A 57671-nucleotide genomic window follows, 5' to 3' on the forward strand; every position below is an offset into this window, starting at 1 on the left:
TCTCACAAGTAAACCCGTTAGTCATTAGACCGGTTCTTTGCTTTTATACAAATTGAAATGGATCTGTATTTACTTCTGAAGGAAAAATCTCTACTTCATAACCCGACTCTACGCACATCTTTTGTAATGTTGCTGTCAGGCCCTTTTTCATTACCTTTTCGACATTATGACCAGGATCAATCATATTCAAGCCCTGCATCTGCGCATCATGGGCTGTGTGATAATAAATATCTCCTGTAACATAAACATCTGCCCCTTGAAACTTGGCATTCATGAAGTATTTATTGCCATCTCCGCCTAAAACTGCTGCTTTTTTAATTTTAGTACTTAAATCACCCACGACACGGACATTTGAAACTTCAAATGCTGTTTTCACTCTTTCCGCAAATTCTCCTAATGTCATTTCTGGAACTTTCCCGATACGGCCAAGACCGAGCACATCTCCTGTGTTCTCAAGCGGGTAGATATCATAGGCCACTTCTTCATATGGATGCGCTTTGATCATCGCAGTAATCGTCTTCTTTAGAAGCGGTTCCGGAACAATGGTCTCAAGTCTCACTTCTTCTACTTCTTCTAACATGCCTGCCTCTCCAAGAAAAGGATTGGTATTTTCACCAGGCAAGAATCTCCCGGTCCCTTTGGCGGAGAATGAACACTGGCTGTAGTTTCCAATAAATCCTGCTCCTGCCTCTCCAAGGACTTTTCTAATAACTTCCGCGTGGCTAACTGGTACAAACACAACTAATTTCTTTAGCTTTGTATTAAAAGTAGGCACCAGTACCTCTGCATCTTGCAGCTCTAGAGCATTTGCAAGAAGGTCATTTACCCCGCCTTTTGCAACATCAAGGTTTGTATGGGCTGCGTAAACAGCAATATCGTGCTTTACTAATTTTTCGAGCATTTTCCCTTGAACCGTATCAGTTAGTAAATTCTTAAGAGGACGATAAATAATCGGATGATGGGCGATAATGAGTTGAACATTTTTTTCAATTGCCTCATCAATTACATTCTCCAGAACATCAAGGGCAATCATTATTCGTTCAACTTTTTTATTTAAGCGGCCAATTTGTAAGCCAATTTTATCCCCTTCCATCGCTAAACCTTTGGGTGAAAACTGTTCAAATAAGTGAATAATTTCGTGACCATTAGGAATCTTCAATCTTAAGAGCCTCCTCTACCAGCTTAATTTTAGCGATGATCTCTTGCCTTTTATTATTCGTTTCAGACGAATGGGCTGCACCTTCAAGTGCCTCAAAAATACGCAACCAATTTTTCATTTCTGCTGTCCACTTTTTCTTAAAAGTCTGATCTTGCTTTTGTACAAGAAATGGCCCCAATAACAGTCCCATATCAAGATTTTTTTTATAGGGCCTATGAGGGTCGCCCCTTTCACTAATCAAAATCTCATAGATTTTTCCATCTTCCTCGAGTATTTCTTCGCCAATAAGTTCCCAGTTATTTTCAATCAGCCATTTCCTGATTGAAATCGCACTAATATTGGGTTGCAAGACAAGACGCTTGACCGAGGCCAGCTTATCTTTACCATTATCTAATATACTTGCGATTAAGGCTCCGCCCATTCCCGCAATTGTAATACAATCGACTTCTCCCTGCTCAATAACTTCCAGTCCATCACCCAATCTTACGGAAATAACCCCTGCTAACCCTTCTGCTAATACATTCTTCTCAGCCGACTGAAAGGGACCCTTGGCTACTTCACCAGCAATAGCAAATGGTAATCCTTCGTTTTTAGCTAAGTAACAAGGTAAATAGGCATGGTCTGAGCCAATATCTGCAAGTCTTGCATCTTTCGGAACATATTTAGAAACCGCAGCTAATCTTGCTGACAATTTATCTGTATTCAATCCAACCACCACTTTTATATGTAATTTACTAAGTATAAAAAAAGTCCTTTACTAATGCAAAGGACTTTTTCTAATTATTTTAGTGTAGCTAACCAATCTGCCATCGCAGCAGCTTGTTCTTCTTTAACAAGACCTGCTGGCATGCCTGTACCTTTACCTTTTGTAACGATGGTCATAAGTTCTTCCTTAGAATACTTACTGCCCACACCTTTTAATTTAGGTCCTACTACCCCTTGATACTGATCGCCATGACAGCCAATACACGATTGCTTGTAAATGTCTTCTGGCTTAGATGCGGCAACCTCTGTTTTCTCATTGCCAGCTCCTTTTTCCTTAGCAACTTCTTTCATATCGCCAAGGCCTTTGAAAGACAAAATTAGAATTAGCACAATTCCAAAAGCCATGATGAGAATGTAAGGAATAACCGGATTTCGCTTCATGATATAACCTCCCTTATGTACGAACGTCTGTTAATTAATAAATATAGTCTACAAACAACTACTATTTTACTTGAAAATGAACAGAAGGAAAAGCCCTAAACTTATTTTATCACTATAATCTTAATAAAAAAAGTTGTATTAGCGCCTGAAGCGGAATTCATCAATCTGGTTTAACATGAAGAAAACAAATTAAATTAAAATGCCTATTTGCAAAATTAGAGACAATTCAGTAAAATGGATTCAAATAGAGAAAGTGCTTACATTTACTAAATTGGTCCAAATGCTATACTCTTTTAAGAAGCAAAAATAGCCTACTTCAGTTATGAAATAGACTATTCAAGCAAATATTTTATTCTAAGAAATCCTTTAATCGTTTGCTGCGACTAGGATGACGTAACTTACGCAATGCCTTTGCTTCAATTTGACGAATACGCTCACGAGTAACACCGAAGACTTTTCCTACCTCTTCGAGTGTACGAGTACGGCCATCATCCAGTCCAAAACGGAGGCGAAGGACATTTTCTTCCCTATCTGTCAAAGTATCCAAGACATCTTCAAGCTGCTCTTTTAATAATTCATAAGCAGCATGCTCTGATGGTGAGGTTGCATCCTGATCTTCAATAAAATCCCCGAGGTGGGAATCATCCTCTTCACCAATAGGTGTTTCCAGTGATACAGGCTCTTGGGCAATTTTCAATATTTCTCTAACTTTATCAGGCGTTAAATCCATATCTTCACCAATTTCTTCCGGTGTTGGCTCGCGGCCAAGATCCTGAAGTAGTTGACGTTGAACACGAATTAGTTTGTTTATGGTTTCAACCATATGCACAGGAATACGGATGGTCCTTGCTTGGTCTGCAATCGCACGTGTAATTGCTTGGCGGATCCACCATGTTGCATAGGTACTAAATTTAAAGCCTTTTCGATAATCGAACTTCTCAACAGCTTTGATCAGACCCATATTACCCTCTTGAATAAGGTCAAGAAACAGCATTCCACGACCTACGTAGCGTTTTGCAATACTTACTACAAGTCGGAGGTTTGCTTCAGCAAGACGTCGTTTTGCTTCTTCGTCGCCCGCTTCAATTCGGTTAGCCAGTTTAATTTCTTCTTCAGCAGAAAGCAAATCAACACGACCGATTTCTTTTAAGTACATACGAACCGGATCATTAATCTTAACCCCGGGTGGGACGCTTAGATCATTTAGATCAAATTCATCATCATCACCTTTAGCTATTTGCTTAGGATTTGGATCTTCTTCACTTTCACCAACTAATTCAATACCTTGATCACCGAGGAACTCGTAAAATTCGTCCATTTGGTGTGAGTCTAATTCAAAATTAGCCAATTTCTCAGCAATATCATCATAGGCAAGGACGCCGGTTTTTTTACCCAGTGCCGTTAACTGGTCTTTCACTTGTTCAAAAGTGAATTCATTCTCCACTTCTTTTGAACGGGCTTGTTTTTCAGCAGCCATATGTGCCCCTCCTTCCAAAATCAAAGACAGTAAAATGAAATCTATAGAGATTTACGCAATTGAATGATTTCCATTGCAATTGCAGCAGCTTTGCCATGATCACTTTGTCGCTCCGCTTCTTTTAGTTCCACTTCTTTTTCTTTTATCTTTAACAATTTTTGATAATTCAACACCTGTTTGATATAATCAGTTAATTCTTGACTGCTTAGCTCGTCGTTTATAGACATCATTTCAATATTAGCAACCATTCTTCTAAGATTATCATCTTGAATATAAGATAAAAACGTACTTGAATCAGGTTCGAGATGATCCTCATAAAATCCTAACAGATAAGTTATTATTGCCTGATGTTCATCGATATTAAACGTGTTTCCCTGTAATAAATCTTGAACTTTATAAGCAACATCTCGATCTTTTAGCATATGAGCGATTAATCGCCTTTCCGCTGTGTAATGTTTCGGTTTAAGCTCACTTTCTTTTTTAGGAATTACAATAGGTTTATTAACAGGCTGGTTTTTTCCGGAAGAATTTCTTTTATCAGCAAAGAACATCTGCTTTTGCTGCTGTTTTAATGCATCTAATGAAAGTGAAAACTCTGCTGCTAGCTGCCGCAAATAATGATCTCTTTCAACCGCTTTATTCAAATTGCTAATTTCTTTAATTATCACTTCGATATAGGCAAGCCTATCTCCTTCTAGCTGAAGATTTTTACCTCTGCGAAAGTAGAGAAATTTGAACGCCATCCACGTTAGACTTGCACCGATAACTTCATTACGAAATTTTTCGGGGCCGTGCTTTTTTATATATTCATCGGGATCCATTCCATCTGGCATCATCGCAACTTTTAACTGAAAACCTGCATTATTGAGATGATTCCCAGCTCGAAAAGCAGCCTCAATTCCAGCCTTATCTGAATCGTAGCAGATGGTTACGGATTGGACACTCTGCCTTAAAAGGGCTATATGTTCATCTGTCAAGGATGTCCCCATCGTGGCAATGCCATTTTCCACACCCGAACGCTCTGCGGATATGACATCAGCAAATCCTTCCAATAAAACAGCATATTGCAATTTTTTTAAACTTGGCTTGGCATTATGATAATTATATAAAATTTTACTTTTATTAAAGATTGGCGTTTCAGGACTATTTAGATATTTGGGCTCTTCGGCCCCTAGTGATCTGCCTGAAAAAGCAATCGTATTACCATTTCGGTCAAAAATTGGAAACATAATCCGATCCCTAAATCGATCGAAGTAAGACCCATCCCTTTCACGTTTGATAATTAATCCGGCTTTCTCCATCCATTCAGGCGGGAAATCTCTTTTAGACAGAAATTTATAAACAAAATCCCATGAATTTAGGGAATACCCAATTTGAAATTTATCAATCGATTCTCTTGTAAATCCTCGGCTTAGCAGATACTCCAAAGCATGCTCGCCTTCTTTTGTATTTACAAGCAAGTGATGGTAAAATTTCTGTAATAGCTCATGAGCCCCCAGAAAAGCTTGGTGCTCTTTAGAAACCTTTTTCTCACCATGCCCCCCAGGTAAATTAATTTCAAGGTCAATATTTACCTTTGAAGCTAGTTTAAGGGCTGCTTCCTGAAAGGAAATACCTTCAAGTTCCATTAAAAAAGAAAAAACATTACCGCCAGCGCCACAGCCAAAACAATGGAAAATTTGTTTATCAATTGATACTGAAAATGATGGGGTACTTTCTCCATGGAATGGACATAATCCGAAGTAATTTCGCCCCTGTTTTTTCAGTTGAACATAATCGCTGATTACTTCGACAATATCAACAGCCTGACGAATTTGATCAATCTTTTCTTCGGCAATGCGCTCTGCCATGAAAACAACTCCATTTGTACTATCAGGTATTCGGCAGGCAATCTTTAAATTCCTGCAAATTTCGACAAAATTTTTGTTAATTCTGGCGTAATCTTAATCGATCTTCGATTTTGATACGGTTTTGGTCCTTTCCCGTTAGATCTACCTTCCCATCGTCACCATATTTTCAGTTTACATATGTAGAATTTTCTTCTTTCATATGGTAATCCAAGGAAGCGACAAAGAGAGAAAAAGTAGTACCTAACTTGGATACTATTTCGACAATCTCTGCCCCGGGCATGAATCCGCATCGACATAAATAGTCGGATTGCCTTTCACATAAGTATTAATTCTACATCTCTCCGCATATTCCTTCTTTAAGTAATAACTTTTATTAAAGGGTTTATGTCGAATTCTTTTTAGGGGGTCCCCTTGACATCTAACAATAAATAGTTTATTCGTTCACAAGCAAGTCTAAACCTAAAAAGAAATATTTTTATCACAATTTTTTATTATAGTACATTTATTATCATTTTACCATAACTTTTTATCATTATTATTCCACTTTCTATCAGTAGAAAACACATAATCTAATGATTATGTGTTAAGGTCTCCCTTTATGAATATAATTTAGGATAACATTTGCCGTTTCTTCCACGGCTTTATTGGTAACATCAATAACAGGACAATTTATTTTCTCCACAATTTTTTCAAAAAAGATTAATTCTGCTTTAATCCGTTCAATATTGGCGTAACTGGCCTTATCATTTAATCCTAAGGAAATTAATCGTTCCTTTCTAATATTATTTAACTTTTCAGGGCTTATTTTCAAACCGAAGCATTTCTCGATTGGAACCCTATAAAGTTCTTCTGGCGGATCAACTTCTGGAACCAGCGGGACATTCGCAACCTTTAAACGTTTATGAGCTAGATACTGGGATAGTGGCGTCTTGGAAGTTCTTGATACACCAATTAAGACAATATCTGCTTTTAATATACCTCTTGGGTCACGACCATCATCATATTTTACGGCGAATTCAATCGCTTCTACTTTTTTAAAATAATCCTCATCTAACTTACGAACAAGGCCCGGCTCACAAAGAGGTGTCTTTCCACTGAAAACTTGAATCTGATCCATGATTGGACCAAGTAAATCAACGGCCAGAATCCCTTCCTTTTCCGTTCTTTCCTTGATGTATGTACGCATTTCAGGTTTGACAAGCGTAAAGGCAATCATAGCTTTATCCAGTAAAACAAGGGAAAGGACTTCATCAATATGCTCCTGATCCTCCACATAGGGAAATCTTTTTAGAGTCATCCCGGAGCCATTAAACTGGCTTATTGCTGCTTTGGTAACTAGTTCAGCTGTTTCCCCCACTGAATCAGATACAACATAAATAATTGGTAAGCTCATTCTCCCTCAACAACCCCTCTTCAAGTTAACTTTCCGTTTGTTACTCATCACCAAGTGCCACAAAGGCCTTTGTAATGTTAGTCTTCGTTAATCGCCCAATAACCTCATATCCATTTTCTGTTTTTCGAACAATTGGCAGAGCATCAATTTGTTTTTCAATTAATTTTTTGGCGATATCAATCAATAAATCATCCCGTTCACACATAGTAATATTTGGCATTCTGGTCATAATAATATTGACAGGAATGGAGGTAAGCTCTTGCTTCCCTATACTTGCCCTAAGCAAATCTTTCCTTGAAAGTACTCCAACAAGAATGGTATTTTGATCCACTACAAATAATGTTCCCACATCCTCAAGGAACATGGTACAAATGGCATCGTAAACGGAGATATTTTCATTCACTACTACAGGAATGGATTGATAATCCTTTACATATATTTTTTGTAGATTTTCGGTCAACAGCTGAGTTCCGGATTTTCCAGTATAAAAATAACCGACGCGCGGTCTTGCATCTAAAAAGCCTGCCATTGTCAATATTGCAAGATCTGGCCTTAATGTGGCTCTGGTCAAACCTAATTGATCTGCAATATGTTCCCCGGTTATTGGCCCATTTTCTTTTACAATTTGTAAAATATGTTCTTGCCGTTTGGTCAGTTCGATAGTTCACACCACCTTTGTATTACTTTTAGAGGAGATTACCCACGACTTTTAAAAGTCATACTTATTAGGAATATTATATACTAATGAATGTATTAAGAAAACTCGCCAAATGGCGAGTTTCACATTAAAACGTCATCTTTTCTTGTAAAAAGCTAACCAGTTCTTGGATTGGGATACGTTTTTGCTCCATTGTATCACGGTCCCGAACTGTAACCATATGGTCTTCTTTAGAATCGAAATCAAAGGTGATACAATACGGTGTCCCGATTTCATCATGACGGCGATAGCGTTTGCCAATAGAACCTGATTCGTCATAATCTACTGAAAAGTGCTTAGCTAAAGCAGCGAATACTTCACGTGCTTCTTCAGACAGCTTTTTCGATAATGGGAGGATTGCCGCCTTAAACGGGGCTATGGCAGGATGAAAATGCATAACCGTTCTAGATGTACCATCTTCAAGCTGTTCCTCGTCATAGGCATCAATTAAGAAGGCTAACGTCACCCGATCAGCTCCTAAAGAAGGTTCGATACAGAATGGTACATACTTCTCATTTGTTTCAGGGTCAAGATAATGGAAATCCTCACCTGAATACTCCATATGCTGCTTCAAATCATAATCAGTTCTTGAGGCAACACCCCAAAGTTCACCCCAGCCAAACGGGAACTTAAATTCAAAATCAGTAGTTGCATTACTATAATGTGATAGTTCATCTTCAGAGTGGTCCCGAAGTCGTAAATTTTCTTTGGTAAGACCTAAAGACATTAACCAGTTTTCAGCAAATTGTTTCCAATAATCAAACCATTTAAGCTCTTCACCCGGTTTACAGAAAAATTCAAGTTCCATTTGTTCAAACTCTCTAGTCCGGAACGTAAAGTTACCTGGAGTTATTTCATTACGAAAACTTTTTCCAATTTGAGCAATACCAAACGGCATTTTCTTTCTCATCGTCCGCTGAACATTTTTAAAATTCACGAAAATACCTTGGGCTGTTTCAGGGCGAAGGAATATTTCATTTGTACTTGATTCAGTTACCCCTTGGAAGGTTTTAAACATTAAATTAAACTGACGAATTCCTGTAAAATCATGACTGCCACAGTCAGGGCAGGCAATATTGTGTTCTTTAACCATTTCTTCCATTTTTTCAAATGGTAAGCCGTCAACAACCAATTCAATCCCTTTTTCATCAAGCGCATTTTCAATTAATTTATCGGCACGATGACGTGCTTTACAATTTTTACAGTCGATCATTGGATCATTAAAGTTCCCAATATGTCCTGAAGCTTCCCATGTACGAGGATTCATCAGAATACTTGCATCTAAGCCAACATTGTACGGCGACTCTTGAACAAATTTTTTCCACCATGCCTGTTTAATATTATTTTTAAATTCAACTCCTAGTGGACCGTAATCCCAAGTATTAGCGAGTCCTCCGTAAATCTCTGATCCTGGAAAAATAAATCCTCTGTGCTTTGCATGTGAGACGATTTGTTCCATTGTTACTTTCATTGTAATTGCTCCTTTTAATAAATTTGCTTTCCAACAAAAAAACTCTCGTTCCTATGCTTATTAGCATAGGGACGAGAGTTACCCGCGGTTCCACCCTAATTGCTGTAAAAATACAGCCTCTTTAATCGTGTTATTTAACACATTAGCTTGCTCAGGAACGCCTTCCTTAGTGCCCTATACCCTAGCTTCCACCACCCTAGGTTCGCTTTTATAGAGATTACTAAGTACTCTTTTCCGTCAATGCAAATATTTTATTAAAGAAAATAATAGCGAAAACTCCAAACATTGTCAACTGGTCAATTATAAAAGATTACGAAATTTATCCATCGAATTAAGAAACTTCTTTGTTTTGAGATGAAGACCCGAGTACTCTTCATAGTAAGAAGTAATAACATTCTTAAGCTCAGCCTTCGTCTCAGCTTTAACAGAAATATTTCCTAACCTAGAAAGATCAAAATAATAAAATAGCCGGATTAATTTAACCGCACTAGGTGATAATTTATAATGGTACGGATCCTTATCTAGGCATCGATGACAGATAAACCCGCCTTCACGAATGGAAAAAGAAAAATGTCCGTCTGTATTACCACAAATGGAACATTGATTCAAGATTGGATTTAAGCCCAATACATTTAACATTTTCATCTCATAAATATTCATGAGTATATCCGGATCATAGCCTTCATTCAAGTAATTTAATGTTTGATAGAGCAATTCAAAATGATAAGGATTTGGTTTTTTTTCTTCCGTGCATTTATCGGTTAACTCGACAATATAACTAGCATAGGCCGTTAAAAAAATGTCTTCACCAATTGACCTTAATGAGGTAGCAGTTTCTCCCTGCTGCATACTTCCTAATCCAGATCCTCTATTAATTAGAAAATAACCATGGGTAAAAAGCTGTGTAATCGAGGAAAGGCGGCTGTTTGGCTTTTTTGCACCACGAGCCATTGCACCAACCTTTCCCCATTCCCTAGTATATAAAGTCACAATCTTATTTGTTTCACCATAATCAGTTGTTCTAATAACAATGCCTTCACACTTTTGAAGCATTATTGTCACCTTCTAAAGTAGCACGAAGACAAACTTATGAAACGGGAAAATCGATTTGTGCTAGCTCATCATTCAGATTTCCGGGTATTTCTTGGTTTTCCTTCTCTAGTTCTTTAATGAGAAGATATGTGTCAATATTGCCTGTTTGAAGGAATACTTTCCACGTAAAATCCATCATCGAAAACCCCACCTTTCATATTTAGCTTAGCTTTCATTCGGTCCCAAACCTTACAATTATCATAGCCTGCCAGCGCAAAAATCATTAGACAAAATATTGTTAATGTTGTCCATGCATAATTTTAAATAAAGGGTAATATTTTTTAGTTAGGGTAATTAGAAAAGAGCTAGCCAATATTAATCAATATTCATCTTCATTGAAGCCATAATCTCGAAGTTGGGACATTTTATTGCGCCAATCTTTTTGAACTTTTACCCATAACTCTAAATACACTTTTGACCCGAGTAGATTTTCAATATCCACTCGTGCACGCTTTCCTATTTCTTTTAACATGCTCCCTTGTTTTCCAATAATAATTCCTTTTTGTGAATCACGTTCAACAATTACTGTTGCCATGACATCAATCATATCTTTCCCTTCTCGCCGCTCCATTTTGTCAAGAACCACAGCTAAAGAGTGGGGAATTTCCTCACGTGTTAAGTGGAGGGCTTTTTCCCTGATTAACTCTGTGATAATAAAGCGTTCGGGGTGATCAGTGACCTGGTCTGCTGGATAGTACTGCGGTCCCTCTGGTAAGAAAGACTTTATCTGACCCAGCAGTTGCTCCACATTGTTACCTTCTAGTGCAGAGATTGGCACAATTTCTTTAAACGGATATTTTTCTCTATATGATTCAATTATCGGCAATAATTGATCAGGGTGTACTTGATCAATTTTATTTATTACAAGGAAGATAGGCGTATTCACTGTTTGGAATTTTTCAAGAATGAATTCTTCACCACGGCCAAATCCTTCTTCAGCATTTACCATAAAAAGAATCAAATCAACCTCTTTAAGCGTATTTACAGCTACCTTCATCATAAAATCGCCTAATTTGTGTTTTGGTTTATGGATACCAGGGGTATCTATAAAAATCATTTGGGCGTCATCTACTGATAATACGCCTTGAATTTTGTTACGGGTGGTTTGTGCCTTATCACTCATTATGGCAATTTTTTGGCCAATCACGCGATTAAGAAATGTAGATTTACCTACATTTGGACGGCCAATAATCGAAATAAAACCTGATTTGTAACCTTTGCTTACGTTCTCATTATTCAGCATGTAAATCCTCCTGGGTGAAGGATATTGCCTTGGTTGCTTCTACAATTAATTGATCAATATTCACTTATGTTCTTCCCTTCCAGCAAGAATCTGCTGTTTCTTTATTTTACCTCAAAATTGTTTGAAAATCATTAGGTTGAGGTAAAATAATTAAAAAATTAGAATTTTCTCATAAATCAGCATGTCTATATATTTTGCTGATAAGTTATTTTACCGAATCCAGTTACCTATTTCAAATGACAGTGAATAAACTTTTTTTCAGCTTGACTTTTTAAAACCTTTGAATATATGGGAAAAAGATAAATATCCCAATTGCAATCGAAAGAACAGCATAGATCAACACCGCACCAGCCGCCACATCCTTTGCCTGTTTTGCTAAAGGATGATACTCAGCTGTAACAAGATCAACAACTCGCTCAATTGCGGTATTCACTAATTCCAATGCAAACATACCCCCGATTGCAATTAGGATAAATAACCATTCCATTTTTGTAATCGAAAAATAATAGGAAACAAGTAAAACAATTATGGAGCAAAATAAATGGCTCTTCATATTTTTCTCTGACTTCAGGGCAACTAAAATTCCCGCGAATGCATTTGAAAATGTACCCAACCATGACTGCTGCGGTCGTTTATCGTTTGAGTCCATACTCATCTAATATTTCCTTTTGCAGTGTGAACATTTCTTTCTCTTCTTCTTCAGTCATATGATCATATCCAAGAAGATGAAGGAAGCCATGTACTGCTAGAAAACCAAGTTCACGTAAAAAGGAATGTCCATATTCTTCTGCCTGCTCAATTGCTTTAGGAATGGAGATAATAATATCACCCAAGACGCGGGGCATATCGGCCCCCATTAGCTCTATCTCTCCTTCTCCAAGTTCCTCCATAGCAAACGAAATAACATCCGTAGGCTTGTCTTTATCGCGGTATTCTCGGTTAATTTCTTGTATTCTTTCATTCGATACAAATGTAATGGAAACTTCGCTATGCGCTTCAACCTTTTGTTTCCTTGCTGCAAAGGTGATTACTCTTTCAATTTCAAGCATTTGTTCTTCAGTCAGGTTTTCAGTTTCGTCGATACAATCAATTAATAATGTCATGCATGCTTCTCCTTCTTTATCATTTCCGGGTATTCAATTCTGGAGTGAAAAATCCCCGTTAAGGTCTCACATAAAGCTTCAGATACAGTTTCAATTTCTCTCATAGTGATATCACAATCATTTAATTGTCCATCTTGAAGACGATCCGCCACAATTTTTTTTACTAATGACTCGATTATTTCAGGCGTAGGCTGGGATAATGAACGAACTGCTGCCTCGACACTATCTGCAATACCAACGACAGCAGACTCTTTTGTTTTTGCCTTTGGACCAGGATAACGGTAATCCGCTTCCTTTATTTCAGTATCCCCCTGGATAGCCTTATGATAAAAGAATTTAAGCAGGGTTGTCCCGTGATGCTGTTCAGCAATCTCAATAATTTCTTTAGGCATATGGTACTTCTTTAAAATATTAGAGCCATCTGTGACATGGGCAATAATGATGCTTGCACTTTTTTCTGGCGGCAGTCGATCATGGGGATTTTCAAGGTGCATCTGGTTCTCAATATAAAAATTCGGACGACGTGTCTTGCCAATATCATGGTAATAACTCCCAACCCTTGCTAAAAGCCCATTTGCCCCGATTGCTTCGCATGCAGATTCCGCTAAATTAGCAACCATTACACTATGGTGATAAGTACCTGGTGCTTCCATTAATATTTTTCGCAATAGTGGATGGTTTGGGTTTGAAAGCTCAATCAGTCTCATCGTCGACAGTATCCCAAAACTCCCCTCCAAAAAAGGCAGTAAACCAATGGTTAAAACAGCTGACCCTATACCTGAAACAAGGGCAGTGATTAAATAATATCCGTATTCTACTCCGGAAAATTGTCCATTAGGCAAATACATTAGCGCTAAAATCGTTAATAGGTTTACGATTGCTGCAAAAGAGCCTGCCTGCAAAATCTTCGAACGCTGATTTTGGTTACTTAGAAATAAAATTCCTGCTAAGGCACTGAATAGGATATAAATTCCCTCTGAAAAGTTAAGTGTCCCTGTAACTCCCTCGTTAAATAAAATACTGCCGCATACTGCCATAATAATTGACATAAGAATGGCAAGCTTTTCATCAATCAAAATCTTAATTAACATTGCCCCTAGTGCTGCAGGGTATAGATAACCGATTCCCGCAAAAGTAAAAATTTGCAGCATGCTGATTATTTTCATAATACTGATTGATAGAATGAAAATAATACCATACAACAGCAAGTCTGTCTGTTTCTTTTCCGGATTGGAGTTTATTTGATAAAAATAAAAATAAATCGAAGATAAAATAATTGATATTAACACCATTAACCCAATGAAGGGTTTAAAGGATCTCTCATTATCCAGGAGGCCAACTAACTTTAACTGTCTAAATATATCTTGGTTAATTAATTCTCCTTCTTCCACTATAATTTGACCCTGAAGAATTTTTGCTGGCTCCACGCTTTCTACTGCTTGCTGCCGAAGTTCCTCTGTCGCATTAGGATCATAAAATTCATTTTGAATCACAGCATATCTGCCGAGTTCAATGGCACCATTTCTTAAATTATCATTTAATGTGGTATATTTTAATTCTTCCTCCACTCTTTTTTTGGCATTCTCTACTTCGTCAGCAGAAATCCGCTTGGCCATAACATTATTAATCGCCGTAACCGTTAAATCCTTCGCAATCGATAATTCATCATTACTAGCCTGGACTAAAGCCATAAAAACCCGGTCAGAAAGTCCTTTTGATACATTCGGTGTTAATTTAGCTTTTAAACTAGTCATTTTTTCGGAATCACTAGGCTCCGTTTTTTCTGGCTTTTCTTCTGTAGTCAGCTCTTCAAACTTCTTCATTTGTTCATTTATTTCATCATTCACTTCAGTAGCTGCTTTAAATATGGAGCTGATCAAATCCACTCGATTTTGCGTGTATTCTTTCTTTAAGGCGTATACATCTTGTACTTGGTCAAGAGCATCCTTGCGTTTATTTTCTGTACTTTTCTTATCCTCCACTGTCCCGGGGGAACGAATTGTTTTTTCTGCTACAGAAAACAAACTAATATCTAATTTTTCTGGTTTCACATTACTATACATTGCTGCAAATAATACAGTACCTAGCATAATAAAAAATAGAACTAGAAAAAAAGTGATATCTAGCAGCTTACGAATCCGTATGAAGTATTGCTGTAGTTTACCCAACTATATCCCTCCAAAGCACGGCCCTTTAAATGATTCATGAAAAATCATTTTTCTCAAAAATTGTCATATTTTCACTGTTTCTGCTTTATGTAAAATGATAACAGTTTTTCTATTAAGTTTCACCTATCTTTAAAAGAAGTTGTTTGAAGTCTGTCTTTTCAATGAAAAAGAGGCAAACCACAAATAGGTTTACCTCACATTACATTATTGCTGCTCAAGCTTGTTCTCGTAAGCCTCGATAATTCTGCCCACAAGTGGATGGCGAACCACGTCAGCTGTTTCTAAAAAGACAAAGGAGATACCTTTTACATTTTTCAAAATGCTTTCGGCTGCAATTAAGCCTGATTTAGCCCCTTTTGGCAAATCAATCTGAGTTTGATCACCCGTAATAACCATTTTTGACCCAAAGCCAAGCCTTGTCAAAAACATTTTCATTTGGGCGTGTGTGGTATTTTGGGCCTCATCGAGTATAACAAAAGCATCATCCAATGTACGCCCTCTCATATAAGCAAGCGGGGCAATTTCAATCGTTCCTCGTTCAATTAACCTTTGCGTATGTTCAGCACCAAGCACATCATGTAGAGCATCATATAGCGGCCGTAGATATGGGTCTACCTTCTCTTTTAAATCACCGGGTAGAAAGCCAAGACTTTCACCTGCCTCAACAGCAGGTCTTGTTAAAAGGATTTTATTTACTTGTCCGTTTTTGAGAGCACCCACGGCCATGACGACAGCAAGATAAGTTTTCCCTGTCCCGGCAGGACCAATTCCAAATACAAGATCTGTCTTCTTAATGGCCGAAACATATTCTCTTTGTCCAAGTGTCTTAATCCTAATGGTTTTACCTTTAACATTTTTACCGATTTCTTCATCATACAAATTCACAAAATATTCAAGTGTCCCAGCATTCGCCATTTGGACCGCGTAGAGGACATCTCTTTGACTAATATTTATTCCCTTTCGAATCACAATCATTAATTTATTCAGGATTTGTCCTGCCAGATTTACTTTTTCCTCGTCACCTGATAAACTGACAGCTTCACCTCGAGTAATGATCGTAACATCAAGCTCTTGTTCAATTATTTTTAAATTAGAATCAGAATTCCCCAGCAAACTAATTGCTTCTGCAGGATTTTCAAGTTGTACATTAATGGTAGTTAACTTTTCTGTCATTCACTGGTCTCCTTGGAAATCGGTTGTCCGACTGCAATATTTTCAATTACCTTAAAATGAATATCCAGTATAACTTTACCATTCTTAATTGCTTTGTGTAAAATTTTTTCATCTTTTATAATAGCATCTTCATCTATGCGCCCTTTTATTTGTTTTTTTGCTAACTCAATGGCAATTTGTTGGGCGTCTTTATTTGAATAGGTGCGCTGTACTTCTTCTCGTTCTCGAAGTGTCTTATTGAGATATGAAATTGGCAATTCCCACTTCAAGAAATGAATCTTGTGAACATTCTCTTCTGTTTCATAGTTACTAAATTCCGGCTTACCAAAGCCCCAAACAGGGAGTTCATAATTACCAAGTAAAATAAAATGCTTTTCTTTTTCTTTACCGCTAAAAACTTTAAAATTAGTGACTAACGGAAGCTCAACATGACTCTTATACCAAGTTTCCCCCCACACTTCTCCTTTGGCTGCAACCAATTCTGGAGTACCCTCTTGTCCAATTGCACCCGAAACGAGTAATTGTCCTGGCTCCACATGATCATTAATATCGACCACTTTTTGGCCATTTTCAATATACATATTAACAATGATTGCTTTCTTTTTGGCGATTAGGTTCCTCGGTGATAATTGTTTTGGCTTTTGCGGCTCATTTTTTTCAACCACTTGAAGGTGAAAGGTTGTCCCTTTTAATTCCACTCCAACCCATGTCAATTCACCGATATTATTAGTCAGTTTTCTTTGAATCCCTTCTACATTATCTACAAAAAATTGCAATTTCCCTATTTGCACACCCATCTTGTCCAATTCTTTGCGAATCTGATACTCTGTCGCTGGTTTTGCCCCTTTTATTTCAATTCCCCAAATAACATTGGAGAGGAACATTAAGATCAGCAGGAAAATTCCTGCCCCTCCCAAAAAGCCACTATTTTTAATGGCTCTCTTTAGTAGAAAAGGCACCCCGCTCCTTCGTAAAAAGGATATGGTGCAATCACTTTTACGAGCATAATGCCTGATGTTCTTGGCATCCATGAGTCTCATCTTAAATGTTATCGTTTCAGTCCCATGCCGTTTAACATTCCAAATAAGAAGACCATTCCTAGTCAGAACGTTTAAAAAACGTTCAGTCCCCTTTCCTGATACTTTAACAGTTACCCTGCCATAAAAAAATTCGATCCACTGGTTTTTCATTTTTCTCCTCCCGGATTATCATTTATATAAATGACCTGATCAATTTTCCCTTCGAGCAAAATTTCTTCAGGCAAAATCGTTTTAATGACAAATGATTTACCTTTTATTAATAACTGCCCTTGCTTTAATAGCAGTCGGAGTTCTCTATCAGTAAATACAAGTAAACCCCGATGGTTCTCTATATATACATGGATTTGCCCAATCATCGTAATGCGGGGTAAATCCATCATGACATCTTCAGGAAGATCCATTTTTTTAGCCATCCAGTTACGAACCCGCCCGGCCCATTTTTTTGCCATAAAAAAAGAACCCCCTTTCATCTCATATTTATGAAACGAAGGGAGGTTCTAGCACACCTTTTTCTATTTAGCTATCTTGATTTACATCTAACTCTTTCTTGTGAAAAAGGGTTTTTTTGAACGCGGCTCACCCAGAATTTCTGACCAAACCATACCATTAATGAGCGTTTTTTCATCCGGATAAAGAGAAACGATCCCGCCTTCCTCTTGCCCAGACTTCACTACTACTTTATCTATGTTTTGCTGAGCTCCTGACATTCCAATCCGTTTAACCTCAGACTCTTGTTTCAACTGCAGGTATTTATTTTCGAGCTTTTCTTGATGATCCAATTGAGTTTCTGAGCGTGTATTCTTTGTTTTTAAGGCTTCGGTCGTTGGAATTTCATCTTGATTGAGTTGTTTTTTAACCAGTGTCCGAATTTCCTCAAAGGTTTCCATTGTAAATGTTTTAGGTCTAGAGTGTCCGGATTGTCCTGTCTTACCTTTTGCATTACGGAAAATAATCGAAACAATCCCGATGATAATCATAAATACTACGGTCTCCAAAAATCATCACCCCTTTAATATCCCAAAGCGGGTTTTATTGTCCGTCCTTTTTATCTCCCGTTATCTTGCCAATTGAACCTCTCATTTCAGTGTCAGCCGCTATATTTTTATAGTTCATATAGTCCATAACGCCAATATTCCCTGTTTTAAGAGCCTCAGCCATGGCAAGCGGTACTTGTGCTTCTGCTTCTACGACCTTTGCTCTCATCTCCTGTACCTTTGCCTTCATTTCCTGCTCTGTAGCGACAGCCATAGCCCTACGCTCTTCTGCTTTTGCTTGGGCAATTTTCTTATCGGCTTCCGCTTGCTCCGTTTGTAGCTCGGCACCGATGTTTCTACCTAAATCGACATCGGCAATATCAATCGATAGAATTTCAAAAGCGGTACCAGCATCTAATCCTTTAGCTAAGACTGTTTGCGAAATCAGTTCAGGGTTCTCGAGTACTTTACTATGGTCAAGTGAGGAACCAATCGTCGATATGACCCCTTCACCAACACGAGCTACAACAGTATCTTCACCCGCACCTCCGACAAGACGGTCGATATTAGCACGAACGGTAATTCTTGCTTTTGCCTTTACTTCAATCCCATTCATAGCCACACCTGCAATAAATGGAGTTTCAATTACCTTTGGGTTTACACTCATTTGGACTGCTTCTAAAACGTCACGTCCGGCTAGGTCAATAGCAGCACAACGTTCAAACGATAATTCAATATTTGCCCGATGTGCAGCAATTAGTGCATTAACTACTCGATCAACATTCCCGCCGGCAAGATAATGACTTTCCAGTTGATTAGTGGTAACGTTTAACCCGGCTTTATGGGCCTTTATGAGGGGATTAACCACTCTGCTTGGTGTTACCCTCCTAAGTCTCATCCCAACCAATGTGAAGATACTTATACGGACTCCTGCTGCTAGTGCAGATATCCACAACATGACAGGTACAAAGGATAATAAAATCCCCAATAAGATTAAAGCTACAATTACAACTGCAATAATAAAAATGGTACCATTTCCTACAATCATTTTCTAACCCCCTTCATTTCTTATACCTCTCTAACAACAATTCGTGCTCCTTCAACTTTAATGACTTTAACGGCAGCATTCTGATCAATAAAGCCGCCTTCGCTTACTACATCAACTCTTTCGTTGTTAATAATAACAGTCCCAGCTGGCCGTAAAATGGTAAGGGCAATCCCTTCTTTTCCTAACAGATCAATACGATTAATATTGGAAACATATCCATCTTCTTTTTTAGCTGAATCAAATAACACCATTTTATTAAATAAAACAAGTTTCTTGTCAAAAATCTTAATCATCATAAAGAATACAAGTACGGATAAGAAAATAGCGATTAAGATAGATACCCCAATTTGAATAGCATCTTCACTCGCTAAAAAAAGACTTAATATTAATGCAGCAACACCCAATGTGCCGGAGATTGCCCCGGGTAAAAAGAATTCAAGGAATATAAGGAGTAATCCTGCTACAAATAATAATAAAGTGCCATAACCCGCAAGCCCTGCTTGAAAATGCCCATAAAAAAATAAAATGAGCGCAAACACACCGATAAACCCTGCCACACCGAATTTAGATGAAAAAAGCTCCAATACAATTCCGATTCCCGCAATCGATAATAGTACGGTTACAACAATCGGGTCAGTAAGAAATTCTGTCATTCGAGAGCCTCCTTTCGTTCTTTAGCTTCGACTATAATTATTACGTATGAAAATCAATTAAGTTTCATTAATTGATAAATAAAAAGACCACAAGCCAAAGGCCTGCAGTCTTTACGTCAGAATACTATGAAAGGTGTTGTTGTACAAGTTTATTTACAAGTGCCCCATCTGCTTTACCCTTTACTTTAGGCATAATGGCAGACATCACTTTTCCCATTTCTGCTTTTGACTTTGCGCCGACTTCAGAAATTGTTTCTTTTACAACCTCTGCCAGTTCCTCTTCAGAAAGCTGTTTTGGCATATACAATTCAACAATAGCCAACTCCGTGCGCAACTTATCAACTAGGTCTTCACGACCAGCTTTACCAAATTCATGGAGGGAGTCTTTGCGTTGTTTTACTTCGCGAGAAAGGATTGTTAACTCAACATCATCGGTAAGCTCTTTAGTACCGAGCTTAATAGCTTCATTTTGTAAAGAAGCTTTCACCATCCGAATAACTGAGAGTTTGTCTTTTTCCTTGTTTCTCATCGCTTGTTTCATATCATTGTTCAAACGCTCGAGAAGACTCATATATTACACCCTCTCTTAAAACTTACGTTTTCTAGCTGCTTCAGACTTTTTCTTACGTTTAACACTTGGCTTTTCATAGAATTCGCGCTTTCTTGCCTCTTGCAAAGTACCAGTTTTTGATACTGTACGTTTGAAGCGACGAAGAGCATCTTCAAGCGATTCGTTTTTACGAACGACGGTTTTAGACATTCTCTTTCCCTCCCTCCGAAACACAACACACTAACATTCAATCCATGTACCTTGCAATTATAATATAACCTTGATACAAGGTCAACTGAAATTCACAGTGATATTCCAAGCATTTTATTTTTTTATTCATTCAAACGATGACTTGTCTTTATTTACCTTAAAACTGGCATGTCCCTCTAAGTCGTACCATACAATGAAGCGAGGGGGGCCTATATAATGCTTTACATACTATTATTTGTTCTTTGCATTTTATTATTTATTTTTGGGATGACCATTATTAGATTTGCATTGTTTAATTTATCTGCCAATAAATTAAAAGGCTGGTTAATTAAATTGACCAGTACTCCCTTAAAAGGGATGCTGACAGGGACATTCATCACTGCACTTTTACAGAGCAGTACCGCAGTAATGGTAATTACGATTGGATTAATCTCAGCAAGAATCATGACATTCCCGCAGTCAATTGGGATTATTCTTGGCACAAATATTGGAACTACTTTTAAAACAGAATTAATTACCTTTAATATCGATAAAGTCCTCCTTCCTTTCGCAATTTGTGGAGCCTTGCTTATTTTATTTAAAAATAAAAAAGCGAGAAGTATTGGGATGCTGCTCTTTGGAATCTCCTCAGTTTTTGCCGCTATGAAAGGCTTCGAGATGCTAGCAGTCCCATTAACATCGATGAGTTTTATCAATAATTTTATCCTCTCCATAAATGATCAACTTCTTTTAAGCCTGTTAACTGGTACAATCATGACAGCTATTATTCAATCGAGTACGGCCATGACCGGTATTGCAATGAGCTTTCTACTAACCGGTTCCTTGCAGCTTGATGCAGGAATCGCGATTGTCCTTGGTGCAAATATTGGTACATGTATCACCGCCCTTATTGCTTCCATTGGCGGCGGGAAAGAATCGAGACTAGCAGCATTTGCGCATGTTTGGCTTAATGTTTTTGGCGTATTGCTTTTTATCCCGCTCATTCCAACACTTACGGACAATGCCTCACTACTTGCCGATACAAAAAATGTCCAATTAGCCCATATAAGTGTCATTTTTAATGTTGCCACCTCTATAATCGTCTTACCTTTTGCAACGAGATTTGGAAAGATGATTTTATTTTTACATGATAGAAAACCAAAAAAGACCACATAAAAAGACGGCCTTTTGATAAGTCAAGTCCTAAATATTGTGTGAATTTGAAAACAATGTCGACTATACCTATTGATTGAGCTACTTACTTGGGTTAAACGGCTAATTCCTCCTTAACATTTTTCGAGCGTTACTTCCATGGGTTTCAATCTCCATATCCAGTCAAGGGTGTCAAAGGCGGTTTTTCCTTTGATAGCCTTGACTGGATATGGAATAATCCATAAATGGAAGTACGTTGAAAATTAAATACAGCTACCTTTTAATAGATTTTTGCTTTGAATAAATGGTCTCTTGATAGTGCATTAAAACAGCTCCGACTAAACGAAAAGCAGATTGTGTATTTGGGAAGATACGTATAACTTTTTCTCTTCTTCGGACTTCCTGATTTAAACGCTCAAGAGAATTAGTACTACGGATATGACAACGCATGTCCTCTGGGTGTTCCATGTATTGAATGGTATCTTCGAATCCTTCATCTAATATTGTTAGAGCTTTTTCGTATTTAGGATCATCTCCAAACTGCGCCATCAGTTCATCCTTGAATTTTCGCATATCCTCAATTTTGACTGCATCAAAAATACGTTTAATCATCATACGTATTTCATCTGATCCTTTTTTTGGAAGCTTTTCTATGATATTACGTTTAAAATGGACGTTACACCTTTGCCAGCTAGTCCCAATAAATTCACGTAGAATCGCTTTTGAAGCCCTTGGTGAGCATCTGAAATGACAAGCTTTGGGGATTGAAGCCCACGGGATTTAAGTTGTTGGAGAAAGCGACTCCAACTTTCAAAACTTTCAGCATGATCTACATGTAAACCAAGTATTTCTCGTTTTTTGTTTTCTGTAATAGCAGTGGCAATATAAACAGCCTTTGAGACGACACGGTAATGTTCACGCACTTTTATATACATTGCATCTACAAAAACAAAAGGATAATACCTTAAATTTAAGGGCCGTTTGGCCCAGTCATTGATAATAGGATCAAGCTTCTGAGTAAGTGAAGAAACAAACGATTTTGAGATACTTTCACCGCAAAGTTGTTCCACGATATGTGTAACTTTTCGTGTAGAGACGCCATTGATAACCATCTCTAGCATAGAGAGAACTAGTGCCTGGTCACACCGTGAGTATTTCTCAAAAACTGAAGGTGAGAATTCACCATTACGAGTTCTAGGAACTTTAAGTTTTATTTTACCGATACTCATCGTTAATTCCCGTTCATAATAGCCATTTCGGTAGTCACGACGCTCACAAGAGCGTTCATACGAAGCAGCGTGTAAATAATCATCTCTTTCTTTCTCCATGTACTCATTCAAAACTAGAACAACAGCTGATTTAACAACTGTGTCTATATTTGAATTCATTACTGATTCTTTTAAAAGATCCATATCTAGGCTAAACTGTAATTGGGGCATTCTTATTCTCTTCTCATTGTTTATCGTCGTTGAAAACATTGTTTCCAAGAGGGATAAAAATGACCCCTTATTTTTACACAATTATACGGACTTAATCTTTTGATATACAATTTAGCTTAAAAAAGTGCTTAGAGTATTCAGTGAGATTTAAAATAAGCGGAGATTTTCCGGTTAAACTGCAACAGAGAGCTCGGTTCGGGGTATATAAGCGGAGGATTTCCGGTTAAGCAAAGCAAAATTACCCATTTTCATGTTTTTTGAGCAAATAGCCGGAATTCTTCCGACTATTTAAGCTATTTTCAGTGCTATTTCCTTAATAAGAGGAATTTCTCCGCTTATTTATCAAACCCGATGCCTAACCTGCCCCCCCCATCCGACAAGAGCGGACCATCCCTCCCAGACCCAGATGAGGGAACCAGCATCTTTTTCAGACACACAAAAAAATGGCTCAGTATAGTGAACCGATCCATTTTATTTTTAATTGCAAAACAGATCCAAAAGGCAGAACAAATCGGGCTGCATTTTCGAATTTTGGAACAGAAAACGGAACCCGTTAATAAAAAGACGGCCTTTTAGCCGTCTTTTTTCAATAATCCGAAGTGACTGTCAACCCGTTGACGATGGCAATACTGGAGCTTGCCCCAATTCTTGTCGCTCCTGCCTCAATCATCTTTTGGACGTCCTCTGTACTTCTAACCCCGCCGGATGCTTTAACACCCAATTCAGGACCGACAGTTTGTCTCATTAAAGCAATGTCTTCCGCCGTCGCTCCACCCGTAGAAAATCCTGTTGAAGTCTTCACAAAATCCGCCCCTGCTTTTACGGAAAGTTCACAGGCGCGAATCTTTTCTTCTTGGCTTAACAAACTTGTTTCGATAATTACCTTCGTATGTGCTTTGCCCTTGGCGGCCTCTACAACCGCCCGGATATCTTTTTCCACCAATTCATCGTTATGATCCTTTAATGCTCCAATATTAATTACCATATCCACTTCATCGGCGCCATGCTCAATAGCGTTTTTCGTTTCAAACGCTTTCGTTTCAGAAGTAGTTGCCCCTAATGGGAATCCTATTACGGTACAAACCATTACACCACTGCCTTGCAGCAGTTCTTTAGCGGTACTTACCCATGTTGGGTTTATACACACCGAAGCAAATTTATATTCTTTTGCCTCTTGGCACAATGATTCAATTTGCTGCCTTGTTGCTTCAGGCTTTAGCAGGGTGTGATCAATCATTGCAGCAATATTTGTAGTCGCCATAAATGAGCTCCCTTCATTACCATTCGAAATTTATAATACAACCCTAAGTGGATTTGAAAGAAATTTGCTGCTGACTATAGTTTATCCTAAATACACAAAAAAAAAGGACCTAAATGGTCCTTAAATGGCAGTTTCTTCTTCAATAAATAATTCTGATTTTGTTACTGAATCCTCTACAACCTTAACAAATTGCCCTTCGTTGTATGGGTAGCCTGCTTTGGTAACCTTAACTTTAACAATTTTACCAATTAAATCTTCAGCTCCTGTGAAAACAACTTTCATGTAGTTATCAGTGTATCCCATCAATAAACCGGTATTAGCTTCTTCTTTTGAAACCTCTTCAGGAATCACTTCTAAGACTTCACCTTCAAATCGTGAAGCATATTCCTTTGCTAATTGATCAGAAAGGGAAATGAGGCGATGTACTCGATCATTTTTAACTTCCTCATCGACCTGATCTTCCATACGGGCGGCTGGTGTTCCAGTGCGCTTTGAATAAGGGAATACGTGAAGTTCAGAAAATTTATGGTCATTAATAAAATTATAGGTTTCCATAAACTCTTGCTCCGTCTCACCAGGGAAACCAACAATTACATCGGAGGTAACAGCAAGGCCAGGAAGAACTTCCTTTAGTCGCTCCAATCTTTCACCAAAGAACTCCATCGTATATTTTCGACGCATTCTTTTTAGGACAGAATTAGAACCCGATTGCAACGGAATATGCAAATGTCGAACGACAATCGGAGAATGTTTAATTACTTCAATCACTTCATCCGTAATTTGGCTCGCTTCAATCGATGAAATTCGCAAGCGTTTTAGCCCTTTGACTGCTTCCAAGTCACGAAGCAATTGGGCAAGATTATAATCCTTCATGTCTTCGCCGTATCCGCCCGTATGAATACCAGTCAAGACAATTTCCTGGTAACCCGCATCAACCAATTGCTGTGCTTGACGAATAACTTCTTTCGGATCTCGAGATCTCATTAACCCGCGTGCCCAGGGAATAATACAGAAGGTACAGAAATTGTTACAACCTTCTTGGATCTTTAGTGAAGCACGAGTTCGGTCCGTAAATGATGGGACATCAAGTTCTTCATAGATGCGACTTTTCATGATATTGCCAACACCGTTAATTGGCTGGCGCTCATGCTTGTATTGCTCAATATAATCAAGCATTTTAATCCGATCCTGGGTTCCGACCACAACGTCAACACCTGGGATAGCCATAATTTCTGCGGGTGAGGTTTGTGCATAACAACCAGTTACACAAATAACCGCATCAGGATTTTTTCTGACAGCCCGGCGAATGACCTGTCGGCTTTTTTTATCGCCTGTATTAGTAACGGTACATGTATTAATAATATAAACGTCCGAAATTGACTCAAAATCAACTCGTTCGTATCCTTCTTGTTTAAATAACTGCCAAATAGCTTCAGTTTCATAGTGATTAACTTTGCATCCTAACGTATGAAACGCAACTGTTGCCATTATTTGTTCACCTCATTAATTCAAAATGATAGGAAATTGCCGCGAGTGTATATAAAGGGGCAGTTTCCGTTCGTAATATTCTAGGGCCTAACCCGCAAATTGCAAAATCATTTTCCCTTAATTGCTCTACTTCCGCATCGGTTAAGCCGCCTTCTGGTCCAAATACCAAAAGAAGTGAATCACCTTTGTTCATTTTTTTGAGTGTAGCAGCAAAAACGGAAGTTTCGCCATTCCGACTCTCTTCTTCAAAAGCAACTATTTTATAATGAAAATTTTTGCTTTTTGTAAGCAATTCTTTAAAGCTAATTGCACTAAGAACTTCTGGCAAAAATGCACGGTGGGATTGCTCAGCAGCTTCTTTAGCTATTTTTTGCCATCGATCTATTTTTTTCGAAGCTTTTTTTTCGTCCCATTTTACAACTGAACGAGCCGCTGAGAATGGGAGAAACCGATGTGCACCAAGTTCTGTGCCTTTTTGAATAATCCACTCTAGCTTGTCCCCCTTGGGCAGTCCACTTGCAATCGTTATTGAAATGGGAAGCTCAGAGACAGTTTCCATCCATTGTACAACGTCCGCAACAACACTGGTATCGGTAATTTCTGCAAGGGCGCACACAGCTTGCTTCCCTTCTTGGTCAACACAAATAATTTGATCACCAAGTTGCATACGCATTACCTTGACGATATGATGCCGGTCCTCTTCATCAATCAAAAAACGATTACCATTTGCTCGTTGTTTAACAAAGTATCGTTGCACACTTCCTGCACCCTCTCTAAACATATACGCTTTATTTTACTAAAAAAAGTCTTGATTTAAAAGTATGGCATGAAAAAAAGGGGTTATTTCCCCCTTTTTTCCACCATTATAACCTTTTAGCAATAATCGCAACCCAATCTTCCATCAAAATCGTTTCTATGATCTCAAATCCTGCTGCTACCAATGAATCTTTAACTTGATCTTTTTTCTGCTTGATAATTCCTGAGGTAATAAAAGACCCGCCAGGTTTGACAACCTTGGCCGCATCCTCAGTAAACCGTAGAATGACTTCTGCTAGAATATTGGCAACAATGACATCGGCAGAATTTTCTTCAACGCCATCGAGCAAATTATTTTGTGCTGTCGTTGCACGATCACTCACCTTATTGAGTTTAAGGTTCACTCTCGCTGTTGTGACCGCCACCTCATCAAGGTCAAAGGCACGAACATCTTCGGCACCCAGCATCGCTGCTGCAATACTTAAAACCCCTGAGCCTGTTCCAACATCAATAACCCGATCACCGGGACGAACTGTTCTCTCAAGTGCTTGAATACATAGAACAGTTGTCGGATGTGTTCCAGTTCCGAATGCCATTCCCGGATCTAATTCAATAATTAGTTCATCACTGCTGACCGGAGTATAAATCTCCCAAGTCGGAACAATGGTAAACTTTTCAGAAATCTTCACGGGATGATAATATTTTTTCCAAGCAGTTGCCCATTCTTCTTCATTCACTTCACTAATAGATACATGATTCTTACCGATATCGATATTGTGAATAATTAAATTACTAATCGACTCTTTAATGGCATCAACCGTTTCGCCTAAAAAGCTGTTAACCGGAAGGTACGCTTTTAATATTACGCCTTCTTCTGGATAATCATCGGGATTGAGTTGATAGATTTCACCAAATTGATCTTCTCTTTCTTTTGTCAGTTCAAATGGATCTTCAATGACTACACCGCTCGCCCCAGCTTCATGCAAAATATGAGAAATAGGTTCAATCGCCTCATTTGTTGTGTGAATACTGATTTCGGACCATTTCACATCTACCAACTCCAATCCTTACTCGCTTTTAAAAGCTCGTTTTACTTTTGAGAAAAAACTTTCTTCGTGTTCACCAATCGGAGAATTGCCGCTTAGCTCTGCGAATTCTTTCAAGAGTTGCTTTTGCTTATCCGACAGTTTTGTTGGTGTAATAATTCGAACGAGAATATATTGATCTCCAACACCGTATCCACGCACGTTAGGAACACCTTTTCCTTTTAATCGGAATTTTTTCCCTGTTTGCGTCCCTGCAGGAACTTTTAGCTTTACCTTCCCATGCAAAGTAGGTACCTCGATTTCAGCACCCAAGGAAGCTTGAACAAAAGTGATTGGCATTTCACAATAAATATCATCGCCATCTCTTTCAAAAAACTCATGCTGTCTAACATGGAAAACAACATAGAGGTCCCCGGCTGGTCCACCGTTAAACCCAGCTTCACCTTGACCTGACATGCGAAGCTGCTGTCCATCATCAATACCGGCAGGGATTTTAACATGGATTTTCTTGCGCTTTTGAACTTTTCCTTTACCACCGCAAGTTGAACATTTATGTTTAATTTCTTTACCGGTACCATTACAGTGATTACAGGTGCGACGATTAACAATTCTGCCGAATGGGGTATTTTGCTCCACATTTAACTGCCCTGTTCCCTGACAGTGCTGACATGTTTCTGGTTTAGTTCCAGGCTTTGCCCCGGAACCACTACATGTACCACAAGTTTCTTCACGTGGAATTTCAATATCTGTTTCTTTTCCAAATGCTGCTTCTTCAAAAGAAACGGTCATCGTATACTGAAGGTCTGCCCCTTGTCTTGGTGCGTTTGGATCACGTCTTCTTCCGCCTCCACCGCCGCCAAAAAAGGTATTAAAGATATCTTCAAAACCGCCGCCAAAGCCGCCGCCGAAATCTCCGCCGCCGCCAAAGCCCTGGTTTGGATCCGTATGACCAAATTGATCATAATGTGCCTTTTTCTGATCATCGCTCAATATTTCGTAAGCTTCAGTTATTTCCTTAAATTTATCAGCTGCATCTGCTTCTTTATTAATATCTGGATGATATTTTTTTGAAAGCTTGCGATAAGCCTTTTTTACTTCATCCTTTGAAGCACTTTTACTAATCCCAAGTACTTCATAGTAATCCCGTTTACTCATGATTACCCACTCCCGAATCTGTCACATAAAGACTATTCTATCATTTATAACAATGTTATTGCAATAAAAAAGCCAAAGCCCATCGTTCTGACTTTGACTTTTTTCTGAGCTGAGAAACTCTTATTTATCTTCTTTTACTTCTTCAAATTCTGCATCAACAACATCATCTTTACCACCGGCAGTATTTCCAGCTTCAGGGTTACCTTGTTGTGCTTGCTGCGCAGCTGCTGCTTGTTCATAAAGTTTAACAGTCAAAGCTTGAACAATTTCCTGTAAAGCATCCTTTTTCGCACGGATTTCATCCAGGTCGTTTTTCTCAATTGCGGCTTTTAACGCATCTTTTGCTTCATTAGCATTGGCTACTTCACCTGCATCAACCTTACCTTCAAGGTCTTTTAAGGTTTTTTCTGTTGTAAAGACAAGTTGGTCTGCTTCATTACGAACTTCCACTTCTTCTTTGCGAAGTTTATCAGCATCAGCATTTTCTTCAGCTTCACGGACCATTTGTTGAATTTCTTCATCTGATAATCCTGTTGAAGATTTGATGGTAATTTGTTGTTCTTTATTTGTACCAAGATCCTTAGCACGAACATTTACGATACCATTCTTATCAATATCAAAGTTAACTTCAATTTGTGGAATTCCACGTGGAGCTGGTGGAATATCTGATAATTGGAAGCGTCCTAGTGTCTTATTATTAGCCGCCATTGGACGTTCCCCTTGAAGAACATGGATATCAACGGCAGTTTGATTATCAGCAGCAGTTGAGAATACTTGTGACTTAGATGTAGGGATGGTGGTATTACGATCAATTAACTTCGTAAATACGCCGCCCATTGTTTCAATACCAAGAGATAATGGGGTAACGTCAAGCAATACTACATCTTTAACATCACCGGTAATAACTCCACCTTGAATGGCAGCACCCATTGCTACAACCTCATCAGGGTTAACACCACGATGCGGCTCTTGTCCAGTCGCTTTTTTAATGGCTTCTTGTACAGCAGGAATACGTGTTGATCCACCAACAAGGATAACTTTATCAATTTCTGAAGGTGTTAAACCAGCATCGTTTAATGCTTGGCGAGTTGGACCCATCGTCCGCTCGACAAGATGCGCAGATATTTCATCAAACTTAGCTCTTGTCATCGTAACTTCCAGGTGAAGCGGACCTGCAGGACCGGCAGTGATAAATGGTAATGAAATTTGCGTTGAAGTTACACCGGATAAATCCTTTTTCGCCTTTTCAGCCGCATCTTTTAAGCGTTGTAACGCCATTTTATCTTGCGCAAGGTCGATCCCGTTTTCTTTTTTAAATTGGTCTACCAGATAATCAATAACGACTTGGTCAAAGTCATCTCCGCCCAGACGATTATCACCAGCTGTTGATTTAACTTGGAACACACCGTCGCCTAATTCAAGAATCGAAACGTCAAATGTTCCACCGCCAAGGTCATAAACAAGAATGGTTTGATCTTGATCGGTTTTATCTAATCCATAAGCAAGCGCTGCAGCAGTTGGTTCGTTGATGATACGCTCAACTTCTAAACCAGCAATCTTACCTGCATCCTTTGTTGCTTGACGCTCAGCATCATTAAAGTATGCTGGTACGGTAATTACTGCCTTTGTAACTGGTTCGCCTAAATAATCTTCCGCATACGATTTTAGATATTGAAGAATAATTGCAGATAATTCTTGTGGTGTATACTCTTTGCCTTCAATGTCCACTTTGTAATTTGTGCCCATATGACGTTTAATGGACATGATTGTATTTGGGTTTGTGATTGCTTGACGTTTAGCTACTTCTCCAACTTGGCGTTCTCCATTTTTAAACGCAATCACGGAAGGGGCTGTACGATTGCCTTCTGGATTTGGAATAACTTTTGGTTCGCCGCCTTCAAGGACAGCAACACAAGAGTTGGTTGTACCAAGGTCAATACCGATAATTTTACTCATTTCCTTTTCCTCCTAAAAATATGTAATCTTATTGATTTACTTTTACCATTGCTGGACGAATGACGCGGTCCTTTAACAAATATCCTTTTTGAAATTCATCCGTTACAATATTAGAGCCGTAGTTCTCGTCCTCACCCTGCATAACGGCTTGATGGAGATGCGGGTCAAATTCCTTACCTACCGATTCAATTATTTCAACACCTTCATTTTTCAAGGCATCTAGTAAACTGCGGTAAACCATGTCCATTCCTTGAAGAAGTGCCTTGGTTTGTTCATTATCTGCCTCAAGTTTCATGCCTCTTTCAAAATTGTCGATTGCAGGTAGTAAATCTGTAATTAGTTTCTGTGCTCTATATTTTTGGCTCGCTTCTAGATCAATTCTAGTGCGTCTCCGGAAATTATCAAAATCAGCTTGGAGCCTTAGATATCGATTATCTGCTTCCTCTAATTTTCCCTTCAGCAATTGAAGTTCTTGTTCCTTTTCATCAACTGGAAAGTCATCAGTTTTTTCTGTTGTTCCACCCTCTTCGAAAACAGTCTCAACCGTTTTTTCATCGGTAAGTTCAACATTTACAGTATTTTCGATATCAACTTCTTCATTTATCGTGTTATTATTCTCATTTGTCAACTTACTCACCTCCCTTAAAGCATTTACCCATTTAAGTAATATATTTTCATGGAAAAGGGGATGAAATGAAAGGTATTTCACCAAAGTGGAATTTACCGTATTTCACCCTTACTCAATATTTCCAGTGCTATTTATTTTGATACAACTTTGTTAAAACTGCCGTTAAATCCTTACTAAGAAATTGCAATAAGCTAATGACTCGAGAATATTCCATTCGTGTCGGACCTAGGATGGCAATCGTTCCTAAATTTTCAACCCCTGCAGAATAGGTAGCGGTGATTAGGCTACAATTATCCATCACACTATTGTTATTCTCTCTGCCAATTTTGACATGAATGCCTGCTGAATCATTTCTGATTAAATTATATATCCACTCTTCCTGGTCAATCAGGGTTAAAAGGCTGCGAAGCTTTGCAACATCATGAAACTCAGGCTGACTTAGCATATTCGTTTTTCCGCCAAAGAAAAGTTTTTCATTAATTGGCATTTTTAATGAATCAGCAACGGTATGCAGCATTAAATCGTAATTATGAATATGCTGCCTTAAGAGCATCGCCACTTCTTTATAAATTTTATCATTTAGGTCTTCAAGTGGAACTCCTGCTAAACGTTCATTTAGGATATTGACTGTTTTTTCCAAGTCACTTGCATCCACCGAAGGCGGTAAGGAAAATGTCCTATTTTCAACATGTCCAGTGTCTGTTACAAAAATAGCTACAGCGGTCTCTTTGTTCAACGGGATAATTTGAATTCTTTTCAACTTATTAATACTAACGGCCGGACCAAGAACAATCGATGTGTAATTAGTTAGTTCTGATAATATTTTTGCTGATCTTTGAATAATTTTTTCAAACTCAAAAATTTTCTCCGCAAAAATCGACTGAATAATGGTTACATCATGTTGATTTAACACTTGTGGAGACAGGAGATGGTCAACATAATACCGATAACCTTTTTCCGATGGGACACGCCCTGAAGAGGTATGTGTCTTTTCAATATACCCCAAATCTTCTAGGTCGGACATTTCATTACGAATCGTTGCCGAACTAAAAGAGATTTCCTCTTTTTTCGACAAGCTTCTTGAGCCGACTGGTTGGGCAGATCGAATAAAGTCATCAACAATAACTTGAAGAATTAACAATTGACGATCTGTTAACAACATTCATCACCTCTGTTAGCACTCCTAGTTACCGAGTGCTAATTATACTAATAAATTATCAAATAAAGGGGGATGGTGTCAATCAAAAAGCAAATCACTTTTATCTTAAAAATGCCTGAAAAACTTCATTCCCTAGCAGCCGGCCCTTTTTTGTTAAAAATATATGACCCTTTCGCACTTCTAACCACTGTTTATTAGTTAATTCAGCAATCTCCTGCTCGAATAACTGTTGTGGATCAACGGCAAACTTTTCAATAAAATGTGGGACCGATACCCCTGAGGTTTTACGTAATCCTAGGAACATTTCTTCTTCCATTTGTTCAACCTTTGTGGTTTGATGTTCATCAATAACTGGGAGTTCCCCACTATTAATTTGGTCCATATATCTTTTTAATGGGCCTGTATTTGATCGTCTAACCCCATTCAAATAACTATGAGCCCCAGCTCCGAACCCATAATAGGATTCGTTGTTCCAATAGGTAAGGTTATGCCTGCTTTCAAACCCAGGTTTGGAAAAATTACTAATTTCATATTGGTTGAATCCATTCTTTTCCATTTCCTCCATTAATAATTCATACATGGCTGCTTCCACATCCTCACCGGGAGTAGGTAACTTTCCTTTTTTCAAGAGGTTATAAAAGACAGTTTTTGGTTCAATAATTAAGGAATATGCTGAATAATGCGTTATATCTAGTAAAAAAGCCTCAGTTAATGACTCTTTAAAATCTGTTATCGTTTGCGTTGGTAAACTAAAGATGAGATCGATACTAATGTTTTCGAATCCGATTGTTTTTGCGTTTTCAATGGTTTGATAAACATCTTTCGCTTTATGAACGCGGCCGATTTTTTTTAGTAATTCCTCGTTAAAAGTTTGCACACCTAGACTTAGACGATTTACACCCGCATCCTTTAATATTTGTAATTTTTCCTTTGTTAAATCACCTGGATTGGCTTCAAAGGTAAATTCCATCGTCTCACTTTTCGGCAGGTTTCTGTTAATACTATCGCAAAAACGATAGAGCTGCTGCTCATTTAACGATGTCGGGGTACCTCCTCCAACAAAAATCGTTTCCAGATTACCTGTGGGAAACTGGTTAACTGTCATTCGAATTTCTTGATCAAGCGCTTTTAAATACTCATCTACCGGCTGACCCTTTAGAAATACTTTATTAAAATCACAATAATGGCAAATATGCTCACAAAAAGGGATATGGAGATAGGCCGATTTAATCATTTCTTTCACTTCCTCGATAAATGTAACAAAAAGAGGTTAGAATTCGCCCGAAAATGGCTTGTCCTAACCTCCCGCTAGTTTATTTTTTTGTGTTGGTATCGTCCATTTTTAAGACAGCCATAAATGCTTCTTGTGGTACTTCAACGGACCCAACCTGTTTCATCCGCTTCTTACCTTCTTTTTGCTTTTCTAACAATTTGCGTTTACGGGAAATATCTCCACCATAACATTTGGCTAATACGTTTTTACGCATCGCTTTAATTGTGGAACGAGCGACAATTTTTTGACCAATCGCCGCCTGAATCGGAACCTCGAACTGTTGTCTTGGAATAAGTTCCTTCAGTTTTTCAACGATAATTTTTCCACGTTCATAGGCAAAATCATTATGAACGATAAAGCTTAAAGCATCCACTTTTTCAGCATTTAGTAATATATCCATTTTGACCAATTTGGATGGTTTATAACCAATAAGCTCGTAATCAAAGGAAGCATAACCTCTTGTGCTCGATTTCAATTGATCAAAGAAATCATAGACAATTTCCGCTAATGGCATCTCATAAATGATACTTACCCGATTTTCAGCCAGGTATTCCATCGTTACGAAAATCCCTCGTTTGAGTTGGCATAGTTCCATAATTGTACCAACATAATCATTTGGAGCCATCATGGTTGCTTTTACATAAGGCTCTTCCACGCGTTCTATTTTTTGCGGGTCTGGTAAATCCGACGGATTATCCACCTTTATTTCAGAACCATCTGTCATGTGAACGTGATAGATAACACTTGGTGCAGTCGTAATAAGGTCAATCTTGAATTCTCGTTCAATCCGTTCTTGAATGATTTCCATATGAAGCAGTCCTAGAAATCCACAGCGGAAACCGAAACCAAGTGCTTGCGATGTTTCAGGTTCAAATTGAAGGGAGGAATCGTTTAACTGCAGCTTTTCAAGCGCTTCACGCAAATCATTAAATTTCGCTGTATCAATTGGATAAAGCCCACAATATACCATTGGGTTGAGTTTGCGGTAACCAGGTAGGGCTTCTGTTGCTCCATTTTTCGCATTTGTAATTGTATCACCGACACGGGTGTCGCCGACATTTTTAATCGATGCAGATAAAAAGCCAACATCACCAACGGTTAACTCGTTTAACATCGTCGCTTTTGGGGTAAAAACACCCACTTCATTTACTTCAAATTCTTTCCCGGTAGCCATCATTCTTACTTTGTCGCCGACTTTAACAGTTCCCTCGACAACCCGGATATAGGCAACAACACCTCGATAGGCATCATAAAGTGAATCAAATATTAGTGCTTTTAACGGTGCTTCTGGATTTCCAGTTGGTGCAGGGACTTTTTCAACAATTTGTTCAAGGATTTCTTCGATCCCAATTCCTGCTTTAGCTGAAGCTAACACAGCTTCTGAAGCATCCAAGCCGATGACTTCTTCGATTTCGCCGCGTACCCGCTCGGGGTCAGCACTAGGTAAGTCGATTTTATTGATGACTGGTAAAATTTCAAGATCGTTATCAAGTGCCAGGTAAACGTTCGCTAGTGTCTGTGCTTCAATTCCTTGAGCAGCATCAACGACTAAAACAGCCCCTTCACAGGCGGCAAGGCTCCTTGAAACCTCATAGGTAAAATCGACGTGTCCAGGTGTATCAATTAAATGGAAAATATATTCTTCTCCATCTTTAGCTTTGTATTTTAACTGAACGGCATTTAACTTAATGGTAATCCCGCGTTCTCTTTCAAGGTCCATTGAATCTAATAGCTGGTCTTTCATTTCCCGAGAGGTTAACGCATTGGTTTTCTCCAAGATACGGTCAGCCAAAGTTGATTTCCCATGATCGATATGGGCAATGATTGAAAAATTTCTAATTTTCGATTGTCGGTTTAGTCTTTCATTATTGTTCACGGTATTTCACTCCTACTATACTCGCACATAAACACTATTTTGAATTATATCAATAGGATTACCAAGATTCAATCAAAACTCTAATAAGATTATTTCCTGAAATAAAATAGTGGCACCCAATGGATGCCACTTACACATTTAATCTGCTATAGAATCAACTATTTTTTGGGAGGCAGCTGATATTCCCTCAGACATCTTCTTTCCCATCGAAGAGAAGAAATTATATGCGTTTATTTCTTCAAGCTTCTTTTTCTTTGCTTCGAGATCATGGCTTGATATATCATTGCCCAAAAAGGTTGCACTTAAGTTACTGTCCGTTTCATTTAAACTTACGGCATTTTGAAAATTCGGATCATCATAGCCTTTCATTTTATGAATACCGTCATTGGCTAATTGCATACCTACTAAAACAGAGATTAACATGAGAGCAGCTAGGCATAGGCTTTTTAACATGAACATTTTCATAAAAAATGCTCCCTTACATCTATTGTTTTTTCGTTGATTGCTCAACATCACCATTTACTTTTTCTGCTTGCCAGTAGAATTCACTAAATACGTCTGCAAGTGCGTCAGCCGATCGATTTAATTCTTCAAATGTATTATCGACTCCGCCAAATTCAATCAAAAGCGCATTTTCAGACAGGTTTTGATTGTAAATACTATTTGAGCCGGCAGCATTTTTGACCATAACTCCTCGGCTTAACCCCTTATACTTCTTTTGGAGTAGATCGTGCAGTTCCTTTGCTAGCTTTGCATTTTTTTCATAATTTGGGTTTTTACCACCGATAATAAATGCAAGTCGAGCATAGGATTTACCATTTATACTAACAGTGGTTTGTGGCTTTCGTTGGGAATCCCTATGAATATCAATTAAATAATTTAAATCACGATTGGAAGCCATGGCTGCTTGAACAACCGGACGCGATTCTTGGTAGGATTTAGCGTAACCTAAATGTTTTTTATTTAAGTTTCCTTGGATATCTGTCTTATCAACAAAAGTTCCGATTCCTCGATCTTCCAAGCTTGTTCTTAGTTGGTCGCCAATTTTTGTCACATTAAATTGTGAATGGTAAGCATTGTCAGGATCGTTTACTCCTTTAAGATAGGGGATATACGATTCCCGATTATGTGTGAAGTAAACATATACCACCTTCCGTTTTCCGGTAGTTTTGCTAGGATCAGCAGGGGTTTTTTCACCTGATGGTGTTTTGATACTATCTAAATTCTGCAGTGAAGCCTCCCGTTCAGCTTTCATAATCTCAAGTGGTGGTGCAGATTCTATCGGCATATTGGTATAGTTCGTTCCCTCACCTGCAACAACAATTTTTCCATCAAATTGAAAGAATCCGGGAAGCTCTCTGCCAAGCAGGCTTCGAGGATCATTTAAATTTATATTGCTTGATAGTTTAAAAACCAAGTTGGTTAACTTAGGAGTCGCCGTCCAATCTTGTCCAACTGATAAAAAATGATGGTTCTCCCAGCCCATTAATTGATAAAGCAATTTTCCATTCACATTTGTAGCAGCCTGATTAACAGAAGACGACATTGGCCGATATTGTGGCTTTAACGAGGTTAATAATCCACTAATAGAGAAAATCAATAGCATAAAGATTATCAGTAATCCAGCGACTTTAAGTAAACTTGATCCTTGTACCATAATAAATGTTCCTGAGTTTCTAGCTTTCATGGTTCCACCTCGCAAAACGGATTCTAGTAAATATTATGAAGATACTAGAATCGATAGAACCACTAGTTAAATTTTAGAGGCACTTCCTATAAAAAGTAGATCTAAAAAGTACCTCGGGGAAATCCTCTTATTTTGTATAATACCCTGCATTCTCTTGGTCAACTGCACTATGGAGCGAGGAATTCAATCCGTTCGCAATTAAATTTGCCATATCCTCAATGAAAACATCTACTTCCTTAGGAGTCACCATTAAATTATGTCCGATTGGAGATAATACCTCATAAATTAATTTTCTTTTTTCATCATCTGCTAATGTACCAATCATCCCAAGAAATGTCTTGCGGTGCTTTTCTTCAGGTAAATCCTCCTCGGTCAGCTTGCGCTTTTCTCCGAAACTCATCCCAGCTGGTGCAAGCGCCCTCGATGGCCGATTTCCTTCCCTAAGTTCTTTCCCGAAATGCTTAAGAATAAAATCAATCGTATCACTTGTAATTGACACGGCATCAACCACGGTCGGAACCCCGATCGCAATGACAGGAATCCCTAAGGTTTCCTTGCTCAGTTCTTTTCTTTTATTACCAACACCTGAACCAGGATGAATGCCTGTATCAGAAATTTGAATCGTTGAATTGACTCTTTCAATCGATCGTGATGCTAGTGCATCAATGGCAATGACAAAATCAGGTTTTGTTTTTTCAACAACGCCAAAAATAATATCGCTTGTCTCAATCCCGGTTAAACCCATAACCCCCGGCGACAGTGCACTAACCGACCTAAAGCCTTCTTCAACATTTTCGGGCTGAAGTTGAAACAGGTGACGGGTAACCAACAAGTTTTCACAAACCATTGGTCCAAGTGCATCTGGGGTTACATTCCAATTTCCCAGTCCTACGACTAAACAGGAATCCGTTTTTTTAATTCCGGTCCCCTCCAAAAAGTAAGCAAACTCACGCGCGAAAATTTCCTCAACTTTTTGCTGTACCTCCGTATTTTGCTGGCGAATCCCTTGTACTTCTAACGTTAAATATCGGCCAGCCTTTTTGCCAAGCTGTTGTTCACCTTGTTTGGTAACCTCTACTAAAGAAACCTTTATGTCATCAACATCTTTTTCTTTGATAATTACGCCTTCAATTTGCGAAAGATCTTTTTCTTGCCCGACAGTTCCATCCTGTTGTGATAGCACCATTTCCCTTGCCTCAATGGCCAAATCCGTTCGAACAGAGTACTGACTTAAGTCAATTGATTCGTTCATTACAAACACTCCCATCAAAATCTTCCTAAAATATAGAAACTATTTCCTATTTTTACCCTTTTCGACTTAATTCATGCAAAAAACAAGTATTGCATTATTAGCTTCTATTTGATAAAATATTTCATGTTCTGAATTATTTTTTATGAATGTTAAGTCGAGTTCATATAGTCTCGATTCTTTGTAGGAGGTGAAAGTAATGCCTAATATTAAATCTGCTATTAAACGTGTAAAAACAAGCGAAGCTCGTAATGCTCAAAATACAACTGTTAAATCTGCAACTCGTACTGCTGTTAAGAAAGCGGAAGCCGCTATTACACTTAACGATGCTACAGCTGCTAAGGAAGCATTAGTTACTGCTGCTAGTAAATTAGACAAGGCTGCTGCAAAAGGTCTTATCCACAAAAATGCTGCTGCTCGTAAAAAGTCTCGTCTAATGAAAAAGACAAACGCGCTATAATTAAAGCGTAAAAAAACGATTCCCTTTACAGGAATCGTTTTTTTATTTCTTTAAATGAAATAGAAACATCTCAATCAATAAAGATTTATTCATGCCACCAGTTTTCATTTGATAGTCGGCTTCAGCAAGGAGTTCCATTAAATAAGCCAATTCTTCATCCGTAAATTTAGGAGCCTGCCCGAGGGCAAGTTTGACTCGGAAAGGATGTGTTTTCAAGAAACCGGCTATTTGCTGCTGTCCATACCCTCTTCTCGAGAGCTCCTTCACCTGGTAAATTAACCTAAATTGTCCTGCTAGCAATGCCAAGATCTTGATTGGTTCTTCATTCTGTTTTAACAAATCATAATAAATTCTTAGGGCTTCATCAAGTTTTCGCTGAACAACTTTTTCAATCAGTGTAAAAATATTTTGCTCAAGCGAACGAGCTACTAATTTTTCAACTAAACTGATATCAATCCTTTTTTCATCAGCTGCGTATAGAGCCAATTTGTCCACTTCACTGGTAATCATAAACATATTTGTTCCAACCAATGCCAGCAATTGTTCAATCGCCGCTGGTTCAAATTCAATCCCGCTGCGCTTTGCCCTGCTCACTACCCAGTTTTTTAATTCATGTTCATTTAACTTTTTGGCTTCAACTATTTCAGCACTTCTTTTTAATTCTTTCGTTATTTTTTTTCGTTCATCTAATTTTTCATATGGAGCTGAAATGACGACTACTGTATAAGGTGCCGGCTCCTTCAAATACATTTCGAATCTTGATATGTTATGATTGATTTTTTCCTTTGACTTTTCTGCAGTTAAAAAAACAGGATTATGTAAAAAGATTACTTTCTTTTCACCTAAAAATGGAAAGGTTTCCGCATCTTCGATTGCAACCTCAATAGGAGTTTCCTCTAAATCATAGGTTGAAAAATTAAAATCCTTCTCTTCTTCAGTTAAAATATGGTTTAGTAATAATTGCTTTGTTTCATTTATTAAAAATGCCTCTGTTCCAAATAATAAATAAACAGGAGCAATATCCTTTTGTTTAATTTTCCTCCAAATATCAACGACCATTTGTCAGCGCTCCCCTTCTCCCACTCATATATATGGTAAAGAAGCTTGGACAATTTGACAAGTACTTAAAGGGAATTAGCACTTATCAATAAGTGCCAATTCCCAATCTATAATGAACGCCTTCAACAGAAGCCCTAGGATATTCTATTGTTCGGCGGAATTCCTTGTGTAAGATTAGTGTAGCCTTTTATCAGTCTCACTATTTTGACAACTCTTGTCAGTTAAGGAAATGCATTTTGATGTAAGCTGGATTTTTTCATGAGAATGACTTATACTATATGTGAAATAGGAGGGGTAGACTGTGAATGAATTTGAAAAAGATGTGCAAAGTAAACGAAACGACGCTATTGATTCTGGGGTAGGATTTGGGGTTTCCTTTGGTTTTTTTGCGATAATGTTTATCGTTGCGACAGTCATTAAAGTAATCGGTTCATAATGAATGGCTACATATGTGTAATTTAGGGGACTGCATTCCTGCAGTCTTTTTAATTTTTTCTTGAGATGCTTTATCCTATGGTAAATAGGGAGAAATGGTTCCAGATCCATGATAAAATTTATAGGTTATCGCCCCTTGCTGGTCCGTTCGGAAAATTAATGTGTTAGTTTTTTTTAATCGTTCGAGCACCTCTGAATGCGGGTGGCCGAAGCGATTTTTTTCACCTACAGAAATCAGGGCAGCTTTCGGGTTTATTTGAGTGATAAAAGCTTCTGCACTTGATGTTTTACTGCCATGGTGACCGACTTTTAAAACGTCAATTTTTAAATGAGGATATTTTTTAATAATTTTTTCTTCTCCTTCTTGATCAAGATCGCCACCAAAAAACCAACGAACTCCCCCTAATTTAGCCAAAAAAGCAATGGACCCACTGTTTCTTTCCCCTGGAAAGTTCTTTTCTGGGGAAAGGATATAAAATTCATTTTCTCCACTAACCCAGCGGTCTCCTTCTGAAACTTTTATGACAGCAATTTTTTTCTTTTGTGCCTCCAGGGTAATATCCAGTTCAGTATCAGATGGTGCGATTACAGAAGGCATCAGAATTTGTTTTACTTCAAGCTCATTTAAAATCGAGAATGCCCCTCCAATATGATCCATATCCCCATGTGTCAAGATAAGTTTATCTATCTTGGTAATTCCTTTTCCTTTTAGAAATGGCACAACAACATCCCTTCCCACTTCAAATGGTTTTGTACGTTCTCGCCACTTTTCTTCCGCGTAATTCATGGTCCCACCTGTATCAATGAGATACGTCCCTTTCCCGTGTGGAAATTGAATTAGAATACTATCCCCTTGACCAACATCAATCATTGTCACTTCAGAATAAGGATATAGCCAATTCCAACCTTGCTGAAATATTATCAGCCCAAGACATAATAAGATGAGGAGACCCTTCCTTTTCGGAAATCTTTTGGTTTCCCAAATATAAAAAATGAAAAGCAAGATAAAAATATAGATCGAAAGTAATAACCAATTGGGCCTTCCAGGGCTAAAACGGAAGAAACTAAAATCAGCAAGGAACTCAATCAGGTGATTAGAGAGGCTAATGATGGTTAAAAAAAATTTTATAAGAATGAGTGGAGTTTTTCCAAATACAAACTGAATGATATACAAAAGATACAATCCAGGGAGGTACAAAAATGAAAAAAGCGGAATGTACACCATATTAGCGAATATCCCTATCAATGAAACCTCAAAGTAATGATACAGTAAGAACGGAAGTGCAGCTAATTGTGCAATTAGCGATGTAGCAAGCATCCTCGTGCTGTTCCTTTCATAGCCTTGAAGTATATATGGTGCTGACAAAATGATCACAAGACTTACTGAGAAAGAGAGTTGAAAACCTGCATCAAAAATCACCATTGGGTTAAAAAACAAATAGAATAGAAAGGCCAAGCTAATAGCATCTAAGGGGATAAGCTTCAGGCGCGTTTTTAACTTAACAGTCAGTAACACGAGGAAAATCATGATCGCTGAGCGGATTACAGATGGTGAACCACCGGTTAGAATGACATAAATGGGCAGGAGCATTAGAAGAAAATTAATCATGAACTGTCTTGTTAGTCCAAATCGAATCCCAATATAAAAAACCATCGCGATTAATAATGAAACATGGAGTCCTGAAATGGCGAGTAAATGAACAATCCCAGTCTTTTGATACGCAGATAAAACTTCCGGGTCAAACAAATTTCTGTCCCCGAATATTAATGCAGCTGAAAGTGAAGCAATTTCGACGGGAAAATGAGACTCTAAATAATTAATTCCAGAATATCGAAGTTGTTTGATCATTTCTACTGGAGTAGTCTTCACGGAAGAGCAATTTTGAAGTGGACTTGCTTGGGTCTCTACTATCCAATAAATATTCTGCCTCGATAAATAATTTCGGTAATTAAATGCATTGGGGTTTTTAGCAATCGCTGGTTTTTCCAGAGTGCCTGACACCCTGCATAAACAATGATAAAACGTTTTTGTTTTTAAATTTTCTTTTTCTTGTTCTGATTTAATTTTGTAACGGATGAGGAGTTTTTCCTTGAATTTGGCATCTGTAGCCAGTACCTGTAATAAGTCGCCATCAATTTTGGGGTCTTGTGCATAGTGTAGATAAAAGGTTGTAGTGGATGCGGGGATGCCTGTTTTATTTATGGATACTGCATGTAGACCGATTAATAAAAAGGTTAAAAAACAAATGGCTATGATCGCAAGGTGCAATTTCTTAAAGCGTTTATATTTAAATAGAAGATAAAGATAAAGGGTTTGGATGAGGATAAACGATATCCAATGATATTGAGCAGAGAGCACGCCTAATAAAGCAGAGATTGCAAAATAAAGATATTTTCCATTCATTTGATTTTCTCCCTAAGGGATTTTTTTACAAAAGACAGAAGAGCCGACAAAGAGCCGGCATTCATCTGCAGAATTAATACTTAACCGTCCGTAAATCAATAACCGATTCATCCAGCGTTACCTTTTCAATAGTTACATTGGCCTGTTGGAAGAGTTCAATTGCATACGGGTGATTTTTATAATCCTCCGCGTAATAAACGGTTTTAATACCCGCTTGGATAATTGCTTTACAGCATTGAAGGCAGGGGAAATGGGTGACATAAATTTCAGCTTCAGCTGTCGGGACCCCAAATTTAGCACATTGAAGCAGTGCATTCATCTCAGCGTGAATCGTTCTGACACAATGATTGTCAATTACATAGCAACCCTTATCAATACAATGGTCTCCACCCGTTATTGAGCCGTTATAGCCTCCAGCGATAATACGTTTATCCCTAACAATTGTAGCTCCCACAGTCAGCCGTGTACATGTGCTTCTTAGTGCGAGTAAATGGCTTTGTGCCATAAAATATTGATCCCATGAGATTCGTTCCACTTCTCCCACTCCCTTTAAAAATTCTCTCACTTAAGTTTAATAGGGTTTGTCCATTTAGGTCAATTAGAGTTTCACTAAATCGCGAGTAAATCTTTGAGTTTGTCGAATGTTTTATCCCCGATACCGCTAATATTCTTCAAATCTTCAATAGCTTTAAATGGGCCGTTTGTATTCCTATATTCAATGATGGCGGCTGCTTTAGCTGGACCGATGCCGGGAAGATTTTGCAATTCCGTTTCATCCGCCTTATTTATATTAATTTTTGCTTCCTTTTGATTACCCCCTGAACCTATTTGGCTGCCCCCCGAAGATATTATGGGAGCTCCCTCCTCGCCCTTTGCAGGGATATAAATAATCATTTCATCCTGAACATGCTCAGCAAAATTCACCTGTCCCTGGTCTGCCTTGTCCGTTAAACCACCCGCTCGACTGATTACATCAATAACCCTCTCATCAGCGTTTGCTTGATAAACACCCGGAAGTTTGATTTGCCCCTTAACATCGACCATAATTTTCTCAGGCATTGCTTGTTGACTTGCAGGTTTAGTCGTTTCTGTTTCTGTTTCCTTTTCTCCTACTTGAGACTTCTCTTCCAGACTAATGGAAGCAGTGGGGAGAGGCTCAGGATTTTCATTGACATAAAAATAATAAAATCCTCCGATTGCAATAATAGCCATAACTAAAACAGGTATTTTGTGTTCAACCAACCAGTCTTTCACTTGAATCCTTCCTTTCTAAAGGTATATTTCACTTACAGATTTCATATGGTTATAAAAGAAACTTGCTTGCGAAGGAGGGTCGGAACAATGAATATAGGCATTATCGGTACTGGAAATATGGGAGGCATGCTGGTAGAGGCCCTAATTGAAGGAAAAGCCATTTCCCCTGCTTCTATGATGATTACAAACAGGACAAAATCAAAAGCAATGTTGCTTAAAGATAAATATAAGGAACTACGGGTTGGAGCGAATCCAAGAGAAGTTGCCGCTGCGTCCGACTTGGTATTTGTTTGTGTAAAACCATTAGATGTATGTAAAATTCTAAATGAAATGAAACTACATTTAAGCCCGGAAAAATGCCTCATTTCCATAACGAGTCCTGTCAGTACAAGCCAAATTGAAAAGATGGTAACTTGTTCTGCCATAAGAGTCATCCCAAGTATCACGAATCGGGCATTATCCGGGGTGTCATTAATTACTTATGGTGAAAATTGCAGCGATCTTTGGAAATCTAGGGTAGAGAAGTTAATTGCGAAGATTTCGGTTCCCTATCAAATTGATGAAAAAATAACGAGGTCTTCTTCTGATATCGTCAGCTGCGGTCCCGCTTTTTTCAGCTATCTTCTTCAGCGCTTTATCCAAGCTGCTGTAAAAGAGACCGAAATTGATGAAGATGCAGCAACGATTATGGCGAGCGAAATGATTGTGGGACTGGGTGAATTATTAAAGCAAGGGCATTATACGTTATCAACATTGCAGAAAAAGGTATGTGTAAAAGGCGGGATAACAGGTGAAGGAATAAAAGTACTGGATACCGAGTTCGGAGATGTATTTGAGCACTTATTTCAGGCAACGCAGGCAAAATTTAAAGAGGATCTAGACAAAGTCGAAACACAATTCTCTAATTATTAGTTTCGCCATTTACTGACAAAATTCCTTCTTCCTCATAAAAAAAAGCCATCTTATTTTAGATGGCTTTTTTACCTTTTCTCGCAACAAAAAAGATACGTTCTGATTGTGTTTGGGGCTCCGAATCTTCAAAATCTGCACATACCTCTAACAACTCAAACCCAGCCTCGATTAACCAGGTTTTATATTGTTGGACTGCATATGTTCGTTGATAATGGAGCTCATCGAATCGATCATACTTCCCTGTCCGTTCATCCAAAACAAAAAAGCTTAACTCATGTTCCACACTATTTGGACTTTCTCCAGGGAAACTATTCCAGATGTATGAAACATGATCATCGCTAGCAGCAAAGGTTTGATTAATGAATAGATGAGAAATTTTATAAATAGAATGGACATCAAAAATAAAAATTCCTTCATGGGTCAAATGCTGGAAGGCGTTTGAAAAAGTAGCCCTCACTTCTTCCTCTGTTTGCAGATAATTTAATGAATCACAAAAAATCCCGATCACATCAAATTCGCCCTGACCTTCCAAGTCAGCCATGTTCTGCTGAAAAAACGGGATTTTGACTCCTTTTTCCTCAGCCTTTGCCTGTGCTACGGCAAGCATATCCTCAGATAAATCGACACCCGTTACTTGAAAGCTGTCTTTTGCAAACCGGACGGAGAGTTCTCCTGTCCCACATGCGAGGTCGAGCAAGCGGTTCCCCGTAACGTTATATTTCACACACCTATCTTTGACAAACTGGACCCACTCATCATAGGGTGCGTCGTTCATTAGTTCATCATAAAGATAGGCGAATTGCTGATAACTCATGAATTCAGCGCACTATGGATATCTTCCAACGGCGCATCGCCCCATAGACGCTCCAATTTATAATAACTTCTTTCGTCACGATGAAAAACATGGGCTACCACATCACCTAGATCAATCAACACCCATCTAGCTTCATCATAACCCTCAATCCTTTTTACGTCATACCCAAGTTCTTGTGCTTTATCTTTCATTTCCTTTGCAATCGCCTGAACTTGTTTATCCGAATTGCCATGGCAAATGATAAAATAATCAGCAATTAACGAAATCCCCTGCATATTAAGGGCTAAAATGTCTTCAGCACGTTTGTCATCTGCTGCTTTAACAGCAACTTTTAAAAGTTCTTGATTATCCATTAATCAATCCTCCAGTTTTCTTATAAGGTCATTGTAGGTATAGAATGTTTCAGGGTATACGGTTTGATTCTTTTTCAATAAAAAAATGATTGTATTTTTGACTGCCATTATTAATGCTTTATCTAAATTTTCTTTGGCCACATTTCTTACTTCTTCAACACCTGGAAAATGCCGGCCCGGTTCAATATAGTCGGCTAAATAAATGATTTTATCAAGTAAGGTCATTCCAGGTCTTCCTGATGTATGAAAACGGATCGCTTCCAACACTTCCGGGTGGATTATACCCGCTTCTTTTTCTGCCAAGTAAGCCCCTACAGGTGCATGCCATAATTCCGAATTATATTCAAGCAAATTTTGTGGAAATCCTTGTTCGATAATGATTTCCTTCATTTCAGCTTTGGGGCGAAATTTTGCATAATCATGAAAAATCGCAGCTAATTCCGCTTTTTGTTCATCGCCGCCATATTGCTTGGCAAGTGCAATCGCTGTCTCCATTACTCCTAAGGTATGCTGATAGCGGTGATCGGTTAATTGGATCTTAACAAGCTTTAACGCCTCTTCACGTTCCATATAAATGCTTCTCCTCGATAAATTGAATGACCGAATCGGGCAGTAAATAACGAACAGTCTTGCCGTTTTTTACCCGATCTCGGATCATACTTGATGACACATCCAATGCAGGTACATCTACATAAAGGACGGGGTAGTCTGTTTGACTGCTATATGATGGTCTTTCAACTCCAACAAATTGGACCAATTTAATAAGTTCATCAATTTTATGCCATTTCGGCAGGTATTCAATCATATCCGCTCCAATAATAAAGAAAAACTGATGGTTAGGATACTGGTTATTCATCATCTTCATCGTATCGACCGTATAAGAAGGACCTTGCCGATGAAGTTCTATTGTTTCCACTCGAAAGGCGTCATTTCCTCCGATGGCTAATTCGAGCATTTGAAGACGGTCTTCATTACTAATCGATTCTGATTTTTTCTTATGAGGAGGCTCTTGGTTTGGGAGAAACCAAATCTCATCAAGCTGAAGAGTGGAAAGAACCTCATTTGCAATTAAAAGATGTCCATTATGGGGAGGATCAAAGGTTCCTCCTAATATTCCCACCTTCAACATGCGATCGTCTCCTTATACCATTTTGATTATGGAAGTTTGATTGATTTCTTTTCGACTGACTCTTTATATAGGACAATCGTATTTCCAATAAGTTGAACAATTTCCGCACCCGTACCTACAGCTAACTGCTCAGCAACCACTGTTTTATCTTCTTCACAATTTTGCAAAATGCTGACTTTAAAAAGCTCTCTTGCTTCTAGTGCATCCGCTACTTGTTTAATCATATTTTCGTTAACTCCACCTTTGCCTACTTGAAAAATAGGATCAAGATGGTGGGCCTTTGAACGTAAAAAACTTTTTTGCTTTCCTGTTAACATGTTCTTCCTCCTAGTTGTTTTAACACATTATCTCTCATTCTTTCCACATCCGGGAAAATTCCCGTCCATTTTTCAAAAGCAAGTGCACCTTGATAAACAAACATGTCTAACCCGTTTTGGATGTTTGCTCCATGGATACGCGCTTCTTGTAAAAATTGAGTTTCAAGCGGATTGTATATGATATCACAAAAGAATGTCTCTTTCCTTATATTTATTAGTTCAACGGGCTTTACACCAATTTTTGGGGACATGCCAATCAGTGTGGTTTGGATTATCAAATCATATTCCCCTATCGATTGACTTACCTCGTCAAACGAAATAGCACTAGATGAAACGGAATAAGGACAGTCATTGATTAATTCCTGAGCTCTCTCTACCGTCCGATTAGCAATGTTTAATACGGTGGGGTTTTCCTTTGCCAAAGTAAAATAGATAGCTCTCGCAGCCCCGCCTGCTCCGATCATCAACACCTTTTGGTCTGCTATTTTAGGCAGAAACGCATTTAAGCCTTTTAAAAAACCAGGACCATCTGTGTTATAGCCAATTAGCTGACCGTTTTCATTTACAACCGTATTCACCGCCCCTATGTTCGCGGCTAATTCATCAATGCCATCTAGAAAGGGAATGATATTACTTTTATGTGGTACAGTTACATTAAAGCCACCGACGCCAAGCGTTTTTAATCCCTTAACCGCATCATGTAAATCCGCATCCTCCACTTGAAAGGGCAGATAGACGGCATCAATATTATAATATGAAAATAAATCATTGAGCATAACCGGAGACATACTATGCCCGATTGGATTCCCCAAAACAGCAAATAATTTCTTCACCAATATTCCCCCCACCCGTGGTAGAACTTTAAAACCTGACCCTAATGATTTCTATCTATATTAACGATTTTCGAATTAATGCTTGGACACCTTTAGGTACATAGGCCGCCACTTTTGCACCTGCCTCATTCACTGTAATCCAACCAAGTCCTGAGAAAACGATATCTGTTTTTGCTTCTTTCACAATAAATTCATGTTTCACAAGCTCTGGAAAAGAATCTAATTGTTCGATGCGGGGTGGTGTCAACATTTCCCCCACATGCTTTTCATAGAGGTCATCCGCATTTTCAATTTTTGTTCTGTGTATATTCAATTCATTAGAAACATAACAAACAAAGGATCTTCGTCCGCCACTGATATAATCAAAGCGAGCCAAGCCTCCGAAGAATAAGGTCTGACCTTCATTTAACTGAAACACCTTTGGCTTAATTTCCTTCTTAGGAGTGATAATTTTCAAATCTCTCTTATCTACAAAATGCGCCATTTGATGATGGTTGATAATTCCAGGTGAGTCAATTAAGAATTTTTCATCATCAAGCGGAATTTTGATAATATCCAATGTCGTTCCCGGAAAATGGGAGGTGGTAATCACATCTTCTTCTCCCGTTACTTCTTTAATAATTCGGTTGATAAACGTTGATTTCCCAACATTTGTACAACCAACCACATAAACGTCTTTCCCATTTCTATATTCATCAATGGCCGCCGCCGTTTCCTTAACAAATAAGCCTTTTGCTGCACTTACAAGGAATACATCTTCTGGCTTTAAACCAAGTTCTTTCGCCTCATGCTTCATCCAGTGAATTAATTTGCCATGCTTCACCGATTTTGGCAACAAATCAACTTTGTTGCCGACAAGAAGAACTTTGTTCCCGCCAACAAAGCGGTGTAAACCAGGAAGCCAGCTGCCATTAAAATCAAAAATATCGACAATCATGACTATTAAAGCATCTGACTTACCCATTTCATTTAATATTTTCAAAAAATCATCATCCGTTAAGCTTACATCTTGAACCTCATTGTAATGCTTGAGACGAAAACATCGTTGGCAAATAATCATTTCCTTTTCCAAAGCCGATGCTGGGGCATATCCTAGTTCCTCTGGGTTATCTGTTTGAACTTTTACTCCACAACCCATACAAATATATTGATGTTCACTCACACATTAGTCCTCCCATTGAAGCATACCTTTTTTTCGAAACCAATTTAAAATTCTTCTTTCAGCAAACCGGTTAAATTTTGTCCAGAAGCCGTCCGTCTGTGCAACAGGGACAACCAGGATGGTATGAAATCCACCCCGGTTTCCGCCAAGTACGTCTGTCAGCAACTGGTCGCCAATTACTACAGCTTCTTCTTTTTTTATACCCATTTGTGAGATTGCTTTATGAAAAGCGATTGCAAATGGCTTCCTGGCCCTAAAAATAAAGGGAATTCCCAATGGATCCGAAAAAGCCTTAACTCGTTCTTCATTATTATTAGAAACGATTGTCACGAGGATATTATGTTTTTTCATTTCCTCAAACCATTTAATTAATTGAGGAGTAGCAAAGGGACGGTCCCATTCTACTAACGTATTATCTAAATCCGTAATGACCCCTTTAATCCCCTTAGCACTTAACTGTTCAGGCGATATATCAAGAATGCTTTTCACATGTTCATTCGGTAGAAATTGTTTTAACACTAAGTTTACACCTCATTGACTTCTAAATATAATCGTTCAATATATTTTTCACTTGTACCATCATACCCAATTTTAACCTTTGTTTCAAAGATTAAATGTATTTTGTTAATAAGCTTATTATTCATCAAAACATGATAATAAATGATTTTAAAATATCATTGCTCCTAAAATAAAACTAGGTTTTTTCAAAAATCTGGCGATATTTATAAAACAAAAAAATATTTTTCGACAAATATCCTCATTTCCAACTGTTGTGGATAAAGTTATTAACATTATACCCATTGAATCATCCACTTTTCATCCTTTTATAAACAATGTAATCACAAGTTATCCACTAGAACCTGTGGATAGTTAGAACGATTGTTCTATAGGAATAAATTTGGTAGATTTAGGGTACACCAATTGAACATACCATTTTATGTTTATGTTTCCTATATAAGAACACTTTATTTTCATAACGGAGGTGGATTCTGCCGTGCGGAAACTGTCAGATGAATTATTAATCGAGTCATATTTTAAAGCCAGAGAATTAAAATTAAGCCCAGATTTTATCGGACTCATTGAGTCAGAAATGCTTCGTCGTTCCTTATACCATAAAATAAAAATGTCATCATAAAATTTGTACGAGCCCTTTTTAGGGCTTTTCTTTTTGTCCTCACTCCATGCCAAATCATTATTTACTAATTTCTAAATACGCCAATTTTTTCTCCGACTTTAATTTCCTTCGGGGTTTGAAGCGTTGAATCTATTTGAAAAATACCCTCTTCGAACAACAGGACAACGGTTGAACCAAAACTAAAATAAGCCATTTCTTCGCCCTTTTCCAATTCTGATCCCTTGTGGGTGGTTTCAATCGAATTAACAAACATGGCTCCAACCTTTACAACAGCTACATGTCCAAAGTCCGTTTTCACTTCCGTAATGACTCGAAAATTCTTAGCAAGGGTTCGAACTCCATATTTTAGCCCCAGCTTATTGACTGGATAGGATTTTGATCCAAGTGTCCATTGTTTGGTGACTATGCCATTGACAGGGCTGTGAATTCGATGATAATGGCTGGGGCTTAAATAAAGAATCATGTATGTACCATTTAAATATTTGGCTAACAGATTGTGATTTCCCAGCATTTCTTCAATCGAATACGTTTTTCCTTTAACAAGGATGTCACTCGTTTCTGTAATCGGACCTACATCCTCGATAACCGCATCCACAGGACTAACCACTGTAATATTACTTTTATCAATTTTTCTTGCCTCTTTTTTCAATGTCCTCACAAATAAATCATGAAGAGTAGGATATTCTGACAACCCCTTTTCCATTTCTTCCTGATTTAGATGATAAACTTTGGCGAAGGATGGTACCACGAAACGGCTAACAGGAGACCGCGCAAACCTTCTTAAAATTCCTGATGTCCACCTTCCATTTGTTAACTCAATCATTAGTCGATAAAAGCTTTCAATCATCTAATCCCCCCAAATAGTGTAAAAATACTCTTTACGAAAAGACATAAAACGCTTAAAATTAAATATTATAGAGTAATTAAGAAATTGTTTTCCTTTCTGGCTGTAAAAAAGGAGTGATGTGGACCATGTTTTTGTTGGAAGTACTTGATCAAACAATTAAAAAACTGAAATTGCAAACAGCAAATGTTATTACCTTAACAAACTTATCTTTGGGTGGATTTGCCATTGTATTCGGGCTTCATGGGAATTTAAGATTAAGTCTGTTGCTAATTTTTATTGCTGCACTGGCCGATCGGTTTGATGGCATGATTGCACGAAAATTCAATATTGAATCTGAGCTAGGAAAACAATTAGATTCCATGAGTGATATTATATCATTTGGTGTAGCACCTGCACTATTACTATATCAAGGAATTTTGTTTGAATTTGGCGGACCGGGTTCATTTTTTACCGTTTTCTACATTGGTTGTGGCGCATTCAGGTTAGCACGCTTCAATATTACGGAAAGCAACGGCTATTTTACTGGCTTACCGATTACCGCAGCAGGTTGCTTGGCAACCTTAAGCTTTTTAGCCATTCCTTATATCCCTTCCCAATCGTTCTTATTTATTACCATCATTCTATCATTCCTAATGGTCAGTCCATTTAAACTAAAAAAAGTCTAGAAATAGCATCAGAGCATCAATCCTGCCAACGGTTGATGCTCTTTTTTTTTTCAAAAAAATGATTTCTCAAATAAAAAGTGTTGATGGACAGACACAATTTCGCTTTTCCTTCATAGGAATTAATAATAGGCGAATAAGCCAAAAAAGACGGGGGTAGATGTGGATGTCTGGAATCTTAACAGCTCTCGGATATTTAATGAAGGAATTCTTATTTCTTGTTTCCTATGTAAAAAATAACGCCTTTCCTCAGCCCCTATCTGCCGCAGAAGAAAGAAAATATCTTCGATTAATGGCAGAAGGAGATTCCCATGCGCGCAATATGTTAATCGAGCACAATTTGAGATTGGTCGCGCATATAGTAAAAAAGTTTGAAAACACCGGGGAGGATTCGGAAGATTTAATATCAATCGGAACCATTGGTTTAATCAAGGCCATCGAGAGTTACTCAGAGGGGAAAGGCACAAAGTTGGCCACCTATGCCGCTCGATGTATAGAAAATGAGATATTGATGCATTTACGAGCTCTTAAGAAGACAAAAAAAGATGTTTCCTTGCATGATCCAATTGGTCAAGATAAGGAAGGAAACGAAATTTCTTTGATTGATGTGCTTAAGTCAGAATCTGAAGATGTCATTGATACGATTCAGTTAAACATGGAGCTTGAGAAAGTGAAAAAATATATTGAAGTACTGGACGACCGCGAAAAGGAAGTCATCATCGGGCGATTTGGTCTGGACCTTCAAAAAGAAAAAACACAACGGGAAATTGCCAAAGAGTTAGGAATATCACGAAGTTATGTCTCAAGGATTGAAAAACGCGCTTTAATGAAAATGTTCCATGAATTCTATCGGGCTGAAAAAGAGAAAAAAAAGAAATAAAAAAACAGAGCTGGGACTTACTAAAGGGTTCCGTTTTGAGGTGCTTTTCTTAAAATACGTGCCGAAATGACAGTCGTACTGGCATCGTTATGTATATATAAAACAGTAAAACTCGCCATAGTAATTGGCGAGTTTCTTTATTAGGAATACAAAGTAAAATAAGTGGAGATTTTCCGGTTAAATGCAAAATGGAGCTCGTTTCGGGGTATATAAGCGGAGGGTTTCCGGTTATGTAAAGGAAAATCTTCCATTTTCGAATTTTTCGAGTCAATAGGCGGAATCTCTCCGTCTATTTAAGCCTTTTTTAATAATAATTACGAATTAAGCGGAATTTTTCCGTCTATTTATTAGTTCGTGTGATTAACCTGTTAATGAAATTTCGTAGAAACCTTGATAAATATAGAAAAAGACGTATGCCAATTCATACGTCAATTCTTGTGTCTTTTAATAAGAAAGCACTGGAAAACGGAACATTTTAGACTTACTCCAGCTCTGTTTTTCCATTTTGCAATGGAGAACTCCATTTCATTCCACCATCAATAGATTCATATAAATCATTTTTATAGGTGGTGAAGGCCATTTGGTTTGGATCTTTTGGATTTACCGCTAAGTAAGTAATTGGATTTTCATAATCAAGAAATGGAATAGCAATATTTTTTTGTTCGCCCGTGGCAGGATTTATCGTTTTTAAGCGTATCTTCTCGTTTTCGACACTTGAAAATAAAATGTTTTCCACGCTAAATGTAAGGGCCGTAATCATTACTGGATTTGTTATCAGTTTCATCGTGTTTCCATTATCGATTGAATAATAAATACCAGACCTTGTCGACATCGCGATGGTATCGTCATTTTTCGGCTGAACTGCAATCATCCCATATGAATCTGCACCAAAATCCTTTAATGCGCTTTTTTTCCATGTGTCCCCATTATCCTTAGAATAGTTCAAACCTTTCCCAAGGTTATCGTTCGGGTTTTCTTTAATTACATAAACGCTTTTACCTGAATATCCAGCCCCCACGAAATGAAACAACGACTCACCATAGAAGGATAATTTACTAAAGGTTTGGCCTTTATTAACACTTTGAATGATACCGAGTGGGTTCTTTAGGCCCAATCCTTTTTGAGGCTGACCACTGGCAATAAACCCAGTACTTACTGTTTGAAAGCCATAGTACTCATGTTGGTTCGTGGATGTTTCATACCACTTTGACCCATTATACATTTTTAAGCCCTTATCTGTAGCCACATATAAGGCAACATCATTTCCTGGATAGCCAATACCAAGAATCTGACCTACATTTATTGATTTTGCCTGGATAATATCATAGTTTACTTTTGTTGTCTTTTCTTGTTTTGGCTTCTTCTGCTCTTGGCTCTTATCTGTACAGCCTGCGGCCAATATCAGCATTATGCCTGTCAATACAGCAAGAAAGCCTTTGTTTGTAATCTTCACTATTTCCCCTCCATAAAAATCTATGAGGTATTCTTTTACGAATCCTTATCCACCCACTTATACCCCAGTCCCCATACGGTTGTCAAATAATCGTCCACTGGAAATCCTTTTTTTCGCAATTTTTCTCGTAAGTTCCGAACATGGGAATCAATCGTCCGGTCCTCTGTTGGGGCCGCATACCCCCATATTGTGGTTAATAGATGTTCCCGTGTAAACACTTTGTTTCGATTTTTCAGGAGTAGTGCTAATAACGAAAATTCCTTCGGTGTGACAGGGACGTGCTGATTTTTATATGAAACATCAAAAGAATCCTCGTTTAAGGAAAGACCTTTAAAGTCAGTTAATTCTTTATGACCCGATTGTCGCCTTAAAACAGCATCAATACGAGCAGTAAGCTCTTCTTCATCAAATGGCTTTGAGATATAATCATCTGCACCCATTTTTAAGCCCATTACAATATCATTTTTTTCACTCCGGGCGGTCAACATAATGATTGGGATATCCCAGTTTTTGCGTATTTCCCTGCATGCTTCCCATCCGTCCATTTCTGGCATCATTACATCTAATAAGATCATATCTGCACTCTCTTCCTCCAAGTAACGAATAGCCTTAAGAGCGGAGGACATTTTAATGCATTTATAGCCTTTGGGTGTTAAATAAAGAGAAAGTAAATCTAACATTCTTGTTTCATCATCAACGAGTAGTAATTTTATCAAAATCTTCCTCTCCCGCATATTAATTCTAAATTAAATTATACTACAATCGAAAAATTAATAAGAGAAAAAAATAAAAGCATCGACCGATTAGAGAAGGTCGATGCTTATTTTCTATTCAACACTAATTTCAGCTGAAATAACGCAGCTGATTGCCGCAGTAATGACAATAGCCATCACAACCATGAACATACTCTCCACCCCTTAGATAGATCCTGTTCTTTCTAATTTGAATTTATCACATTTTCACAGTAGCTAGCTTCAGGAAATGTGTACATTTTGTTAACAAACACCTGCGGCTATTAGCAATTTGATTTCACTATGATATTATTATGAACTTTTTTTCTTTGGTTTAAAAAACAGCGATATTAATAAAATATGGAGCGGCATTTTGTTTACCTCCTAATTTTTTGACTAGCTAGGTGGTATCCTTCGAAATCCAGAGACTAGCGCCACGACCTTGCATAAGTAAAAACAACATAGTTAAAACCACCTTTCATTCTTCGGATTTTTTCCTCTTTTACATCATGCGGTACATGGAGGCTTGGCGATCTTTGTTTTGTTCGTAAAGTTTCTCAACCATTTCTTGGTGTGCAATTTCTTTCGGACTCAATCTACGTTTTTTAATCGTAATTGAAATGAAGAATATATTTAACGTCAAGTCAGTTCACTTCCTTATCTTAATCGCCTGAAAATTTCCAATTACATAAAGCGATGCATGGAAATTTGACGATCTTTGTTTTGTTCATAAAGGTTTTCAACCATTTCTTGGCGTACAGCCTCCTGAAGACTAACTTCACGCTTTTTAAACGTAATTGAAAAGAAAAATATATTTAGGGTCATGTTTACCACCTCCTTAAAAAAAGCGTTGTAGTGCAATCACAATAAATTCAATTTATGCTGTACATATCCATAATGCTCATAAAAAGGGCACAAAAAGGCCGCAGAAGAGAATCCCTGCGGCTCAGTAATTTTAGGCACAAAAATACCGCAAGGCGTCATTCTCCATGCGGCATGGATATGTATAGTCACTTAATTAAAAATTAAGCAATCCATTCCAGTCTGGTCGAATGTTTGATATTCATATATACAGTTTTCAATGCTACAGTTTTGCCAATTGTTGCTACAGCCATGCCAGTTAATGTTAACATCATTTTCTTCGACCTCCTTTTGGAATATTTTACTTACTACGGTAATTATATCCACACACAAATACTTTGTAAACCTTTTTGTGGAAATTTTTTTAAATTAATACAAAAGCCCAAAAGGTGTCAGGCACTATGTGAATTTTTCACATGGTGCCTGACACCCAATATATTATGAGTTTAATGCATTCTCCAGATCCTCGATGAGGTCTTCTACATCCTCAAGGCCCACTGAGATTCGGACTAGGCCGTCTGTTATTCCTAATTCTTCTCGTCGCTCTGCAGGAATTGATGCATGTGTCATCCTTGCTGGGACTGAGATTAGGCTTTCAACTGCTCCAAGGCTCTCAGCTAATGTAAAATATTTTACCTTACTTAGTAATTTGTCAGCATTTTCGGCACTTCCGACGTCAAACGAAACCATTCCGCCAAACCCTCTTGTTTGTTTTTTAGCAATCTGATGATTTGGGTGTGTTTCAATTCCAGGGTAGTAAACTTTTTTCACATTTGAATGCCCTTGTAAAAATTCAACAATCGCTTTCGTATTAGCCTCCATCTCTTCCAAACGAACACCTAAAGTTCGAATCCCACGAATTAACAGATAGGAATCTTGCGGACCTAAGATCCCGCCCGTTGAATTTTGAACAAAATGAAGATCTTCCGCAAGCTTTTCACTGTTGACCACAGCTAAACCTGCTACGACATCGCTGTGCCCGCCAAGGTATTTTGTGGCACTATGCACGACAATATCAGCACCAAGCTCGATTGGGTTTTGCCAATATGGTGTTGAAAACGTGTTATCGACTATGGTTAAGAGGTTATGTTCTTTCGCAAGCTTGGCAACAGCTTCAATATCAGTAATCTTAAGAAGCGGATTCGTAGGTGTTTCTAAATGAATGGCTTTTGTATTGGGTTTAATCGCCGTTAGGATATTTTCTGCTTTACTTGTATCTACAAAAGTAGAATCAATTCCTAAGCGATTCAATACTTTCGTCATGACTCGGAACGAGCCTCCATAGACATCATCAGTTAAGATCACATGATCTCCACTGTTAAACAGCATCATTACCGCTGTCATTGCTGCCATCCCAGAGCCAAAGGCAAATCCTGCTTTTCCTCCCTCAAGCTCTTTAATCAATTCCTCTAATACATG

The 57671-nt window shown here is 38.1% G+C and carries 60 protein-coding genes, 1 pseudogene and 1 other annotated feature (1 of these 62 running past the window's edge); of the genes and pseudogenes, 7 read left to right on the forward strand and 54 right to left on the reverse strand.

What is annotated here, in order from left to right; translation table 11 throughout:
• Positions 1 to 43: 43 nt before the first annotated feature.
• The 22 genes from BDR01S_RS05045 to rpsU all read right to left on the reverse strand — a co-directional run bounded on the left by BDR01S_RS05045 (position 44) and on the right by rpsU (position 20447).
• Positions 44 to 1159: a Nif3-like dinuclear metal center hexameric protein gene (locus tag BDR01S_RS05045; protein ID WP_066257658.1), complete on the reverse strand. Its 1116-nt coding sequence runs from the start codon at positions 1157 to 1159 to the stop codon at positions 44 to 46.
• Positions 1146 to 1865, reverse strand: a complete 720-nt coding sequence (locus BDR01S_RS05050; protein ID WP_066257660.1) for a tRNA (adenine(22)-N(1))-methyltransferase — start codon at positions 1863 to 1865, stop codon at positions 1146 to 1148. The genes BDR01S_RS05045 and BDR01S_RS05050 overlap by 14 nt, the downstream gene beginning before the upstream one ends.
• 74 nt (positions 1866 to 1939) lie before the next feature.
• A complete protein-coding gene (gene cccA / locus BDR01S_RS05055) occupies positions 1940 to 2305 on the reverse strand; it encodes a cytochrome c550 (protein ID WP_066257662.1) in 366 nt (121 codons plus the stop codon).
• 349 nt (positions 2306 to 2654) lie between these two features.
• On the reverse strand, positions 2655 to 3782 hold the full coding sequence (rpoD, locus tag BDR01S_RS05060; protein ID WP_066257665.1) for an RNA polymerase sigma factor RpoD: 1128 nt from the start codon (positions 3780 to 3782) through the stop codon (positions 2655 to 2657).
• Between the two features lie 41 nt (positions 3783 to 3823).
• Positions 3824 to 5632: a DNA primase gene (dnaG, locus tag BDR01S_RS05065; protein WP_066257667.1), complete on the reverse strand. Its 1809-nt coding sequence runs from the start codon at positions 5630 to 5632 to the stop codon at positions 3824 to 3826.
• Positions 5633 to 6215: 583 nt separating this feature from the next.
• Positions 6216 to 7025: a pyruvate, water dikinase regulatory protein gene (locus BDR01S_RS05070; RefSeq protein WP_066257669.1), complete on the reverse strand. Its 810-nt coding sequence runs from the start codon at positions 7023 to 7025 to the stop codon at positions 6216 to 6218.
• Positions 7026 to 7065: 40 nt separating this feature from the next.
• Positions 7066 to 7686: a transcriptional regulator CcpN gene (gene ccpN / locus BDR01S_RS05075; protein ID WP_066257670.1), complete on the reverse strand. Its 621-nt coding sequence runs from the start codon at positions 7684 to 7686 to the stop codon at positions 7066 to 7068.
• Positions 7687 to 7810: 124 nt separating this feature from the next.
• Positions 7811 to 9193 (reverse strand): glycine--tRNA ligase, encoded by a 1383-nt coding sequence (locus BDR01S_RS05080; RefSeq protein WP_066257671.1) that lies wholly within the window; start codon positions 9191 to 9193, stop codon positions 7811 to 7813.
• Positions 9194 to 9257: 64 nt separating this feature from the next.
• Positions 9258 to 9443 (reverse strand) — a binding site (T-box leader).
• 50 nt (positions 9444 to 9493) lie between these two features.
• The gene (recO, locus tag BDR01S_RS05085; RefSeq protein WP_066257672.1) at positions 9494 to 10246 is read right to left on the reverse strand and encodes a DNA repair protein RecO; all 753 of its coding nucleotides are present in this window, start codon (positions 10244 to 10246) and stop codon (positions 9494 to 9496) included.
• A 34-nt stretch (positions 10247 to 10280) separates the two neighbouring features.
• Positions 10281 to 10424 carry a YqzL family protein gene (locus BDR01S_RS24755; protein ID WP_066257674.1) on the reverse strand — a complete coding sequence of 48 codons (144 nt, stop codon included), beginning with the start codon at positions 10422 to 10424 and terminating at the stop codon, positions 10281 to 10283.
• Positions 10425 to 10604: 180 nt separating this feature from the next.
• Positions 10605 to 11528 (reverse strand): GTPase Era, encoded by a 924-nt coding sequence (gene era / locus BDR01S_RS05090; RefSeq protein ID WP_157406109.1) that lies wholly within the window; start codon positions 11526 to 11528, stop codon positions 10605 to 10607.
• Positions 11529 to 11799: 271 nt separating this feature from the next.
• Positions 11800 to 12183 (reverse strand): diacylglycerol kinase family protein, encoded by a 384-nt coding sequence (locus BDR01S_RS05095; RefSeq protein WP_066257676.1) that lies wholly within the window; start codon positions 12181 to 12183, stop codon positions 11800 to 11802.
• A complete protein-coding gene (gene ybeY / locus BDR01S_RS05100; protein WP_066257678.1) occupies positions 12161 to 12631 on the reverse strand; it encodes an rRNA maturation RNase YbeY in 471 nt (156 codons plus the stop codon). The genes BDR01S_RS05095 and ybeY overlap by 23 nt, the downstream gene beginning before the upstream one ends.
• Positions 12628 to 14799, reverse strand: coding sequence for an HD family phosphohydrolase (locus tag BDR01S_RS05105; RefSeq protein ID WP_066257680.1), 2172 nt, complete (start codon positions 14797 to 14799; stop codon positions 12628 to 12630). Before BDR01S_RS05105 ends, ybeY begins: the two co-directional genes overlap by 4 nt.
• Before the next feature lie 204 nt (positions 14800 to 15003).
• Complete coding sequence (locus tag BDR01S_RS05110; protein WP_066257682.1) at positions 15004 to 15972, reverse strand: PhoH family protein; 969 nt, start codon at positions 15970 to 15972, stop codon at positions 15004 to 15006.
• A complete protein-coding gene (yqfD, locus tag BDR01S_RS05115) occupies positions 15969 to 17162 on the reverse strand; it encodes a sporulation protein YqfD (RefSeq protein ID WP_066257684.1) in 1194 nt (397 codons plus the stop codon). The genes BDR01S_RS05110 and yqfD overlap by 4 nt, the downstream gene beginning before the upstream one ends.
• Positions 17159 to 17461 carry a sporulation protein YqfC gene (gene yqfC / locus BDR01S_RS05120; protein ID WP_066257686.1) on the reverse strand — a complete coding sequence of 101 codons (303 nt, stop codon included), beginning with the start codon at positions 17459 to 17461 and terminating at the stop codon, positions 17159 to 17161. The genes yqfD and yqfC overlap by 4 nt, the downstream gene beginning before the upstream one ends.
• Positions 17462 to 17548: 87 nt before the next feature.
• Positions 17549 to 18007, reverse strand: a complete 459-nt coding sequence (locus BDR01S_RS05125; protein ID WP_066257688.1) for a YqfB family membrane protein — start codon at positions 18005 to 18007, stop codon at positions 17549 to 17551.
• A gap of 34 nt (positions 18008 to 18041) precedes the next feature.
• Positions 18042 to 19034, reverse strand: coding sequence for a flotillin-like protein FloA (gene floA, locus BDR01S_RS05130; protein ID WP_169801411.1), 993 nt, complete (start codon positions 19032 to 19034; stop codon positions 18042 to 18044).
• Between the two features lie 20 nt (positions 19035 to 19054).
• Entirely contained in the window at positions 19055 to 19687 is a 633-nt protein-coding gene (locus tag BDR01S_RS05135) for an NfeD family protein (protein ID WP_066257690.1), read from the reverse strand.
• A gap of 124 nt (positions 19688 to 19811) precedes the next feature.
• Positions 19812 to 20258: a GatB/YqeY domain-containing protein gene (locus BDR01S_RS05140; protein WP_066257692.1), complete on the reverse strand. Its 447-nt coding sequence runs from the start codon at positions 20256 to 20258 to the stop codon at positions 19812 to 19814.
• A gap of 15 nt (positions 20259 to 20273) precedes the next feature.
• Positions 20274 to 20447: a 30S ribosomal protein S21 gene (gene rpsU, locus BDR01S_RS05145; protein WP_007087607.1), complete on the reverse strand. Its 174-nt coding sequence runs from the start codon at positions 20445 to 20447 to the stop codon at positions 20274 to 20276.
• A 216-nt stretch (positions 20448 to 20663) separates the two neighbouring features.
• Between rpsU and BDR01S_RS05150 the strand changes: the two genes are divergently transcribed.
• Positions 20664 to 21602 (forward strand): Na/Pi symporter, encoded by a 939-nt coding sequence (locus tag BDR01S_RS05150; protein ID WP_066257694.1) that lies wholly within the window; start codon positions 20664 to 20666, stop codon positions 21600 to 21602.
• 249 nt (positions 21603 to 21851) lie between these two features.
• Here BDR01S_RS05150 and BDR01S_RS05155 read toward each other — a convergent pair.
• The 14 genes and pseudogenes from BDR01S_RS05155 to gpr all read right to left on the reverse strand — a co-directional run bounded on the left by BDR01S_RS05155 (position 21852) and on the right by gpr (position 38554).
• Positions 21852 to 23017: pseudogene (locus BDR01S_RS05155) on the reverse strand (IS256 family transposase).
• Positions 23018 to 23603: 586 nt separating this feature from the next.
• On the reverse strand, positions 23604 to 24278 hold the full coding sequence (gene deoC, locus BDR01S_RS05165; RefSeq protein WP_066257700.1) for a deoxyribose-phosphate aldolase: 675 nt from the start codon (positions 24276 to 24278) through the stop codon (positions 23604 to 23606).
• Between the two features lie 120 nt (positions 24279 to 24398).
• Positions 24399 to 25766, reverse strand: coding sequence for a tRNA (N(6)-L-threonylcarbamoyladenosine(37)-C(2))-methylthiotransferase MtaB (gene mtaB / locus BDR01S_RS05170; RefSeq protein WP_066257701.1), 1368 nt, complete (start codon positions 25764 to 25766; stop codon positions 24399 to 24401).
• A 7-nt stretch (positions 25767 to 25773) separates the two neighbouring features.
• Positions 25774 to 26523 carry a 16S rRNA (uracil(1498)-N(3))-methyltransferase gene (locus BDR01S_RS05175; RefSeq protein WP_066257703.1) on the reverse strand — a complete coding sequence of 250 codons (750 nt, stop codon included), beginning with the start codon at positions 26521 to 26523 and terminating at the stop codon, positions 25774 to 25776.
• A gap of 106 nt (positions 26524 to 26629) precedes the next feature.
• Complete coding sequence (prmA, locus tag BDR01S_RS05180) at positions 26630 to 27571, reverse strand: 50S ribosomal protein L11 methyltransferase (protein ID WP_066257705.1); 942 nt, start codon at positions 27569 to 27571, stop codon at positions 26630 to 26632.
• Positions 27572 to 27589: 18 nt separating this feature from the next.
• Positions 27590 to 28723: a molecular chaperone DnaJ gene (dnaJ, locus tag BDR01S_RS05185; RefSeq protein ID WP_066257707.1), complete on the reverse strand. Its 1134-nt coding sequence runs from the start codon at positions 28721 to 28723 to the stop codon at positions 27590 to 27592.
• Between the two features lie 120 nt (positions 28724 to 28843).
• Entirely contained in the window at positions 28844 to 30679 is a 1836-nt protein-coding gene (dnaK, locus tag BDR01S_RS05190; protein ID WP_066257709.1) for a molecular chaperone DnaK, read from the reverse strand.
• 28 nt (positions 30680 to 30707) lie between these two features.
• Positions 30708 to 31307 carry a nucleotide exchange factor GrpE gene (gene grpE, locus BDR01S_RS05195; RefSeq protein WP_066257711.1) on the reverse strand — a complete coding sequence of 200 codons (600 nt, stop codon included), beginning with the start codon at positions 31305 to 31307 and terminating at the stop codon, positions 30708 to 30710.
• A gap of 127 nt (positions 31308 to 31434) precedes the next feature.
• Positions 31435 to 32466 carry a heat-inducible transcriptional repressor HrcA gene (hrcA, locus tag BDR01S_RS05200; RefSeq protein ID WP_066260287.1) on the reverse strand — a complete coding sequence of 344 codons (1032 nt, stop codon included), beginning with the start codon at positions 32464 to 32466 and terminating at the stop codon, positions 31435 to 31437.
• Between the two features lie 100 nt (positions 32467 to 32566).
• On the reverse strand, positions 32567 to 33700 hold the full coding sequence (gene hemW, locus BDR01S_RS05205; RefSeq protein WP_066257713.1) for a radical SAM family heme chaperone HemW: 1134 nt from the start codon (positions 33698 to 33700) through the stop codon (positions 32567 to 32569).
• A 79-nt stretch (positions 33701 to 33779) separates the two neighbouring features.
• Positions 33780 to 35615: a translation elongation factor 4 gene (gene lepA / locus BDR01S_RS05210; protein WP_066257714.1), complete on the reverse strand. Its 1836-nt coding sequence runs from the start codon at positions 35613 to 35615 to the stop codon at positions 33780 to 33782.
• Positions 35616 to 35753: 138 nt separating this feature from the next.
• A complete protein-coding gene (locus tag BDR01S_RS05215; protein WP_369691097.1) occupies positions 35754 to 36068 on the reverse strand; it encodes a YqxA family protein in 315 nt (104 codons plus the stop codon).
• Positions 36069 to 36099: 31 nt separating this feature from the next.
• A complete protein-coding gene (gene spoIIP / locus BDR01S_RS05220) occupies positions 36100 to 37302 on the reverse strand; it encodes a stage II sporulation protein P (RefSeq protein WP_066257718.1) in 1203 nt (400 codons plus the stop codon).
• A 127-nt stretch (positions 37303 to 37429) separates the two neighbouring features.
• Positions 37430 to 38554 carry a GPR endopeptidase gene (gene gpr, locus BDR01S_RS05225; RefSeq protein ID WP_066260288.1) on the reverse strand — a complete coding sequence of 375 codons (1125 nt, stop codon included), beginning with the start codon at positions 38552 to 38554 and terminating at the stop codon, positions 37430 to 37432.
• A gap of 196 nt (positions 38555 to 38750) precedes the next feature.
• On the opposite strand from gpr, the gene rpsT reads away from it, so the two are divergent.
• Positions 38751 to 39011, forward strand: a complete 261-nt coding sequence (gene rpsT / locus BDR01S_RS05230) for a 30S ribosomal protein S20 (RefSeq protein ID WP_066257719.1) — start codon at positions 38751 to 38753, stop codon at positions 39009 to 39011.
• Between the two features lie 42 nt (positions 39012 to 39053).
• On the opposite strand, the gene holA is transcribed toward rpsT, so the two are convergent.
• Positions 39054 to 40070: a DNA polymerase III subunit delta gene (gene holA, locus BDR01S_RS05235; protein ID WP_066257720.1), complete on the reverse strand. Its 1017-nt coding sequence runs from the start codon at positions 40068 to 40070 to the stop codon at positions 39054 to 39056.
• Positions 40071 to 40371: 301 nt separating this feature from the next.
• Here holA and BDR01S_RS24760 point away from each other — a divergent pair, with 301 nt between their 5' ends.
• A complete protein-coding gene (locus tag BDR01S_RS24760; RefSeq protein ID WP_026563518.1) occupies positions 40372 to 40506 on the forward strand; it encodes a YqzM family protein in 135 nt (44 codons plus the stop codon).
• 75 nt (positions 40507 to 40581) lie between these two features.
• Here the strand turns inward: BDR01S_RS24760 and BDR01S_RS05240 are convergent, their stop codons facing one another.
• From BDR01S_RS05240 to BDR01S_RS05250, 3 genes are all read right to left on the reverse strand, one after another.
• Positions 40582 to 42909 (reverse strand): DNA internalization-related competence protein ComEC/Rec2, encoded by a 2328-nt coding sequence (locus BDR01S_RS05240; protein WP_066257722.1) that lies wholly within the window; start codon positions 42907 to 42909, stop codon positions 40582 to 40584.
• A gap of 73 nt (positions 42910 to 42982) precedes the next feature.
• Positions 42983 to 43444, reverse strand: a complete 462-nt coding sequence (locus BDR01S_RS05245; RefSeq protein ID WP_066257727.1) for a ComE operon protein 2 — start codon at positions 43442 to 43444, stop codon at positions 42983 to 42985.
• 74 nt (positions 43445 to 43518) lie between these two features.
• Entirely contained in the window at positions 43519 to 44163 is a 645-nt protein-coding gene (locus BDR01S_RS05250) for a helix-hairpin-helix domain-containing protein (RefSeq protein WP_066363041.1), read from the reverse strand.
• An 87-nt stretch (positions 44164 to 44250) separates the two neighbouring features.
• On the opposite strand from BDR01S_RS05250, the gene comER reads away from it, so the two are divergent.
• Positions 44251 to 45075: a late competence protein ComER gene (gene comER / locus BDR01S_RS05255; RefSeq protein WP_066257729.1), complete on the forward strand. Its 825-nt coding sequence runs from the start codon at positions 44251 to 44253 to the stop codon at positions 45073 to 45075.
• A 55-nt stretch (positions 45076 to 45130) separates the two neighbouring features.
• Here comER and BDR01S_RS05260 read toward each other — a convergent pair whose 3' ends face one another.
• From BDR01S_RS05260 to BDR01S_RS05295, 8 genes are read right to left on the reverse strand one after another with little or no spacing between them, the layout of a single operon-like run.
• Positions 45131 to 45889: a class I SAM-dependent DNA methyltransferase gene (locus BDR01S_RS05260; RefSeq protein ID WP_066257731.1), complete on the reverse strand. Its 759-nt coding sequence runs from the start codon at positions 45887 to 45889 to the stop codon at positions 45131 to 45133.
• The gene (rsfS, locus tag BDR01S_RS05265) at positions 45886 to 46242 is read right to left on the reverse strand and encodes a ribosome silencing factor (RefSeq protein ID WP_066257733.1); all 357 of its coding nucleotides are present in this window, start codon (positions 46240 to 46242) and stop codon (positions 45886 to 45888) included. Before rsfS ends, BDR01S_RS05260 begins: the two co-directional genes overlap by 4 nt.
• Before the next feature lie 3 nt (positions 46243 to 46245).
• The gene (yqeK, locus tag BDR01S_RS05270) at positions 46246 to 46812 is read right to left on the reverse strand and encodes a bis(5'-nucleosyl)-tetraphosphatase (symmetrical) YqeK (RefSeq protein ID WP_066257734.1); all 567 of its coding nucleotides are present in this window, start codon (positions 46810 to 46812) and stop codon (positions 46246 to 46248) included.
• Entirely contained in the window at positions 46802 to 47371 is a 570-nt protein-coding gene (locus tag BDR01S_RS05275; RefSeq protein ID WP_066257735.1) for a nicotinate-nucleotide adenylyltransferase, read from the reverse strand. Before BDR01S_RS05275 ends, yqeK begins: the two co-directional genes overlap by 11 nt.
• Positions 47372 to 47397: 26 nt before the next feature.
• Positions 47398 to 47688 carry a ribosome assembly RNA-binding protein YhbY gene (yhbY, locus tag BDR01S_RS05280; protein WP_066257737.1) on the reverse strand — a complete coding sequence of 97 codons (291 nt, stop codon included), beginning with the start codon at positions 47686 to 47688 and terminating at the stop codon, positions 47398 to 47400.
• Positions 47682 to 48521 carry a shikimate dehydrogenase gene (gene aroE / locus BDR01S_RS05285; RefSeq protein ID WP_066257740.1) on the reverse strand — a complete coding sequence of 280 codons (840 nt, stop codon included), beginning with the start codon at positions 48519 to 48521 and terminating at the stop codon, positions 47682 to 47684. Before aroE ends, yhbY begins: the two co-directional genes overlap by 7 nt.
• A gap of 55 nt (positions 48522 to 48576) precedes the next feature.
• Positions 48577 to 49683, reverse strand: a complete 1107-nt coding sequence (gene yqeH / locus BDR01S_RS05290) for a ribosome biogenesis GTPase YqeH (RefSeq protein WP_066257742.1) — start codon at positions 49681 to 49683, stop codon at positions 48577 to 48579.
• A 3-nt stretch (positions 49684 to 49686) separates the two neighbouring features.
• Positions 49687 to 50202 carry a YqeG family HAD IIIA-type phosphatase gene (locus BDR01S_RS05295; protein WP_066257744.1) on the reverse strand — a complete coding sequence of 172 codons (516 nt, stop codon included), beginning with the start codon at positions 50200 to 50202 and terminating at the stop codon, positions 49687 to 49689.
• 475 nt (positions 50203 to 50677) lie between these two features.
• Between BDR01S_RS05295 and BDR01S_RS05300 the strand changes: the two genes are divergently transcribed.
• Positions 50678 to 50818 carry a sporulation histidine kinase inhibitor Sda gene (locus tag BDR01S_RS05300; RefSeq protein WP_066257749.1) on the forward strand — a complete coding sequence of 47 codons (141 nt, stop codon included), beginning with the start codon at positions 50678 to 50680 and terminating at the stop codon, positions 50816 to 50818.
• Positions 50819 to 50882: 64 nt separating this feature from the next.
• Here BDR01S_RS05300 and BDR01S_RS05305 read toward each other — a convergent pair whose 3' ends face one another.
• A complete protein-coding gene (locus BDR01S_RS05305; protein ID WP_066257751.1) occupies positions 50883 to 51665 on the reverse strand; it encodes a phosphatidylserine decarboxylase in 783 nt (260 codons plus the stop codon).
• A gap of 125 nt (positions 51666 to 51790) precedes the next feature.
• Between BDR01S_RS05305 and pssA the strand changes: the two genes are divergently transcribed.
• Both pssA and sigK read left to right on the forward strand, forming a co-directional pair.
• A complete protein-coding gene (gene pssA, locus BDR01S_RS05310; protein ID WP_066257754.1) occupies positions 51791 to 52330 on the forward strand; it encodes a CDP-diacylglycerol--serine O-phosphatidyltransferase in 540 nt (179 codons plus the stop codon).
• Between the two features lie 163 nt (positions 52331 to 52493).
• Positions 52494 to 53207 (forward strand): RNA polymerase sporulation sigma factor SigK, encoded by a 714-nt coding sequence (gene sigK, locus BDR01S_RS05315; RefSeq protein ID WP_066257756.1) that lies wholly within the window; start codon positions 52494 to 52496, stop codon positions 53205 to 53207.
• 481 nt (positions 53208 to 53688) lie between these two features.
• Here sigK and BDR01S_RS05320 read toward each other — a convergent pair whose 3' ends face one another.
• The 5 genes from BDR01S_RS05320 to BDR01S_RS05330 form a co-directional block, all read right to left on the reverse strand.
• Positions 53689 to 54660: a F510_1955 family glycosylhydrolase gene (locus BDR01S_RS05320; RefSeq protein WP_066363043.1), complete on the reverse strand. Its 972-nt coding sequence runs from the start codon at positions 54658 to 54660 to the stop codon at positions 53689 to 53691.
• 35 nt (positions 54661 to 54695) lie between these two features.
• Positions 54696 to 55376: a response regulator transcription factor gene (locus BDR01S_RS05325; RefSeq protein ID WP_157406110.1), complete on the reverse strand. Its 681-nt coding sequence runs from the start codon at positions 55374 to 55376 to the stop codon at positions 54696 to 54698.
• A gap of 517 nt (positions 55377 to 55893) precedes the next feature.
• Positions 55894 to 56034 carry a YrzI family small protein gene (locus BDR01S_RS24765; RefSeq protein WP_082797307.1) on the reverse strand — a complete coding sequence of 47 codons (141 nt, stop codon included), beginning with the start codon at positions 56032 to 56034 and terminating at the stop codon, positions 55894 to 55896.
• A 41-nt stretch (positions 56035 to 56075) separates the two neighbouring features.
• Positions 56076 to 56216, reverse strand: a complete 141-nt coding sequence (locus tag BDR01S_RS24770; RefSeq protein ID WP_082797308.1) for a YrzI family small protein — start codon at positions 56214 to 56216, stop codon at positions 56076 to 56078.
• 474 nt (positions 56217 to 56690) lie between these two features.
• On the reverse strand, positions 56691 to 57671 hold the 3' portion of the coding sequence (locus tag BDR01S_RS05330; protein ID WP_066257758.1) for a bifunctional cystathionine gamma-lyase/homocysteine desulfhydrase. Its footprint extends 156 nt past the window's final position; 981 of the gene's 1137 nt are visible here — the last part of the coding sequence; its start codon lies off the right edge, out of view; the stop codon is at positions 56691 to 56693.

It is taken from the genome of Neobacillus drentensis NBRC 102427 (assembly GCF_001591445.1).
In the GTDB taxonomy this organism is placed as follows: Bacteria; Bacillota; Bacilli; order Bacillales; family Cytobacillaceae; genus Neobacillus; species Neobacillus drentensis.

Coding starts and splice junctions, on each gene's coding strand:
- cccA (WP_066257662.1), bottom strand. CDS start 2,305: ATGAAGCGAAATCCGGTTATTCCTTACATTCTCATCATGGCTTTTGGA.
- rpoD (WP_066257665.1), bottom strand. CDS start 3,782: ATGGCTGCTGAAAAACAAGCCCGTTCAAAAGAAGTGGAGAATGAATTC.
- dnaG (WP_066257667.1), bottom strand. CDS start 5,632: ATGGCAGAGCGCATTGCCGAAGAAAAGATTGATCAAATTCGTCAGGCT.
- BDR01S_RS05070 (WP_066257669.1), bottom strand. CDS start 7,025: ATGAGCTTACCAATTATTTATGTTGTATCTGATTCAGTGGGGGAAACA.
- BDR01S_RS05080 (WP_066257671.1), bottom strand. CDS start 9,193: ATGAAAGTAACAATGGAACAAATCGTCTCACATGCAAAGCACAGAGGA.
- recO (WP_066257672.1), bottom strand. CDS start 10,246: ATGCTTCAAAAGTGTGAAGGCATTGTTATTAGAACAACTGATTATGGT.
- BDR01S_RS24755 (WP_066257674.1), bottom strand. CDS start 10,424: ATGATGGATTTTACGTGGAAAGTATTCCTTCAAACAGGCAATATTGAC.
- era (WP_157406109.1), bottom strand. CDS start 11,528: ATGCTGAATAATGAGAACGTAAGCAAAGGTTACAAATCAGGTTTTATT.
- BDR01S_RS05095 (WP_066257676.1), bottom strand. CDS start 12,183: ATGAGTATGGACTCAAACGATAAACGACCGCAGCAGTCATGGTTGGGT.
- ybeY (WP_066257678.1), bottom strand. CDS start 12,631: ATGACATTATTAATTGATTGTATCGACGAAACTGAAAACCTGACTGAA.
- BDR01S_RS05110 (WP_066257682.1), bottom strand. CDS start 15,972: ATGACAGAAAAGTTAACTACCATTAATGTACAACTTGAAAATCCTGCA.
- yqfD (WP_066257684.1), bottom strand. CDS start 17,162: ATGAAAAACCAGTGGATCGAATTTTTTTATGGCAGGGTAACTGTTAAA.
- yqfC (WP_066257686.1), bottom strand. CDS start 17,461: ATGGCAAAAAAATGGGCCGGGCGGGTTCGTAACTGGATGGCTAAAAAA.
- floA (WP_169801411.1), bottom strand. CDS start 19,034: ATGATTGTAGGAAATGGTACCATTTTTATTATTGCAGTTGTAATTGTA.
- BDR01S_RS05135 (WP_066257690.1), bottom strand. CDS start 19,687: ATGACAGAATTTCTTACTGACCCGATTGTTGTAACCGTACTATTATCG.
- BDR01S_RS05140 (WP_066257692.1), bottom strand. CDS start 20,258: ATGAGTCTTCTCGAGCGTTTGAACAATGATATGAAACAAGCGATGAGA.
- rpsU (WP_007087607.1), bottom strand. CDS start 20,447: ATGTCTAAAACCGTCGTTCGTAAAAACGAATCGCTTGAAGATGCTCTT.
- BDR01S_RS05150 (WP_066257694.1), top strand. CDS start 20,664: ATGCTTTACATACTATTATTTGTTCTTTGCATTTTATTATTTATTTTT.
- deoC (WP_066257700.1), bottom strand. CDS start 24,278: ATGGCGACTACAAATATTGCTGCAATGATTGATCACACCCTGCTAAAG.
- mtaB (WP_066257701.1), bottom strand. CDS start 25,766: ATGGCAACAGTTGCGTTTCATACGTTAGGATGCAAAGTTAATCACTAT.
- dnaJ (WP_066257707.1), bottom strand. CDS start 28,723: ATGAGTAAACGGGATTACTATGAAGTACTTGGGATTAGTAAAAGTGCT.
- dnaK (WP_066257709.1), bottom strand. CDS start 30,679: ATGAGTAAAATTATCGGTATTGACCTTGGTACAACCAACTCTTGTGTT.
- hemW (WP_066257713.1), bottom strand. CDS start 33,700: ATGATTAAATCGGCCTATCTCCATATCCCTTTTTGTGAGCATATTTGC.
- BDR01S_RS05215 (WP_369691097.1), bottom strand. CDS start 36,068: ATGTTAAAAAGCCTATGCCTAGCTGCTCTCATGTTAATCTCTGTTTTA.
- spoIIP (WP_066257718.1), bottom strand. CDS start 37,302: ATGAAAGCTAGAAACTCAGGAACATTTATTATGGTACAAGGATCAAGT.
- gpr (WP_066260288.1), bottom strand. CDS start 38,554: ATGAACGAATCAATTGACTTAAGTCAGTACTCTGTTCGAACGGATTTG.
- rpsT (WP_066257719.1), top strand. CDS start 38,751: ATGCCTAATATTAAATCTGCTATTAAACGTGTAAAAACAAGCGAAGCT.
- holA (WP_066257720.1), bottom strand. CDS start 40,070: ATGGTCGTTGATATTTGGAGGAAAATTAAACAAAAGGATATTGCTCCT.
- BDR01S_RS05240 (WP_066257722.1), bottom strand. CDS start 42,909: ATGAATGGAAAATATCTTTATTTTGCAATCTCTGCTTTATTAGGCGTG.
- comER (WP_066257729.1), top strand. CDS start 44,251: ATGAATATAGGCATTATCGGTACTGGAAATATGGGAGGCATGCTGGTA.
- BDR01S_RS05260 (WP_066257731.1), bottom strand. CDS start 45,889: ATGAGTTATCAGCAATTCGCCTATCTTTATGATGAACTAATGAACGAC.
- rsfS (WP_066257733.1), bottom strand. CDS start 46,242: ATGGATAATCAAGAACTTTTAAAAGTTGCTGTTAAAGCAGCAGATGAC.
- yqeK (WP_066257734.1), bottom strand. CDS start 46,812: ATGGAACGTGAAGAGGCGTTAAAGCTTGTTAAGATCCAATTAACCGAT.
- BDR01S_RS05275 (WP_066257735.1), bottom strand. CDS start 47,371: ATGTTGAAGGTGGGAATATTAGGAGGAACCTTTGATCCTCCCCATAAT.
- yhbY (WP_066257737.1), bottom strand. CDS start 47,688: ATGTTAACAGGAAAGCAAAAAAGTTTTTTACGTTCAAAGGCCCACCAT.
- BDR01S_RS05305 (WP_066257751.1), bottom strand. CDS start 51,665: ATGATTGAAAGCTTTTATCGACTAATGATTGAGTTAACAAATGGAAGG.
- pssA (WP_066257754.1), top strand. CDS start 51,791: ATGTTTTTGTTGGAAGTACTTGATCAAACAATTAAAAAACTGAAATTG.
- sigK (WP_066257756.1), top strand. CDS start 52,494: ATGTCTGGAATCTTAACAGCTCTCGGATATTTAATGAAGGAATTCTTA.
- BDR01S_RS24770 (WP_082797308.1), bottom strand. CDS start 56,216: ATGACCCTAAATATATTTTTCTTTTCAATTACGTTTAAAAAGCGTGAA.